46 protein-coding genes, 2 tRNA genes and 4 pseudogenes (1 of these 52 running past the window's edge) are annotated in these 57,671 nt (G+C 64.6%); 10 read left to right on the top strand and 42 right to left on the bottom strand.

The features are described from left to right. From F468_RS13770 to smc, 29 genes and pseudogenes are all read right to left on the bottom strand, one after another. Positions 1–233: pseudogene (locus F468_RS13770) on the bottom strand (transposase); the annotation flags it as partial. 43 nt (positions 234–276) lie between these two features. Next, a pseudogene (locus F468_RS13775) lies at positions 277–579 on the bottom strand (glycosyltransferase); the annotation flags it as partial. A gap of 65 nt (positions 580–644) precedes the next feature. Further along, entirely contained in the window at positions 645–1,475 is an 831-nt protein-coding gene (locus F468_RS0110540; RefSeq protein WP_018995112.1) for a sulfotransferase family 2 domain-containing protein, read from the bottom strand. 11 nt (positions 1,476–1,486) lie between these two features. Beyond that, complete coding sequence (locus F468_RS13920; protein ID WP_018995113.1) at positions 1,487–1,765, bottom strand: polysaccharide biosynthesis C-terminal domain-containing protein; 279 nt, start codon at positions 1,763–1,765, stop codon at positions 1,487–1,489. Positions 1,766–1,867: 102 nt separating this feature from the next. After that, positions 1,868–2,815 carry an oligosaccharide flippase family protein gene (locus F468_RS13780; protein WP_018995114.1) on the bottom strand — a complete coding sequence of 316 codons (948 nt, stop codon included), beginning with the start codon at positions 2,813–2,815 and terminating at the stop codon, positions 1,868–1,870. After that, the gene (rfbC, locus tag F468_RS0110550; protein ID WP_026296529.1) at positions 2,812–3,360 is read right to left on the bottom strand and encodes a dTDP-4-dehydrorhamnose 3,5-epimerase; all 549 of its coding nucleotides are present in this window, start codon (positions 3,358–3,360) and stop codon (positions 2,812–2,814) included. The genes F468_RS13780 and rfbC overlap by 4 nt, the downstream gene beginning before the upstream one ends. Positions 3,361–3,454: 94 nt before the next feature. After that, positions 3,455–4,261 (bottom strand): class I SAM-dependent methyltransferase, encoded by an 807-nt coding sequence (locus tag F468_RS14265; protein WP_196801186.1) that lies wholly within the window; start codon positions 4,259–4,261, stop codon positions 3,455–3,457. A gap of 74 nt (positions 4,262–4,335) precedes the next feature. Beyond that, on the bottom strand, positions 4,336–5,217 hold the full coding sequence (gene rfbA / locus F468_RS0110560; protein WP_018995118.1) for a glucose-1-phosphate thymidylyltransferase RfbA: 882 nt from the start codon (positions 5,215–5,217) through the stop codon (positions 4,336–4,338). Beyond that, on the bottom strand, positions 5,217–6,137 hold the full coding sequence (gene rfbD, locus F468_RS0110565) for a dTDP-4-dehydrorhamnose reductase (RefSeq protein ID WP_018995119.1): 921 nt from the start codon (positions 6,135–6,137) through the stop codon (positions 5,217–5,219). The genes rfbA and rfbD overlap by 1 nt, the downstream gene beginning before the upstream one ends. Continuing rightward, positions 6,134–7,207, bottom strand: coding sequence for a dTDP-glucose 4,6-dehydratase (gene rfbB, locus F468_RS0110570; protein ID WP_026296530.1), 1,074 nt, complete (start codon positions 7,205–7,207; stop codon positions 6,134–6,136). The genes rfbD and rfbB overlap by 4 nt, the downstream gene beginning before the upstream one ends. A 761-nt stretch (positions 7,208–7,968) precedes the next feature. Beyond that, complete coding sequence (locus F468_RS14675; protein ID WP_081616977.1) at positions 7,969–9,267, bottom strand: glycosyltransferase family 61 protein; 1,299 nt, start codon at positions 9,265–9,267, stop codon at positions 7,969–7,971. After that, positions 9,243–10,205: a UDP-glucuronic acid decarboxylase family protein gene (locus F468_RS0110585; protein ID WP_026296531.1), complete on the bottom strand. Its 963-nt coding sequence runs from the start codon at positions 10,203–10,205 to the stop codon at positions 9,243–9,245. The genes F468_RS14675 and F468_RS0110585 overlap by 25 nt, the downstream gene beginning before the upstream one ends. A 30-nt stretch (positions 10,206–10,235) precedes the next feature. Then, positions 10,236–12,047, bottom strand: coding sequence for an ABC transporter ATP-binding protein (locus F468_RS0110590; RefSeq protein ID WP_018995124.1), 1,812 nt, complete (start codon positions 12,045–12,047; stop codon positions 10,236–10,238). A 65-nt stretch (positions 12,048–12,112) separates the two neighbouring features. Further along, positions 12,113–12,691: pseudogene (locus tag F468_RS0110595) on the bottom strand (adenylyltransferase); the annotation flags it as partial. 288 nt (positions 12,692–12,979) lie between these two features. Further along, entirely contained in the window at positions 12,980–13,834 is an 855-nt protein-coding gene (locus F468_RS0110600; RefSeq protein ID WP_018995126.1) for a hypothetical protein, read from the bottom strand. Positions 13,835–14,152: 318 nt separating this feature from the next. Continuing rightward, positions 14,153–14,437: pseudogene (locus tag F468_RS14275) on the bottom strand (hypothetical protein); the annotation flags it as partial. Between the two features lie 811 nt (positions 14,438–15,248). Next, on the bottom strand, positions 15,249–15,629 hold the full coding sequence (locus tag F468_RS0110610; protein ID WP_018137572.1) for a type II toxin-antitoxin system VapC family toxin: 381 nt from the start codon (positions 15,627–15,629) through the stop codon (positions 15,249–15,251). Further along, positions 15,626–15,832, bottom strand: coding sequence for an AbrB/MazE/SpoVT family DNA-binding domain-containing protein (locus tag F468_RS0110615; protein WP_018137571.1), 207 nt, complete (start codon positions 15,830–15,832; stop codon positions 15,626–15,628). Before F468_RS0110615 ends, F468_RS0110610 begins: the two co-directional genes overlap by 4 nt. A 231-nt stretch (positions 15,833–16,063) precedes the next feature. Next, entirely contained in the window at positions 16,064–16,450 is a 387-nt protein-coding gene (locus tag F468_RS0110620; RefSeq protein ID WP_018137570.1) for a type II toxin-antitoxin system VapC family toxin, read from the bottom strand. Further along, complete coding sequence (locus F468_RS0110625) at positions 16,434–16,694, bottom strand: type II toxin-antitoxin system Phd/YefM family antitoxin (protein ID WP_018137569.1); 261 nt, start codon at positions 16,692–16,694, stop codon at positions 16,434–16,436. Before F468_RS0110625 ends, F468_RS0110620 begins: the two co-directional genes overlap by 17 nt. A gap of 292 nt (positions 16,695–16,986) precedes the next feature. Then, positions 16,987–17,430: a transposase gene (locus tag F468_RS0110630; protein ID WP_018995128.1), complete on the bottom strand. Its 444-nt coding sequence runs from the start codon at positions 17,428–17,430 to the stop codon at positions 16,987–16,989. Positions 17,431–17,708: 278 nt separating this feature from the next. Further along, positions 17,709–19,424 carry a bifunctional sulfate adenylyltransferase/adenylylsulfate kinase gene (locus tag F468_RS0110635; RefSeq protein WP_018995129.1) on the bottom strand — a complete coding sequence of 572 codons (1,716 nt, stop codon included), beginning with the start codon at positions 19,422–19,424 and terminating at the stop codon, positions 17,709–17,711. Positions 19,425–19,506: 82 nt separating this feature from the next. Next, positions 19,507–19,908: a PIN domain-containing protein gene (locus F468_RS0110640; RefSeq protein WP_018995130.1), complete on the bottom strand. Its 402-nt coding sequence runs from the start codon at positions 19,906–19,908 to the stop codon at positions 19,507–19,509. Beyond that, entirely contained in the window at positions 19,905–20,150 is a 246-nt protein-coding gene (locus F468_RS0110645) for a DUF6364 family protein (RefSeq protein WP_018995131.1), read from the bottom strand. The genes F468_RS0110640 and F468_RS0110645 overlap by 4 nt, the downstream gene beginning before the upstream one ends. A 355-nt stretch (positions 20,151–20,505) precedes the next feature. Continuing rightward, on the bottom strand, positions 20,506–21,672 hold the full coding sequence (locus tag F468_RS0110650) for a nucleotide sugar dehydrogenase (RefSeq protein WP_018995132.1): 1,167 nt from the start codon (positions 21,670–21,672) through the stop codon (positions 20,506–20,508). Positions 21,673–22,047: 375 nt separating this feature from the next. Continuing rightward, positions 22,048–23,964, bottom strand: a complete 1,917-nt coding sequence (locus F468_RS0110660) for a nucleoside-diphosphate sugar epimerase/dehydratase (protein WP_018995133.1) — start codon at positions 23,962–23,964, stop codon at positions 22,048–22,050. Between the two features lie 335 nt (positions 23,965–24,299). After that, complete coding sequence (ligA, locus tag F468_RS0110665) at positions 24,300–26,396, bottom strand: NAD-dependent DNA ligase LigA (protein WP_018995134.1); 2,097 nt, start codon at positions 26,394–26,396, stop codon at positions 24,300–24,302. Further along, the gene (locus F468_RS0110670; RefSeq protein ID WP_018995135.1) at positions 26,393–27,577 is read right to left on the bottom strand and encodes a cell division protein ZipA C-terminal FtsZ-binding domain-containing protein; all 1,185 of its coding nucleotides are present in this window, start codon (positions 27,575–27,577) and stop codon (positions 26,393–26,395) included. Before F468_RS0110670 ends, ligA begins: the two co-directional genes overlap by 4 nt. A 66-nt stretch (positions 27,578–27,643) precedes the next feature. Then, a complete protein-coding gene (gene smc / locus F468_RS0110675; RefSeq protein WP_018995136.1) occupies positions 27,644–31,138 on the bottom strand; it encodes a chromosome segregation protein SMC in 3,495 nt (1,164 codons plus the stop codon). A 114-nt stretch (positions 31,139–31,252) separates the two neighbouring features. On the opposite strand from smc, the gene queF reads away from it, so the two are divergent. The 4 genes from queF (at position 31,253) to cysZ (ending at position 34,226) form a co-directional block, all read left to right on the top strand. Further along, positions 31,253–31,675: a preQ(1) synthase gene (gene queF, locus F468_RS0110680; RefSeq protein WP_018174047.1), complete on the top strand. Its 423-nt coding sequence runs from the start codon at positions 31,253–31,255 to the stop codon at positions 31,673–31,675. 9 nt (positions 31,676–31,684) lie between these two features. Beyond that, on the top strand, positions 31,685–32,983 hold the full coding sequence (locus F468_RS0110685; protein ID WP_018995137.1) for an FGGY-family carbohydrate kinase: 1,299 nt from the start codon (positions 31,685–31,687) through the stop codon (positions 32,981–32,983). Positions 32,984–33,285: 302 nt separating this feature from the next. Next, entirely contained in the window at positions 33,286–33,495 is a 210-nt protein-coding gene (locus F468_RS0110690) for a DUF3185 family protein (protein ID WP_018995138.1), read from the top strand. A 56-nt stretch (positions 33,496–33,551) separates the two neighbouring features. Next, positions 33,552–34,226 (top strand): sulfate transporter CysZ, encoded by a 675-nt coding sequence (cysZ, locus tag F468_RS0110695; RefSeq protein WP_081616979.1) that lies wholly within the window; start codon positions 33,552–33,554, stop codon positions 34,224–34,226. 16 nt (positions 34,227–34,242) lie between these two features. On the opposite strand, the gene F468_RS0110700 is transcribed toward cysZ, so the two are convergent. Beyond that, a complete protein-coding gene (locus F468_RS0110700) occupies positions 34,243–36,462 on the bottom strand; it encodes a TRIC cation channel family protein (protein WP_018995140.1) in 2,220 nt (739 codons plus the stop codon). Positions 36,463–36,713: 251 nt separating this feature from the next. Between F468_RS0110700 and F468_RS0110705 the strand changes: the two genes are divergently transcribed. Both F468_RS0110705 and F468_RS0110710 read left to right on the top strand, forming a co-directional pair. After that, the gene (locus tag F468_RS0110705) at positions 36,714–37,673 is read left to right on the top strand and encodes an ABC transporter substrate-binding protein (protein ID WP_018138543.1); all 960 of its coding nucleotides are present in this window, start codon (positions 36,714–36,716) and stop codon (positions 37,671–37,673) included. Then, positions 37,670–39,619, top strand: coding sequence for a SpoIIE family protein phosphatase (locus tag F468_RS0110710; RefSeq protein ID WP_018995141.1), 1,950 nt, complete (start codon positions 37,670–37,672; stop codon positions 39,617–39,619). Before F468_RS0110705 ends, F468_RS0110710 begins: the two co-directional genes overlap by 4 nt. 64 nt (positions 39,620–39,683) lie before the next feature. Here F468_RS0110710 and F468_RS0110715 read toward each other — a convergent pair whose 3' ends face one another. The 3 genes from F468_RS0110715 to F468_RS0110725 all read right to left on the bottom strand — a co-directional run bounded on the left by F468_RS0110715 (position 39,684) and on the right by F468_RS0110725 (position 42,683). Further along, on the bottom strand, positions 39,684–41,789 hold the full coding sequence (locus tag F468_RS0110715) for a DUF1631 family protein (protein ID WP_018174041.1): 2,106 nt from the start codon (positions 41,787–41,789) through the stop codon (positions 39,684–39,686). 132 nt (positions 41,790–41,921) lie between these two features. Continuing rightward, positions 41,922–42,245, bottom strand: a complete 324-nt coding sequence (locus tag F468_RS0110720; protein ID WP_018995142.1) for a non-heme iron oxygenase ferredoxin subunit — start codon at positions 42,243–42,245, stop codon at positions 41,922–41,924. Between the two features lie 72 nt (positions 42,246–42,317). Then, positions 42,318–42,683 (bottom strand): hypothetical protein, encoded by a 366-nt coding sequence (locus F468_RS0110725; RefSeq protein ID WP_018174040.1) that lies wholly within the window; start codon positions 42,681–42,683, stop codon positions 42,318–42,320. 98 nt (positions 42,684–42,781) lie between these two features. On the opposite strand from F468_RS0110725, the gene F468_RS0110730 reads away from it, so the two are divergent. Further along, a complete protein-coding gene (locus F468_RS0110730; RefSeq protein ID WP_018174039.1) occupies positions 42,782–43,330 on the top strand; it encodes a pyridoxamine 5'-phosphate oxidase family protein in 549 nt (182 codons plus the stop codon). A 9-nt stretch (positions 43,331–43,339) separates the two neighbouring features. Here F468_RS0110730 and F468_RS0110735 read toward each other — a convergent pair whose 3' ends face one another. Continuing rightward, positions 43,340–43,795 carry a YaiI/YqxD family protein gene (locus F468_RS0110735; RefSeq protein ID WP_018138539.1) on the bottom strand — a complete coding sequence of 152 codons (456 nt, stop codon included), beginning with the start codon at positions 43,793–43,795 and terminating at the stop codon, positions 43,340–43,342. Between the two features lie 153 nt (positions 43,796–43,948). On the opposite strand from F468_RS0110735, the gene F468_RS14295 reads away from it, so the two are divergent. After that, entirely contained in the window at positions 43,949–44,125 is a 177-nt protein-coding gene (locus tag F468_RS14295; protein ID WP_012982968.1) for a PLDc N-terminal domain-containing protein, read from the top strand. Here F468_RS14295 and F468_RS0110745 read toward each other — a convergent pair. After that, the gene (locus F468_RS0110745) at positions 44,051–45,610 is read right to left on the bottom strand and encodes a MinD/ParA family protein (protein WP_018995143.1); all 1,560 of its coding nucleotides are present in this window, start codon (positions 45,608–45,610) and stop codon (positions 44,051–44,053) included. The genes F468_RS14295 and F468_RS0110745 overlap by 75 nt on opposite strands. Before the next feature lie 190 nt (positions 45,611–45,800). On the opposite strand from F468_RS0110745, the gene F468_RS0110750 reads away from it, so the two are divergent. Then, the gene (locus F468_RS0110750) at positions 45,801–47,912 is read left to right on the top strand and encodes an HDOD domain-containing protein (RefSeq protein ID WP_018995144.1); all 2,112 of its coding nucleotides are present in this window, start codon (positions 45,801–45,803) and stop codon (positions 47,910–47,912) included. 37 nt (positions 47,913–47,949) lie between these two features. Beyond that, complete coding sequence (locus F468_RS0110755; RefSeq protein WP_018995145.1) at positions 47,950–50,070, top strand: EAL domain-containing protein; 2,121 nt, start codon at positions 47,950–47,952, stop codon at positions 50,068–50,070. 36 nt (positions 50,071–50,106) lie between these two features. Here the strand turns inward: F468_RS0110755 and F468_RS0110760 are convergent, their stop codons facing one another. The 7 genes from F468_RS0110760 to uvrC all read right to left on the bottom strand — a co-directional run. Next, a complete protein-coding gene (locus F468_RS0110760; RefSeq protein WP_018174035.1) occupies positions 50,107–52,635 on the bottom strand; it encodes an EAL domain-containing protein in 2,529 nt (842 codons plus the stop codon). A gap of 133 nt (positions 52,636–52,768) precedes the next feature. Continuing rightward, a complete protein-coding gene (locus tag F468_RS0110765; protein WP_018995146.1) occupies positions 52,769–53,899 on the bottom strand; it encodes a glycerate kinase in 1,131 nt (376 codons plus the stop codon). A gap of 13 nt (positions 53,900–53,912) precedes the next feature. Beyond that, a complete protein-coding gene (locus F468_RS0110770; protein ID WP_018138533.1) occupies positions 53,913–55,274 on the bottom strand; it encodes a GntP family permease in 1,362 nt (453 codons plus the stop codon). Positions 55,275–55,432: 158 nt separating this feature from the next. Continuing rightward, positions 55,433–55,506: transfer RNA gene (locus tag F468_RS0110775), tRNA-Cys, on the bottom strand. Positions 55,507–55,604: 98 nt separating this feature from the next. Continuing rightward, positions 55,605–55,680, bottom strand: a tRNA-Gly gene (locus tag F468_RS0110780). Between the two features lie 74 nt (positions 55,681–55,754). Continuing rightward, the gene (gene pgsA / locus F468_RS0110785) at positions 55,755–56,306 is read right to left on the bottom strand and encodes a CDP-diacylglycerol--glycerol-3-phosphate 3-phosphatidyltransferase (RefSeq protein WP_018995147.1); all 552 of its coding nucleotides are present in this window, start codon (positions 56,304–56,306) and stop codon (positions 55,755–55,757) included. 7 nt (positions 56,307–56,313) lie between these two features. Beyond that, positions 56,314–57,671 carry the 3' portion of an excinuclease ABC subunit UvrC gene (gene uvrC / locus F468_RS0110790; RefSeq protein WP_018995148.1) on the bottom strand. It continues 472 nt past the right edge of the window, so 1,358 of the gene's 1,830 nt are visible here — the last part of the coding sequence; the start codon falls outside the window, past its right edge — the gene reads right to left on this strand; it ends in the stop codon at positions 56,314–56,316.

The raw sequence follows: 57,671 nt of genomic DNA on the forward strand, positions 1-57,671 counted from the left end.
GTGTTCTCCAGGGCCAGCTCGGCATACATCCGCTTGAGCCGGTTGTTCTCGTCCTCCAGCTCCTTCAGCCGTCGAACCTCGGCCGCCTCCATGCCGCCGTATTTCGACTTCCACTGGTAGTAGGTCGCTTCCGAGACCCCGATCTCCCGACAGACGTCCTTCACCTTCCGGCCGCCTTCGACCTACTTCAGCGTCTGAACAATCTGGCTTTCCGTAAACCGACTCTTGCGCATCTCGGCCTCCTTGGGCTCTAGTGTGCCCGGAGACCTTCAGTTTTCAATGGACCGAATTTACGGGAAGGCGGTACAGTGCGTAGGGGTCTTCGAGCGTGTAGCGCTCCATACGCTCAACCTTCTCGGGGACCCAGACATCGTTCTGGTGACTCAATAAGATCAAGTCCCGGGTCGTCTTCGTCATGGCCATGTGAAAGTTTCCCGCCCATCCGCCTTTTTCTTCGTTCTGGTCCCAGCGCGGCAGGAAGGGGGCCGATGCCGCGAACGCTTCGATTATTGACAGCGTATTATCGGTCGAGCAGTCGTCCATAATTACCGGTTCATCCTGTAACCGTGCCTGTGCAAGGAAGCTGTCAAGCTACTCCTGCAGACACTTGGCACCGTTGTACATGGCCATGGGAATGGGCCCCTTCATCCGACTGCCCTCTTCTTCAGTCGCGCCTCCCTTACGTCATTATACAATTCAAGGTCCTCGCGGTAATAATCGTTGACAAAGGCGTTTACATATTCACTGCAAAACAAGGGCTTGAGACGGGTGTCTCTGGGGACGTAGATTATGGACTCTAAACGCTGCTGCGTGGATTTCGGAAAGGCGTGGTAGACCATCCGTGCGAACGGGCGGCTGGCGCCCACGAGCCGGCGGACCACCTGGTTGCGATAGACTACGCTGCGGTTAGCCTGGCGAGAGTCGGAACGGCCCTCGCGCTCCAACAGATCCATGCCTGTCCGGGTGCTCACGTCCTGCAGTAGGGTTTTCACCTCATCCACAAGGTAGAGACTGTCCAGTATCTGGACTCCATTTAGATACACATAGTCCACTTGCTTTTGGAAGTGTATGTACTCCGCAGGCAGCTGATGCTGATGCCCCGGCTGACGCTGAAGAAAGTCGATTGAACCCTGGATCTCCGCTCGGATCTTGTCGGTAGGCTGGTCTTGGATCGCACCGCCCCCGTACATCTTGAGCCTTTGGGAGACAGAAGAGGCAAAGCGACTATGAGGGTCACGGACAACCGAAAATGACCAATAATCGCGTACCTTGTTGAAATCGTAAGCGAAGTGGTCGCGTAACGTGATTAAGGGGATATGCCCATAATCCAACAGCCCAAGTTCCTCGTTTTCGAGCTGCCACGGTGGGCCCGCAAAGCGCCACTCATTGAACGGGGTCAAAGGTTGCCGAACAGACGTTCCGGCGCACTTGGGTATATGGACGAACACAAAACGGTGACGATCGCTGATGATCATGAGCAAATCCTCTACAGAGCAGTCGGTCGTAGCTGCAGCCGCTGGACGAATTTGACAGCCAGCACCACATTCCAGGTCAGAAGGCCGATGGTGACCGCGATTGCCGCGCCGATGACGCCCAGCAACGGAATTAGCGCCACGGCTGTGGCGGCGTTAACCGCCAGCGCAACTAAGTGGCCCATCAAGGTCTCCCGCTCATAGCCGCTCATGGTCAGGAACATCCCGACAGACCCGAACGCCACGTTCACCAACTGCCCAAACGCAAGAATTGCCAGCGGCCAGGTCGCCATTTCAGCGTACGCCTCACCGTAAACGAAATGGAGAATTGGTCCACCGAGAAAAATGAAGGCCAGGGCGATTGGAAGTGAGACGGCAAGGGCGGCCCGGGCGGACTACCTGGAGAGCTGTTGCAGCCTGGCCTTGTCACCCTCCCGGTGTGCTCGGGTGATGTGAGGGCCGATGACCAGGTTGACGATGGACAGCGACAGCACCACGAGCATGGCGCCCTGCTGCGCTACCTGCAGTGCCGCAACATCTTCGTCCGTACCTAGCCACCCAAGCGCAAGGATTCCGATCTGGGCGTTCAGGGTACTGACAGCGGCTAGCAGGGTGAACGGAAGGAGGGCCCACCCCCATTCGCCATGCCGATAGTCAGGGTCGGCTTGCTTGACCTGCGCAGGCCGATGACGGCTGAGGAGCCATGCACCTATTAGAAAGGCCAACGCCGTGGCGGTAATCTGACTACCCAGCGCGGTCGCAGGGGTGAGTGCACCGCCGATGAGCAGCACTCCAGCGAACAGCAGATGAAGACCGGGCCGGGCCAGCAGCTCCGGCAACTGCGCCTGGAACACGTGGCGCAGTCCCCGCAGGGTATGGCTCCGCAGGGCGTTGAGCCCCAGCAGAGGCAGCATGAGGCTGGCGATTAACAGAAGTGTCCAGCGGTCGCCCACTGCCCATGCAGCATTCTGGCCGGCAACGATCACTACGCCGCCGATTATCACCAAAGAACCGAGCAACACCCATTGGTGAGCTCGACGCAGCAGCCCCCGGAAGAGCGACCAGTCCTCGCCATGGTGATAGCGGGCGACTTCGCGCGTTACAAGCTGGCCGAGCCCCGGCCCGATGGGGAGGGCGAGCAGGGCGATCACGGCCATAACGAACACGTACTGCCCATAGCCTTCCGGTCCCAAGGCGCGGGCCAGGAGGATGGACGCCGCCAGCGTCAGGGGCAGGGACAGCAGCTTGAGCCCGCCCACCCCCATTGCCCCGCGCACGAGCTGAGCACGCAGGCCATCGCCCTGCCCCACCGCCAGAAGTCGTCGGATGACCGCAGTGTTCAATCAAAAACCTCCGCGTTGCGGAAGATCGCGGCTTGCGCGTCCTTGGCGGAGATCAGCGGGTCGCCTTCCAGTGGCCATTCGATGCCCAAGTCGGCGTCGTCCCAGCGGATGCTTCGCTCGCAGGCAGGGGCATAGAAATCGGTGCACTTGTACTGGAACTCGGCGACGTCAGTGGTGACCACGAAGCCATGGGCGAAGCCGGGCGGGATCCAGAGCTGACGGCGGTTCTCGGCGGAAAGGGTTTCCCCCACCCACTGCCCGAAGGTGGGCGACCCTCGGCGGATATCGACGGCGACATCGAAGACCTCGCCCGCGGTAACGCGCACCAATTTCCCCTGAGCATGCGGAGGTACCTGATAGTGGAGGCCGCGTAGGGCACCCATGATCGAACGGCTATGATTGTCCTGTACGAAGGACACGGGGCGGCCAACTGCCTCTTCGAACGCTCTTTGATTATAGCTCTCGAAGAAAACACCTCGCTCGTCTTCGAATACTCGCGGCGTGAAGACTAAAACAGAAGGGATAGATAGAGCCCAGGCTTTCATTATTAAATAATACCTAATACAGAATACACGCTTAACCTAACTCTCCTACATCCGCATCGAAATTCATAATCTAAAACCCTATTCATTACCACCCTCACTCTTCGAAGCAACTTCCTCCAATCCTTGAATGCTCGGGCCTAAACTGAACACCTTTTTCTAGAACCACAAAAGAGTCATGCACATGAACCGCCACACAAGAGTCGCCGATGCCCGCCGTCTTTACGTCTTTTGAGTGATACCAACGATGCATATCATCTATAATACCCATCAGCTCTCGGAAGAAACTATTTCGCCCTCCTCCACCATACTCTCTCCAGTACGAAGTGTGCAAATCCTCTATTATATATAGCCCCCCGTTATTCATTAACGGAAACAAAACGGAAAGACTCTTCTTAATATCTTGCATTAGGTGGCTGCCGTCATCCAATACAACATCCAAGCCTCCCATCTCTTCAACCACTGACTGGAGAAAAATCGCATCTGCCTGAGATCCAATACGAACTCTTCCCGCATAGCCATCGTACTTCCGGCAAGAAGGGTCTACGTCGACACCAACGATAATTGCGGAATCCCCCAGATAACGACGCCACACCTCGAGACTACCTCCTTCTGAGACACCAATCTCCAAGAATCGAACATCCCCGCGTCGATCACACAAATAACGGTCATAGAGTGGAATATAGTGATGCCATTTATGCACAATATTTCCTTGGTGCGAAGAAAATATATCAAGCAACTCCCCTTTATAGCGGTACTGTTCTTGTATTATCTTTGAGACTTTGCTTGAATCATGGCTTTCGAACCGCGAGATCCCCATCGAAAGAACACCAGCCTTCTCTAAAACCCTCCTAATATAAGAACGAGATTTCTGAGGAAGAAGCCGAATAATTTTGCGTGCCATAAGATAAGAGCTCATAATAATTGAATCGACAGGGAAGGCCCTTAAGTTTAGCAGTCCGATTTTCCTGTTCGCATCTAGAACACTTGCTCTTCGAGGATACACTTAAGGTAGCGACCGTACCGATTGTTGGTCAGCGTCCGCGCCAGTGCATCGAGCTGAGCCGCATCGATCCACCCAGAGCGGTAGGCGATTTCCTCTGGGCAGGCCACCTTGAGCCCCTGCCGCTGTTCCAGGGTAGCGATGAACTGGCTGGCGTCCAGCAGGGAATCGTGCGTTCCGGTATCCAGCCAAGCATAGCCACGCCCCATGATCTCCACATGCAGTTTCCCGGCATTCATGTAGGCGATGTTGAGATCGGTGATTTCCAGTTCGCCGCGTGCGGAGGGCTTGAGATCCTTGGCCATGGCCACGACTTCAGCGTCGTAGAAGTAGAGGCCAGTCACGGCGTAGTTGGATTTCGGTTGCTCGGGCTTTTCCTCCAGTGATTGCACCTTGCCGTTGGCGTCGAACTCGGCGACACCGTAGCGTTCCGGCTCGTGGACGTGATAGGCGAACACGGTGGCGCCCTCATCGCGCTGCTTGGCTCTCCCGAGCAGGTCGTCGAAGTGGTGGCCGTAGAAGATGTTGTCGCCGAGGACCAGTGCACAGGGGTCTCCGCCGATGAAATCCTCGCCGATGATGAAGGCCTGCGCCAGACCGTCCGGTGACGCTTGCACGGCGTATTGCAGGCTCAGACCCCATTGACTGCCATCCCCCAGCAGTTGCTCGAAGCGCGGGGTGTCCTGCGGCGTGGAGATGATCAGGATGTCGCGAATGCCCGCGAGCATCAGGGTGCTCAGCGGGTAGTAGATCATCGGCTTGTCGTAGACCGGCAGCAACTGCTTGCTGATCGACAGCGTAGCCGGATACAGCCGGGTGCCGGAGCCGCCGGCGAGAATGATGCCCTTGCGCCGCATTAGGCCCTGCCTCCCGTTGCCTCGCAGGCGAGAATCTCGTCGACGGCTCGTAGCGCACCACGGCGCCACTCCGGCATCTGCAGGTCGAAAGTGTCCTCCAGCTTTTTGCAGTTCAGACGGGAATTGCCTGGACGCCGTGCCGCCGTGGGAAACGCCTCCATGGATACAGCCTGGATTGCCTGGTCGACAACCCGAACGGGCCAGCCAGCATCGCGGGCGGTGGTCAGAACCAAGCGGGCAAACCCATGCCAGGTCGTCTCGCCCGCGGCGGCCAGATGATAAAGACCCGCGATTCCCGCTCGATCCAGTGGGTGCGACAGGATCTGTGCGGTGGTGTCTGCGATGAGTTCCGCGCCGGTGGGTGCACCGAACTGATCGTCGATCACCTGTAGCGCATCGCGCTCGGCTGCCAGGCGCAGCATGGTGCGGATGAAGTTCCGGCCCCGGGAGGCATAGACCCAGCTGGTTCGGAAGATGAGATGCCGACAGCCACTGGCCTGGATGGCGACTTCTCCTTCCCGTTTGGTCTGTCCATAGACGTTCAGCGGGCCAGTGGCGTCGTCCTCGCACCACGGATCGGCTCCGGTGCCATCAAACACATAATCAGTCGAATAGTGGACCAGCCAGGCTCCAAGCGCATTTGCTTCGGCGGCCAGGACCTCCGGCGCGGTAGCGTTGACGGCATGGGCCAGCTCCGGTTCCGACTCCGCCTGATCCACTGCAGTGTAGGCGGCAGCGTTGACGATCACGTCCGGCGCTACCTTTCGCACTGTGGCTGCCAACCGCTCCAGCCGCGTGAGGTCCCCACACAACCCGCCCTCTTCCGTGCGTGTCGGCGCCGTGATTTCGCCAAAGGGAGCGAGCGCGCGTTGCAACTCCCAGCCCACCTGGCCGTTGCATCCGAGAAGGAGGATCTTCATACAGCACGCCCTCGCTGGGCGTAATTCGCGTCGAGCCACTCGCGGTAGGCGCCGGAGCGCACGCGTTCGATCCATTCCGGGTTTTCGAGGTACCACTGCACTGTTTTTCTCAGACCCGTCTCGAAGCTCTCCGTCGGCTGCCAGCCCAGTTCATTCGCGAGGCGGGTGTCGTCGATGGCGTAGCGGCGGTCGTGTCCGGGGCGATCCCTCACGAACTCGATCAGGCGTGCGTAGGGACCCTGCTCGTCCGGTACGAGTTGGTCCAGGACCGCGCATAGCGCGTGAACAACCTCCAGATTGGTACGCTCGCAACGCCCGCCGATATTGTAGGTCCTGCCGCTTGCGCCGTGGGCCAGCACGTGGCGGAGGGCCCGTGCGTGGTCCTCGACATACAGCCAATCGCGGATGTTGTCCCCGCGCCCGTAAACCGGCAGCGGCCTGCCGTCCAGGGCATTAAGGACCATCAGGGGGATCAGCTTTTCCGGGAACTGGTAGGGCCCGTAGTTGTTCGAGCAGTTGGTGATCACGACCGGCAGCCCATAGGTGCGATGCCATGCACGCACCAGATGGTCGCTTGCCGCCTTGCTGGCCGAGTAGGGCGAACTCGGGGCATACGGCGTGTCCTCCGTAAAGGCCGGATCTTCCGGCCCGAGATCCCCGTACACCTCGTCCGTGGACACATGATGGAAGCGGAAGCGTTCTTTCGCTTCACCCTCAAGCGCAGACCAGTAACTGCGCGCGGCCTCCAGCATATTGTGCGTTCCGGTTACGTTCGTCTCCACGAACGCCGCCGGGCCTTCGATGGAGCGATCCACGTGGGATTCGGCCGCCAGGTGCATCACGGCGTTCGGCCGATGTTCCCGGAACACCCGTTCCAGGGCTGCGCGGTCGGTGATATCCACGTGCTCAAATACGTGCCGCGAATCCTCACGTGCGTCAGACAGGGACTCGGGGTTCCCGGCATACGTCAGTGCGTCGACATTGATCACCGTCGCATCCGTCTCGGCGATGTACTGGCGCACAACCGCCGATCCAATAAAGCCAGCTCCGCCGGTAACGAGGATTCGCATCAGTTTAGGCTCCCAGCCGTTCCCGGGCCATTTGCGAGACCCTATTACCCTTGTTCATCAACCAGAAGTCCGGACCGACCCCGGTACAGAATGACAGTGGCTGCCCACGGAAGCTACGACACCATAGCCTCGCGCGGCATTTGGCGCGGAACTGATCCGCACCGGCATTCGACGTTAGCAACGATGCCCGGGAACGACATGACCGAAGCGACGCCATAGATTGTCGGCGCCTCCACGGAGACAACCATACCGCCCGCGAGTCCGCCGCGATATCCTCTTTGGGGGAAGCAACCGGATGGTTTGCCATCAGGCGCTCGTAGGCTGGGCATCTATTGGCCGGCCCTACCGAGAAGGGTGCGAGCCCTTTGACCAGTTGCTGACTGTAGGCACCGCATCGCGTGAGACACTCCGCTCCCCCGGTGAACGCATTCAATGCTCGTTTCCGCGCCACCCTCGTTTCTCCTGCCAGAACGTAACGACTCGATCTAGTCATTCGCGGTGTGCCTAGACAAAGGCTACTCAACTGAGTGCCGATGCCGGAGTCTATGGCAATCGATATCTCACCGCATTCGCAACACATGAGCGCGGACCCGGTCATTCACTTGCCTGCGCTCTCATCGGAGCAAGTCCTCGTCCGCAGTTACCAAAAACGTGAAACCGAGCGTATACGCCCGATAAAACGCCCAGGGTGAGTCGCTCTGCAACGACACCGGCCGGCTTTCGGTGACGCGCAGGCGACGCCGCAGCTAGTACTTGCAACCTCACTCGGTTGTTCGACCCGCTGTCCCTGCATATCTGGCAGGCAATGAACAGGCTGCAACCCTCGATGGCATGGCCGAGTGCCCATTCTCCTTAAGTGCCTCTTCGAGGTGATGGAGAGGCACTTCCATGGCCCCAAGGGCAGTGTTCTCAGAGCCCGACTGAGGGCAGACTATTACACGATGCTCGAGCTTTCTCTGTCGACAGATTTCCCTAAAACAGGGGATGCGATGAAGATCCGGCAGCAATTCGATGACAACGGTCCCCTCTTGGCACCACATAAGATTAGTGAGACCGGCGCCATGCGTGGCTACTACCAGCCTTGCTGCAGCGAATAGCCCAATCTGCTCGATAACGGTAATGCCTGATAGTTCCTTCACTTCGAGCCCGTGACGTTGGACCAAGGCCTGGACCGCAGCTTCGTTCCGCACTGGCCGTCGCACGCTGTCACCCCTGGAGATATAGAGACACCGGTACGGTTCTCTATCGAGCGCCGGAAGGCTTACAGATCGTCTTATTCGATCAACAAGACCAGCCGTTATGTTCAGAGCTCCCTTGTCGCGAACAGGGATCAACAACTCATCGCATCTCAAACGCTCATGATCAGCGTATCGCACCAACTGACGGGATTCGATACCAACCATTTCGAGTATCTGCTCCTGCCATGGCTGCGCCCCGTAGGAAACTAGAAAGCGATCCGGCTGCAGATCTACCGGCAGGGCATCGCGAAGCATCAACAAGTCACCTACCGTATCGATCCAAAAATGATAGTAATTGCACGAGTCGCTCCCTGCATTGCCCAACAAAGCTACCCGTTCACGTAAGCGCCCACATCGCCGCGAGACGGTCTTACGGCCGTGGCGGAGATTCCTCGCCCACGCCGAAAACAGATAGGGGGCCCCGGGATAGGCGACACGACGAAAAGGACTTACACGTACCACGGCGCGCCGATCTAGTGGGTTTACGCTCTCGTCGGGGCGCGGCTTGAAAAAACAGACTTCGGCCATCCGTACGCGGCAGATCCCGATGTCCCTCATCGGACTTCCATGGATCCACCGGACCGATTCTGCCTCGCGGGAACTGATTGACGAGGAATCTCCCTCTCCCCACCCAGACACGTCCACTTCAGTCCAGCTCACCGCCCCTTGAGGCTGCGGACGAACCGAAGCGATACCGTCGAGTAGATTTAGCCCCCCTCGGATACACTTCTTGGCTAGACCAACAGCACTCGTTTTGTGCGGAATCAGATCAACATCTCGACCAAACCTATTCGTAATCAAACGTAACCTACTCCTCGCCATTCCCGAAACCACGAAATGGTTTTCTCCAAGCCTTCCTCAAGAGAAACCGTAGCACTCCAGCCCAGTTTTTCTGTTGCCATGCAGATATCGGGTTGACGCTGCTTGGGATCATCTTCCGGCGCCTCTCGGTGTACTATCCGTGCACTCGAGCCGGCCTTCCGGATAATCTGCCGCGCTAGCTCCAACATAGATATTTCTTGCGGATTACCCAGATTGATCGGCCCCGTGAAATCTTCCCCAGTCTGCATCAGGCGTTTGAGACCTTTGACCATGTCGTCTACATAGCAAAATGAACGAGTCTGCTCACCGCTTCCGTAGATTGTAAGGGGCTGGCCCTGCAGCGCCTGGACTACAAAGTTCGAAATCACTCTACCATCATTCGGCTGCATCCGAGGCCCGTACGTGTTAAAGATCCGGGCCACTTTTATCGGCAAACCGTGCTGGCGACGATAGTCGAAGAAGAGGGTTTCCGCACAGCGCTTAGCCTCATCATAACAGGCACGTGGGCCAACGGGATTCACGCGGCCCCAGTAATCTTCCCTTTGCGGGCGGACTTCCGGGTCACCGTACACTTCACTTGTGGAAGCCTGAAGGATCCTGGCACCAGTTCTCTTGGCCAGCCCCAGCATATTAATCGCGCCATTTACACACACCTTGGTCGTCTGCACCGGGTCGAACTGATAATGTACCGGAGACGCCGGGCACGCCAAGTTGTAAATCTCGTCCGTCTCTACGTGCAACGGCTGCGTAATATCGTGCCGGACGATTTCAAATAATGGGTGTTGCACGAGATCCCGCAAGTTGTCGCGGGAACCGGTAAAAAAATTGTCCACGCAGAGGACTTCGTGCCCCTCTTTAAGAAGATCTCTACATAGGTGAGAGCCAATAAATCCGGCACCTCCGGTGACAAGAATTTTTTTGCGTAAGCTATAGTGCATCAGGCGCGCCCTTGATAATTTAGGAATGATCTACCGGCTAGGCTTATGCGCGTAAGAAGGGCGGCCGTTCCGACCGGGTGACGAAGAGGTTCGTCTTTCAACAGAATGGACGGAACCGTTCTCCAGTTTGACGATACACTCGCAACCGGAAACAGTGCCCAACCGGTGCGCAATCATAATGACCGTCTTCATGCTAGAGAGCACGGAAACGGAGTCCATCAACGCTGCTTCCGTTTCAGGGTCCAGCGCGCTAGTTGCCTCGTCGAACACCAGCACCGATGGCTCGTGATAAAGCGCCCTCGCAATACCGATACGCTGGCGTTGCCCCCCCGAGAGTCGTACGCCTCGCTCGCCGACCAGCGTATCGTATCCGTCCGGCAAGTCATACTTGATGAAGTCATGGGCCTGAGCCATGCGCGCGCAACGCTCCACCTGCATACGATCGATCTGCTCACGGGGGACACCAAAAGCGATATTCTCCGCCACGCTGTTGTCCGTCAGGAATATTTCCTGGGGAACATAGCCGAGCGCCTGCTGCCAAGCTCGCAGATTCTCTTCGTTTATCGGATGTCCGTCCACGACTATGCGGCCCTCAGTGGGACGCAGGAGGCCCAGCAGCACGTCCACCAAGGTGGTCTTGCCAGCGCCGGTAGTCCCGATAATGCCTACGGAACTCCCGGCGGGAATTTCTAGAGAGATACCACGTAGCGCCGGTCGGGCGGCGTTCGGGTAGGTATAATGAACATTGCTCAGGGTGATGGCGTTCCTAGGCTCCAGCCGCTGCGGGGTGCGGGAGTGCAACTCCGCGAACGCCGCCCGGTGGTTCAGGTCGTTGTAAACAGTCTCCACGGCCGCTTCTCCGAACCGCAGTTGTGCTATCCCGGCATAGATTCGCTGGGCGGCCGGCAGCATCCGATATCCGGCAAAGGCGTAGAGTCCGAGGACAGGCAGGATGTTTCCCAAGGCATTGCTTTCCATACCGCCTTGGGTCGCCACCAACACGAGAGCAAGCACGATAACCGCGCCGAACCCAATGGCCTCAACGACGAATTTGGGAATCTCGCTGAGTGTGTGGCTCGTGGCTTGGTGACGGGCCTGACGGTTCGAAGGGCCATCGAACCGCGAGAGGTAGGCATGTTCGCGGCCGAGGAGCTTTATGGCTTTGATGCTTCCGAATGCCTCGCTGGCAGCAGTGAATCGCTCCTCATTCGCACGCGCCCGGTCTCGCCCCACTCTTCCCAGAACGCCATGCACGATGCCAAAGACAGTCGCATACATACCCCCAATTACCACTGCGGCACCTAGGGCCAGCCAAGGATCGACGATGATCAACAGAATAACCAGCGAAAGAATGACCACACTGTACGCGAGCATCTCTATGCCGGGTCGAAAAACTCTCAGCACGAGTTGATCCACTTCGGAGAGAATGTTCTTCGCCATCTCACCGCTATGCCGCTCGAGAAAGAAGACATACGGCTGGCGCAAGTATGTCTCCAACAATCGCTTGCCGATACTGTGGCGGCGCATCTCGATGAAGCGGTTCATCGCGTAGTGCGTAAGCGAGCGGAAGAAGGCAGAAAACAATATAAGCCCGAAAGCGGCCGCGCCTAGCGCAAGGATGAAGGCATCCACCGAGGTAAAGCCGAGGCTTTCGTAGACGGTGTTTAGCACCGGATTGGTTTCTACCACTTCGGGGTTGCCCAGCACGCTAAGAAACGGCATGACCGAGGCGACGCCGGCGGTTTCCAGTACGGCCATGACGATAACCATGCCGAGCACGAGGCCGCCGCGGCGTTGCTCCCTGGGGGTGAGAAGGGCTAGGACTTTGCGCGAGGTGTTCATCGGCCGGAATACTCCTGACTACCGCCCATCTGGTCGTCACGACTACAGACAGGCCCTGCCGCGCCGGCTACCACGCGGTTCCTGCCGAGCCTCTGGAAATACTCACGCAGCTCTCTCTTGCTGTAGCGGTAGTCGCGAAAGTCTCGGTGAACCGGTGCCGCGAGGCCGTGCTGCGTGCCGCCCAGATAGACAGGGCGCACGCGGTGCGAGAGCTCATTGACGCCCGGGTGGGTGGTATCGGTCGTGCCAAACAACTGTTCCGCCTCGCGAGCGCGATCGGGCACCCAGCGATGCTCCACGTCTATCACTGCGTTGAGCATGCTCTCGGCATCGCGCAGGGCGATGCGGCTGCCCTCCTCCACCTGCGCGGCGAAGGCTTCGGTCACATCCAACGTGATCGGCATCGGCCACAGCGTGCCGTCGGACAGGCGCATGTTCTCGAGCACGCCGTCGTAATCCGCCGGGCCCATGAAGCCCGTCAGCGGGGAGAAGCCGCCATTCAACAGCAGCTCCGCATCGCACTGCTGGCGCAGGGTCAGGTCCCAGGAGGGCATATCCCGCGCCGCTTCATTCAAGTCGCGGGCAGTCGCCTCGTCCAAATAGCGCTTGCAGAGCGAGCGGTCGTAGGGCCTGATCATTTCCATTGCGTCATCCGCTGCTCGATGGCATCGGAGTGCCGCAGGAGCCTGTTGGCAGGCGAATGCCCTGGCCCGGACCCGGCTCTGGCAGGGGCTTCGCCGCCAAGGCGGCTCCCACATAAGTTGAGTGCCATGGTCCTGGAGGTCCGCGCGCGGTTGTTCGGTCCCGGTCATTAGCGTCTCGTGTTCGGCGCGTTTGCGTTTGCGTTTGCGTTTGAGCAGTAATAGGCCAGATACGCCTTAACGGACTAGCCATCCCCGAAGATCCGACAGCCTCGGCTGTTCATGACGCAATCAATTTTCATCGACATGTCGGCGTCGCGCGTTGCTGACGAACTCCCAGAAGAACGCGGCAAAGAGGCCGAACATTCCTCCAAGTACAACGGACAATGCCACGATAAGCGATCGTCCCGGCCCCACAGGATCCTCCGACTCCGCCGCGATGAAAGTCTGTTCGGTGTTGCGGCTCATCTCTTGGACCGTTTCCGCCTTGGACTGCGCATCCGCGCGATCGGAACGCAGGCTGGACAGCTCCCGACGAACGTCTCCGATCTGCTGAGCCACGATCAAACCCGCGACATCATCTCCGTCTCCAAGGCGCTCGTAGAGTAGCTGGAGTTCGTCCCCCAGCGTTTCAATCTGCTCATCCAGTACGTCAATCCGATTGTTGAGTGGTTTAAGGGTGCTCGACAGGAACCGTTCGAAACGAGGGTCCAACCACACAGACAATTCAGCGATGATCTCCTGGTGCAGATCCGACACACGGTGCGCCGCCTCGCGCGTACTCGTGGACTCCAGCATGAGACTGAAGCCCGAGCCGTGCTCACTCACGTGTACATCAGGAATCTCCTGTTTCCCGTCAAAAAGCTCCCGGCGATGCAGCGGGACCAAGACATCCTCCAACCAAGCGATCGCCATCTCCTGTGACACAACATTGACCGACTCTTCGGCATAGACCGTCGGTAGATCTACACCCGAGCGGTACTCATACATCAATGGCTGCATGACGGCATAGACAACGCCCGACACGATCGTGAGAGCACCGACCGTCAGCAAGACAGGCAAACGGCGCACCAGGACGTCCCACAGCTCGTAAAGGCTGATCTCGTCATCATATGCGTGGGATTGGCGGCCGTCGGGTTCTTGCATTATTGATTTCCTGTTATCTCGTCAGGCATGGGTCTGGTCTGCGAACGTCCGGCCCGGCTGTGCAGGGACGTGAGGCCCATACCGGGCATGGATTCACTTCCGCCCTGGTGGTTACATCAAAGCGGTATGATCCCCTGACGGGGATTCTATCGCGCGGCGGCTGCGTTCCTACAGGATCGATCCGACAATTCGTCCGCAGAATCCGCTCCTCTGGTAGATCCGCGTCCCGGCCTGCGGCGCTGAGGGGGCCATCTGGGCCTCAGTCACTACCGAAAAGGTCGCGTGACGCCGTGCACGACAACCACATTGGAAACGTCCGTCTGCCAACAGGTACAGGGCGTAGAACGCGACGGTGGCAATACTCAGCCAGACGATCAGCGCATCGCGGTCGAACTGCTCGAAGGCCGGCGGGAAATACCGCGGGATGCCGTCCGAACCCAGCAGGATGATGACCTTCAGCGGAAGGAAAAAGGCGAGCAGCATGGACAGCTGCGATACCAGGGTAAACAGCACCACCCCACTGGTAGCCGTTGGGACGGCCCAGAGAAACTTGGCTCCCAGGCGGCTACTCCATTTCAGGCTGTCCAGAATGTCGCGAATCAAGCTGTTCAACCGCTGCCGGGATCAAGGAGACAGGATCGTCGAGGGGCTCGGCTCCTGTGTGCGAAAAGGAGACAAGGATACTACGCCCCTCATGGCACCTGACAGCTCGAAAATCCCGATCTTGTCGGCCCGATCACGGATATCAACAGCAATACAGCAGGCTGCGATGACGCGGCTCATGCAAATGGTGCCACCAAAGTCCCAAATCAACCGACGCCGGCCGATGGCATCACCCACCGCCCCATCGCGCAGAGGGCTGCGCTCCTACCGGCGGGAATGCCCCAAGAACCGTAGGAGGCCAGCCCCCTGGCCGATCGGGCATCACCAACGTCCCATCGCGCAGAGGGCTGCGCTCCTACCGGCGGGAATGCCCCAAGATCCGTAGGAGGCCAGCCCCCTGGCCGATCGGGCATCACCAACGCCCCATCGCGCAGAGGGCTGCGCTCCTACCGGCGGGAATGCCCCAAGAACCGTAGGAGGCCAGCCCCCTGGCCGATCGGGCATCACCAACGCCCCACCGCGCAGGGGGCTGCGCTCCTACCGACGGGAATGCCCCAAGATCCGTAGGAGGCCAGCCCCCTGGCCGATCGGGCATCACCAACGCCCCATCGCGCAGAGGGCTGCGCTCCTACAGGCGGGAATGCCCCAAGATCCGTAGGAGGCCAGCCCCCTGGCCGATCGGGCATCACCAACGTCCCATCGCGCAGGGGGCTGCGCTCCTACAGGCGGGAATGCCCCAAGAACCGTAGGAGGCCAGCCCTCTGGCCGATCGGGCCTGTACAACACCCCAATCGGCCAGAGGGCTGGCCTCCTACGGGGAAGGCTTTGGGATGTAGTGAACAGCCGGAAGTCCGTCGAAATCGGCGTCCTGGGTCCAGAGGTCGGCCTGATGGGCGCGCGCGGTGGCGTAGATGATGCTGTCGGCGAGCGGGAGGCCATGCTGGTTGCCGAGACTGGCAGCGGACAGTGCCAAGGGCCCCGAGAGTTCGACGAGTTCGCCCTGCTGCATCAGTGCAGCCGCCTGCAGGGCCGCCGCCTCGCCGCGCTGCTGGAGTACCCGCTTGAAGACCTCGTAGAGGCTGATTGTGGGGACGATCAGTTCTGCCGTGGTCTCGATTGCGTCTGCAAACACATCGGCGTTGGGGCCGTCGGCAAAGTATTCCAGCCACGCGGACGAATCGACCACGTTCACACGCGGTCTCCCTCGCGCGGGATGTCGGGGTCAATGCCCTTGAGGAACCCCCGCATCTCGCTCATGCGCCGTTCGGGAATCAGTTCGATGCGGTCGTCGTACGCCACAATCTGGACCTTCTGGCCCGCGCGAAGATGCAGCGCCTCGCGTACCGCCTTGGGGATGACGACCTGATATTTCGGAGAGATGGTGAGGGCTTCCATTACAGCACCTTTGATCGATCGATAGTCCGTTTTACCAATTTAGCATCGATCCCGCCGATTCACGAACGCTCCTTCGCCCTCTGGCTGACTGTGCGTCACCAACACCCCATCGCGCAGAGGGCTGCGCACCTACAGCAATCGGGCATCCGTGTAGGAGGCCAGCCCTCTGGCCGATGGGGCATCACCCGCGCCCCATCGCGCAGGGGTTGCGCTCCTGCAACGGCTGTTCGGTTACACCAGGCGTATGGGACCCGGGTACTGAGCCAGGTGGGTGTCGCTGGTGAGCAGGAGGTAGCCTTCGGACTCGGCCTGGGCAATCAGGATCCGGTCGAACGGGTCCTTGTGGATATCCGGCAAGTGGCCCACAGCCAGCGCATGGGTTCCGTCGATGGACAATTCCGTATAGCCGTGCTCGCGAAGCTCCCGACGCAGGACAGCAGGCTCAACGACGAAATCGCGACGCCCAAGACTCCGCTTGATGGTGACCTCCCACAGGCTGGCGGCACTGTACGCAAGCTCATGTTCGGGGTTGAGGATCAGCTCGCGCGCCTCGGAAGGCAGCCGTGACGAATCGGCAGCCGCCCACAGGAGGATGTGAGTATCAAGAAGGAGATGCATCGTCGCTATCGAATGCCTCGATAATGGCCTCCTCGCCCATCCGGTCGAAGTCGTCCGGCACACTCACCTGCCCTTTGAGGAAACCGACACGGCTGGCCGCGGCCGGCGTCGGTGCCTCGACCCGCGTGAGTCGGGCGATCGGCTTGCCGGCCCGAGCGATCACCACCGGCTCGCCCCGGCTCACCTTGTCCAGCAAGCGGGACAAATGAGTCTTGGCCTCGTGGATATTAACCGTCTCGTTCATGTCTACCCTCGCACCGGCATCCAACTTAGTCTAATTGACTAGACTAGATTATACCCGGGATAAGCACCACGATGCAGGGGGCGGCCTCGGGCCGATTGGGGGTATACCCAGCGCCGAATCGCGCAGGGCGCTGCGCTCCAACAGGGGGCGTGATTCCGCGTAGCAGGCCAGCCCCCTGGCCGATTGGGGCATCTGGATACGCCCCATCGCGCAGAGGGCTGCGCTCCTACAGCAATCGCCCCCTGTAGGAGGCCAGCCCTCTGGCCGATGGGACGTTCGGCTAACCCCCCAGTCAAAGCCAGATCGCATCCCAGTGCGGGTAATCACGAAGGTTGCGCACCAAACCGGCACGCAAGGGATTGGCGGCGATGTAACGCGCCAGCGACGCGAGGTCTTCTTCGCGGCGTACCGCGTGATCGTGAAAGCCGGGCTGCCAGAGTGCTCGCCCGAGCCTGCGGGCGGTGACTGCCTTGACCGACCGCACGACGGTAGACAGGGACATGCTTTCGCCGAGCGTCATCAGCCAGTGCAGATGATCCGGCATCACCACATACGCCAGCGTATCCGCATGCCCGAGCGCTTGCGCGTGGCGCAGCGTACCGACCAGTGCACGGGCAGCGCTGAAATCGCGGAACACCGGTGTGCGATCCCGCGTGACGGTGGTAACAAGGTAGATCCGCCCGGGCTCGGAATAGCGCCCACGGCGCAGGGCCTGAGCGTGAGGTTTGCCGTCCATGGCATCGCTCCCGTTGTGCTGGTTGTTATCCGCCGAGGGGCGGATGGATGTCGTCTGGTCTTCTTCGGCTGGCCATAAATCAGATTCTGGCCGTGGGGGCTTTTTCCGGCGTTCTATCGCGCAGGGGGCTGCGCTCCTACAAAATACCGGGACCCATCGTAGGAGGCCAGCCTCTGACCGATGAGGCCTCTCCAGCACCCCATCGCGCAGGGGGCTGCGCTCCTACAAGCGGCAGAAGCACGCGCCCTGTAGGAGGCCAGCCTCTGGCCGATCGTGCGCTAAGGGTTGCGGATGAAGCCCATGGCTTCGAGCTTGAGCAGGATGCGGTGGGCGGCTTCGTCCGGGGTCATCTCGCGGGTGTCGAGGCGCAGCTCGGGGTGTTGCGGCTCCTGGTAGGGGTCGTCGATGCCGGTGAATTCCTTGATCAGGCCGGCACGGGCCTTGGCGTAGAGGCCCTTGCGGTCGCGGGCCTCGCAGGTTTCCAGCGGCGTCGCGACGTGGACCTCGATAAAGCCCCCTGCCCGCTCGATGCGTTCGCGCACGCGGCGGCGCATGTCGGTGTACGGGGCGATGGGGGCGCAGATGGCGCAGCCGCCATTCTTGGTGATCTCGCTGGCCACATACCCGATGCGCTGGACGTTGATGTCGCGGTGCTCCCTGGAGAAGCCGAGCTCGCTGGAGAGTTCCTTGCGCACGATGTCGCCATCCAGCAGCGTGACGGCGCGCCCGCCCAGTTCCATCAGCTTGACCCGCAGGGCGTTGGCCATGGTGGACTTGCCGGAACCGGACAGGCCGGTGAAGAACACGGTGAAACCCTGGCGGTCGCGCGGCGGGAAGCTGCGGCGAAGCTCCTGCACGACTTCCGGATAGGAGAACCACTCGGGGATCTCCAGGCCTTCTCGCAGGCGGCGGCGGAATTCCGAGCTGGGGAGGCTGAGGGGGTGTTCGCCCTCGCGCACTTCATTGGCCGGCACGAAGTCCGCCCGATCCTGCACATAGGTCATGGCCTGGAACGGGACCATCTCGATACCGATCTCGTCGGCATAGCGCTGGATCAGTTCCTGTGCCTCGTAGGGGCCGTAGAAGGCCTGCTCGTCCGGGCCTGCATCGGGGCTGGCATGGTCACGGCCGACGATCATGTGCGTGCAACCGTAGTTGCGGCGGATGATCGCGTGCCACAGGGCCTCGCGCGGGCCGGCCATGCGCATCGCCAGCGGCAAAAGGCTCAGCTGAGTGGTCTGCTCCGAGGCCTGGCGCAGCACATGCTCGTAGCAGCGCACGCGGGCGTAATGGTCCACGTCGCCCGGGGCCGTCACGCCCACGACCGGATGGATCAGCAGGTTGGCCTCTGTCTGGCGCACCGCGCGGCGGGTGAGCTCCACCTGGGCGCGGTGCATCGGGTTGCGCGTCTGGAAGGCGACTACGCGGCTCCAGCCGAGCTTCTGGAAGTATTCCCGCAGCTCTCTCGGGCTGTAACGGTAGTTGCGAAAGTCGTGGTGGACCGGGGCCTCGAGACCATGCAGCGTGCCGCCCAGATATACAGGCCCCGTGCGATGCAGCAGCTCGTTGACGCCGGGGTGCGCGGTATCGGTAGTGCCAAACACCTGTTCTGCCTCGCGAGTGCGATCGGGCGTCCAGCGATGCTCCACGTCCATCACCGCGATGAGCATGCCCTCCGCATCGCGCAGGGCGATGCGGCTGCCCTCCTCCGCCTGCGCGGCGAAGGCTTCGGTCACGTCCAGCGTGATCGGCATCGGCCATAGCGTGCCGTCGGCCAGGCGCATGCTCTCAAGCACGCCGTCGTAGTCCGCTGGGCCCATGAAGCCCGTCAGCGGGGAGAACCCCCCGTTCAGCAGCAGTTCCGCATCGCACTGCTGGCGCAGGGTCAGATCCCAGGAGGGCATATCCCGCGCCGCTTCATTCAATTCGCGCGCAGTCGCCTCGTCCACATAACGCTCGCAGAGCGCACCGCCATACGGCGTAATCAATTCCATTCCATCATCCGTTGTCGTTTTGCCTTCAGTAGGAGGCCAGCCCTCTGGCCGATTGGGCCCGTGGAAAGCGCATACAACGCTCTTAGCGGAGCAGAAACTCCTGCGGAGTCAGCGCCGGCACTGGCGAACCGGCGAAATCCTTGACGTTTCGCGTAACGATGCAGGCGCAACCCGCGCACTCGGCAGTGGCTGCCACCACGGCATCTTCGAAATCCGCCCAACCGAGTGACCGGGCTCGTTCAAGTTCTGCGCGTCCCACCTCGCATACGCGCAAATACTGGAGCAACCAGCTTAATGCCCGATCCGCAGCCGTGCGATCCGCATACCGTGCAACCAGGTAGTGCGCCGTGGTCGCTGCGTGTGCGCTGATTGCTCCCTCTTCTTCACCGTGCAGGACTTGTTCCAGAACCGCCGCCGAAACACGATAGTGCGGCTCGCGCTTTTGCAGAACGTCCAGCAGGACGTTCAGATCGAGCATGATCACGATTGATGCTTGTCGCGCAGGTGGTCGTGATAGGACTCCTCGGCATCCACATCAGGGGGGATCAGGCCGGTGATGGCTTCCAATTCGGCACTTGGCGTATGCCGTTCCAGCGCCCGAAGGCGGCGCAGATGGCGATCAATCACCTCGGTCATGCTCATGCCGTGCGCCTTGGCATAGGCCTTCGCGAACTCCACATCCTGCTTGGGCAGGCGCACGGTGACCTTGGTGGTTTCCTGTTCCATCCCATCAGCTCCCGACGTGTATGGCAAATTTAACGGAATTGTACGGCACGAGTTCATTCACCTCCAAAACAGACTCGACCGCTTGCTCTTGCGCTGGAGATCCCGGCTCTTCGCTACGCGTAAGCCGGGATTGTCTGTTGAAGATGTGGGATAACGGAGCTGGTCGGGATGGCGGGTTCTGTGGCGGCTGTGTCCGGGATAGTGGTCCGCCCGCCATGGATTGATGGATCCATGGGAGGCTGAACCTGTCGCAATTCTGTGGGAGCGTGCTTGCACGCGAAGGGGTGCCGAGGGCTGGCTTTGGCGGGGGCTTCGCGAGCTAGCTCGCTCCTACAAGTTTCTGGCTGCGTGCTGGTTAGTCGCTGCCGAAGAGGTCGCGGGTGTAGATCTTGTCGGTCTGATCGCGGATATCGTCGGTGATGCGGTTGGCGACGATCACGTCGCTGATCTGTTTGAACTCCTCGAGATCGCGGATGACGCGGGAGCGGTAAAACTCCTCGTCCGGGAGCTCCGGCTCGTAGACCACCACCTCGATGCCCTTGGCCTTGATGCGCTTCATCACGCCCTGAATGGCGGAGGCGCGGAAGTTGTCGGAGCCGCTTTTCATCACCAGGCGGTAAATGCCCACCACCTGCGGATTGCGGCGGATCACCGCGTCGGCCACAAAGTCCTTGCGCGTGCGGTTGGCATCCACGATGGCTTTGACGATGTTGTTGGGGATCTCGTCGTAGTTGGCCAAGAGCTGTTTGGTGTCCTTCGGCAGGCAGTAGCCGCCGTAGCCGAAGGACGGGTTGTTGTAGTGGCTGCCGATGCGCGGGTCCAGGCATACGCCGTCGATGATCTGGCGGGTGTCCAGGCCATGCGTCTCGGCGTAGCTATCCAGCTCGTTGAAGTACGCCACCCGCATCGCGAGGTAGGTGTTGGCGAACAGCTTGATCGCCTCGGCCTCGGTGGAGTTGGTGAAAAGAATCGGGATGTCCTCGTCAACCGCGCCTTCCGCCAGGAGGCCGGCGAAGGTCTCGGCCCGCTCGGACTGCTCGCCGACGATGATGCGCGACGGGTGCAGGTTGTCGTACAGCGCCCGGCCCTCGCGCAGGAACTCCGGCGAAAACAGGATGTTGTCGGTCTCCATCTGCGCCTTGATCTCGCGCGTGTAGCCGACCGGCACGGTCGACTTGATCACCATGGTGGCGTGCGGGTTGATCGCCAGCACGTCCCGGATCACGGATTCGACGGTGTTGGTATTGAAGTAGTTGGTTTGCGGGTCGTAGTCCGTGGGGGTGGCGACAATAATGAAGTCTGCCCCCTCGTAGGCCTGCTGCTTGTCCAGCGTGGCGGCCAGGTTCAGCGACCGGTTCTGCAGGAAGTCCTGGATCTCGGCGTCGATGATCGGCGATTCCTTACGGTTAATCTGTTCGACCTTCTCGGGCACCACATCCAGCGCCACCACCTCGTGGTGCTGAGCCAGCAACACCGCATTGGAAAGCCCTACATAGCCGGTACCGGCGACTGCGATCTTCATCCCGAATTCCTTGTCGTTCCCGTTTGTTAATGTGCGCATTGGTTGGGGCGAGGCACCTGTTGCGGCTGTCCGGTGCCGTATCGGCGAGGATCCGCCTGCTGGCCCCGAAACCGCAGGGGCCAGCCCTCTGGCCGATGGGGCCTGTCCAGCACCCCATCGCGCAGGGGGCTGCGCTCCTACAGCAGCAACAGCCCGTCGGCCGGCCGGAGTTCGCCGCAACTGCCTCGCTGGGTTAGCGCGCGCAGAATACCGGGACCTGGCGATGATGTGTCGTGCACGGTACGCGTTCCGCACTGAACGACCTTGGCGTCAGTCACGTTCTTGAAGCCGTGCCCGAATCCGCTGCAGACACCCATACGGCATATTGCCCACCGCTCATCCCGGCAGCGAGTCCGCGCGCTCAAGCGTGCGCGAAGAATGTTCCGCCGGTCTGTATTCATACACGACGCGACGCAACGTCTCACAGGCTTGCTCGGCATCCATTTCGCGGTCCGCTTGATCGAGCTGCACGAGTGCCGCGCGAACATCGGCGGGAGCAAGGCAGTCCTCCCGGGCTTGCATGATCCGCGGGTGCACCGTGGCTTCCACGTCATCGCCAATCAGCAACTCCTCGTAAAGCTTCTCGCCGGGGCGCAAGCCCGTAAACACGATCTCGATGCCGTCTTCGGGATAGCCGTCTTCCTTCACCTGGCGCCCGTGCAACCGGATCATCCGGCGCGCCAGATCGACAATGCGCACCGGCTCGCCCATATCCAGCACGTAGACCTCGCCCCCTTCCGCCATGGCGCCGGCCTGAATCACGAGCTCGGCTGCCTCCGGGATGGACATGAAATAACGCGTGATCTCGGGATGGGTAACGGTGACCGGCCCGCCATCGCGAATCTGCTGGTGGAACAGCGGCACCACCGAGCCCGAGGAGCCCAGGACGTTGCCAAAGCGCACCATGCTGAAGATGGTCCCGCGCTTTTCCCGGGCGCGGTCCTGCAGGACCATCTCGGCCATGCGCTTGGTCGCGCCCATTACATTTGTAGGCCTGACGGCCTTGTCGGTGGAGATCAGGATGAAGCGCTCGACCCCGGCGTCGATCGCGGCATCTGCGAGGATGGCCGTGCCGAATACGTTGTTGCGCACCCCCTCGATCAGGTTGGCCTCCACGATCGGAACATGCTTGTAGGCGGCGGCGTGATAGAGGGTCTGTACCCCGTACTCGCTCAATATGGCGGAAACCCGGCGCGGATTGGCCACGGACCCGAGGACGGCGTGAATCGCCGGCGTCCGACCAGACGGCACCGATCGCTCCTGCAACTCGCGTTCGATGTTGTAGAGCGCGAACTCGTTGCGTTCATAGAGCACGAGCGCCGCGGGCTCCTCCAGAACGATGCGCCGACACAGCTCAGACCCGATCGACCCCCCTGCCCCCGTAACCATGACCACACTGCCGCGAATGCTTCGCTGCAACAGGTCGGGCTGGGGCGGAACTGGATCGCGTCCGAGCAGATCCGCCATATCGATGTCTTCCAGTTGCTCGAGGCTCGCATGCCCGGAGACGACCGCCTCCATCGACGGCACCGACTGTACGTAGAGGGGCAAGTGCTCCAGGCTTTCGAGGATGCGCCGGCGTTCGTTACGGCTGGCTGAGGGGAGCGCGAGCAACAAGCGGCCCACCCGGAATCGGTCCACCAGTCCGGAGAGGCGCTCCGGAGAGTAAACCGGCACCCCGTCGATCGAACTTCCCTGGAGCGCTCGATCCTCGTCCACGAACGCCACAATGCGGAAGCGACCCCCGGCCTTCAGAGCCGACAGAAGCTGCACCCCCGCCTCGCCGGCGCCATACACCACCACGGGCTCGGCCCCCCGCGCGACATCCGCTACGGAGCGATACCAGGCTCGAACCAGAAAACGACTGCCACCGACATAGAGAAAGGCCACGATGGCGAAGTTAATCGGTACCGAGCGCGGGAAACCGTCCAGTTGACCGATGGCCACCGCGGCCCATATGACCATCGCCAGCACCACGACCCCGGACCCTACCGCCCAGATGGCGCGCGACCCCATAAAACGCACGACAGCACGGTACAGGCCCAGACGGGCAAACAGCGGGATCCCCACAATCACGATCAAGGGGAACAGCCACCAGGCTTGCTGCAAGATCGGAGGGAATGGCTCGGCCAGCCGGATCATGAAACCCGACCACAACGCGAGCGGCAGCATGACTGCGTCGGCCGCGATCATCAGCCAACGCTTCTTGCCGCGCGGCAGCCTCAGCAGACGTTCCAGCCCACGGTTCAGCATGGTGTGATGTGCCCGTCCGGCATCCTGATCCTGGCCTCAAGCCCTATAGACAAAACTCAGCCCGACCACACTACATCAAGTGCCGGTCCCTGGCGCCCGCCGCACCCCATCGCGGCGGACGGAGCATAAGCAACCCCTGATGAAAATGCATCCATCTAGCGCCCCATGCCACCGATACACCCCCTGTAGGAGCGCAGCCCCCTGCGCGATACGACGCCGGACACGCCCCTTCGGCCAGGGGGCTGGCCTCCTACGCAAGACAGCCCCCTGTAGGAGCGCAGCCCCCTGCGCGATGCGACGCCGGACACGCCCCAATCGGCCAGGGGGCTGGCCTCCTACAGGGGGGATTCGTTGAGGAGCTGGGCGAGGTCGTCGGGGTCGAGGATGGGGATGTCGAGGGATTCGGCTTTGGTGACCTTGGAGCCGGAGTCGGCGCCGGCGATGACGGCGGTGGTCTTTTTGGAGACGGAGCCGGTGACCTTGGCGCCGCGGGCCTCGAGGGCGGCCTTGGCTTCTTCGCGGGTCATGGTGTCGAAGCTGCCGGTCAGGACGTAGGTGTTGCCGGCCAGCGGGGCCGCGTCACCCGACTCTGCCGCTTGTGGCCGGGGCGGATCGGGCCAGTGGACGCCGGCGTCGCGTAGCGCCTGGATTACGTCGCGGTTGTGGGGCTCGGCGAAGAAGTTGGCGACGTGTTCGGCGACGATGGGGCCGACGTCCGGGACCTCCTGCAGGGCCTCGGCATCGGCCTGCATCAGTGCGTCCAGATCACCGTAGTACGTGGCCAGGTTGCGGGCGGTGACCTCGCCCACCTCGCGGATGCCGAGGGCGAAGATGAACCGCGCAAGCGTGGTCTCGCGCGCCTGTTCCAGGGCGTTGACGAGGTTCTCGGCGAGCTTGGGGCCGACCCGTTCCAGGGCCTCCAGGCGCTCGGCGTCCAGCGCGAACAGGTCGGCCGGGCTTTGTACGATGCCCCCATCGGCGAGCTGTTCGATCAGCTTCTCGCCAAAGCCCTCGATGTCCATGGCCCGGCGCGAGACGAAGTGCTTGAGGGCCTCGCGGCGCTGCGCGGGGCAGACAAGCCCGCCGGTGCAGCGGGCGACGGCCTCGCCCTCCGGGCGTTCGATGTGCGAATCGCACTCCGGGCAGCGGGACGGCATCTCGATCGCGCGGGTGTCCTGCGGGCGCTCGCCGCCGGCGCGGCCGACCACCTCGGGGATTACGTCGCCCGCCCGGCGTACGATCACGCGGTCGCCGATGCGGATGTCCTTGCGCGCGATCTCGTCCATGTTGTGCAGCGTGGCATTGCTGACCATGACCCCGCCGACCAGTACCGGCTCCAGCCGCGCGACCGGGGTCAGCGCCCCGGTGCGGCCGACGCGGAAGTCGACGGCGCGCAGGTTCGTCGTCTGCTCCTCGGCCGGGAACTTGTGGGCGATGGCCCAACGCGGCGCACGCGAGACAAACCCCAGGTGCTGCTGATCCTCCAGCGAGTCGACCTTGTAGACGATGCCGTCGATCTCGTAGTCCAGCTCGCGACGACGCTCGGCCAGGCGCTCGTAGTAGGCCAGACAGCCCTCCACCCCGTCCAGCACCGCGCGCTCGGGGCAGACCGGAAAACCCAGGTGGTGCAGCCAGTCCAGCGTGCCGGACTGGGTGTCCGGCAGCTTGCCGCCCTCGACATGGCCGATGGAGTAGGCAAAAAAGCTCAAGGGGCGCCGAGCCGTCACCTTCGGGTCCAGCTGGCGCAGGCTGCCGGCGGCGGCATTGCGCGGGTTCATGAAGCCGCGCTGGCCATCGGCCTCCAGGCCCTGGTTCAGGCGTTCGAAATCCGAGCGGCGCATGAACACCTCGCCGCGCACCTCCAGCACGCCGGGCGCATCGTCGGTGTAGCGGTCTCCCAGGTGCAGCGGGATCGGGCGTACGGTGCGGACATTGCCGGTCACGTCCTCGCCGGTCTCGCCGTCGCCGCGCGTCGCGGCTTGCACCAGGCGGCCGTTCTCGTAGATCAGGCTGATCGCCAGGCCGTCCAGCTTGGGCTCGGCCATGTAGGCGACCGCCTGCTCAACGCGGTCGGGCTCGCCAGTCTGTTTGGTCAGGCGCTCACGCACGCGGCGGTCGAAGTCGCGGATCTCGTCGGGTTCGAAGCCGTTGGCCAGCGACAGCATCGGCAGGCGATGCCGCACCGTGTCGAAACCGGCGGCGGGCGCGCCGCCGACACGCTGGGTGGGCGAATCCGAGGAAACGAGTTCCGGGTGTTCGGCCTCGAGCTGTTCGAGTTCGCGCATCAGCGTGTCGAACTCGGCGTCGGAGACCTCCGGGTCGTCGAGGACGTAGTAGCGGTAGTTGTGGTGCTCGATCTGGCGCCGCAGCTGCTCGATCCGTGCGCCCGCCTCCCCCGCCGCGCCCTCGCGGGACGCGGAAGGCGAACTCACCGCGCCCTCCGCCGCCGCAGCAGGTCCGGACGGTGGCGCATCAGCCACTCGTTCAGATCCTCGCGCATGTAGGCGAGCGTCTGGTTGGTGGCAGTGGACTGCTGGGCATCGAGGATGGAACCGCCGAGATCCCGCGCCAGGCCGTGCGCATTCTCCAGCAGTGCCTCGAACGCGCGTTGCGGATCGGCGCTGTTGTGCACCTGCACGAACAACGTGATGCCAGGGGTCATCGTGTCCGTCAGGTCCTGTTCGCGCAGCGTGCCCGGCGGCACCATGTTCGCGGCGGAGAACAGCGCCTGGCGGCTGTCGATCTCGGCATCGTGGTAATGGTAGATGTCCATCGCACCCGGCTTGAGGCCCGCGCGCTGCAGCGCAGCCCCCAGGGCGACGCCGGTAAACGGCCGGTTGCGCGGCGCGACCACATGCAGCAGCAGGATCTTTTCGTCCGACCCCGGGCCACCGCGCAGCGGGTTGCGCCCCACCACACGCGGTTCGGACACAAACTCGCCCAGGGTCTCCATGTCGGGCGCCGGCTCCTCGATCAGCTCGGGGTCGACCTCGTGATCCGGGTGCAGTTGTTCGCCGAGCGTCTCTTCCGCACGCGGGCGGCGCAGGCGCGTCCCGCGCAGCGCGGCGATCCCGGAGCGCATACGGCCACTCAACTGGTCCATCACGCCCTTCGCGGTTTCCGCGGCGCTCGACCTGGCTCGGCGTCGCGGCGCATCCTCCGGGTCCGGCTCGAAGGCGCCATGGGGCGGCGGCGGAACCGGCTCTTCGTCGTTGTCCAGGACGCCGTAGATATCCTGCGCACGGTCGGCATGGCGCTCGCCCGGAGGCAGTGGCTCGTCGTCGTCCGCCGAGGTCACGCCCAGGTGCGGCTCCGCGCGGTCGTGCTGGGGAATGCGCACGTCGTCGAAGTCGTCCTCGGAATCGGCGTCCCGCGTGTACTCGCGCGAGGTCTCCAGAGGATCGGCCCAGCCCGCCTCGGCCCCAAGGCTGTCGGAATCGCCCTCGCGTCTGCGCGGCGCGGGGTCGTCCTGGGCGCGAATGTGCACCGCGTCGTCACTCCAGTCGGTGGCGTCATCATCCAGATCCTGCGCGCGATCGCGCGTGCGCAGGCGATGGGCCATCCAGATACCGGCGACCAGCACGATCCCCAGGATCACCAGACTGATGCGCATCCAATCCACTCAATACCTCGTCTTTCCGGTTGTACGACCGCGCCCCAACCCGTGGGATCGCAGGGATCAGGCCTCGGCCAGTTCGACGGCCTCGTCGATATCCACGCTCACCAGGCGCGAGACGCCCGGTTCGTGCATGGTAACGCCGATCAGCTGTTCCGCCATCGCCATCGTGGCCTTGTTATGGGTGATAAAAATAAACTGGATCTGCTCGGACATGTCCTCCAGCAGCTCGCAGAAACGCCCGACGTTGGCCTCGTCGAGCGGCGCATCCACCTCGTCCAGCATGCAGAAGGGTGCCGGATTCAACTCAAAGATAGCGAACACCAGCGCCGATGCTGTGAGCGCCTTCTCGCCTCCGGACATTAGATGGATGGTGGACAGGCGCTTGCCCGGCGGGCGGGCCATGATGTTCACGCCGGTATCCAGCAGGTCGTCACCGGTCATCTCCAGGCGCGCCTCGCCGCCGCCGAACAGGCGCTGGAACTTCTGCCCCAGCCCGGCGTTCACCTGATCGAAGGTCTGCTTGAACAGCTGACGCGTCTCGCGGTCGATGCGGTGCATCGCCGCCTCCAGCGTCTCCAGCGCCTCGATCAGATCGGCATGCTGCTCCTCGAGGTAGCGTGAACGCTCCTCCAGGCTGCGCGCCTCGTCGATCGCCGCCAGGTTGATCGGCCCCAGGCGGTCGATCTTGCGGTCGAGTTCCGCGATCGCCTGCTCCCAGGCCGGTACCGTCGCATCCCCCGCGAGCCCCTCCGCCAGCGGGCCGGCCTCGAATCCCGACTCCTGGAACTGGCTCTTCAGCTGTTCGATCTGCACCGAGCGCTCGCGCTGATCCAGGCGCAGCTCCTCGCAGGTGGAGCGCTGCGCCTCGACCCGGCTGTCCAGTTCGCTGGCCTGCGTGGCCAGTTCCCGCAGCCGCGCATCGCAGGCCTCGAGATCCGCGCGCGCCCGGGTCAGGCGTTCTTCCGCCTGCTGGCGCTGCTCCGCGGCGGCCTGCAGATCCCCACGCCACTGCTCCAGCGGCCCCTCGCGCCCGGCCAGGCCCTGCTGCAGCTTTTCCAGGCGCTCGCGATCCTCCGCGCGCTGGCGTTCCAGGCGCTCGCGTTCGCTTTGCTCGCGCTCCAGCCGGTGGCGCGCCTCCTGCTCCGCCATGCGTGAACGCCCGGCAACATCGCGCGCCTCGCGGACCGCATCGCGGGCCTGACTATGGGCGTCGCGCGCGACCTCCAGTCGACTCTCCAGTGTGCCGCGGTCGGCCTCCAGTGTTTCCAGCGTGGCGAGGGCCTGGTTGCGTTCCTGCTGCGCGGTCTCCAATTGCTCCCGGGCGCGAGCTGTTTCTTCTTCCAGTTCGCCCGCCTCGCGGTCGATCCGCGCCTGCTGCTGTTCCAGCTGCCGGGCCTGATCGCGCAGGCGCTGGATGCGCCGGTCGCGTTCGTCGATCTCGCCCTGCTGTTCGCGCAGCTGGGCATCCAGCCGGTCGCGCTCGGCCTGCGCGGCATCGATGGCCTCGCCCCGTTCCGCCAGGGTCGCCTGGTGCTGCTCGACCTGCCCCTGCAGCTGCTCTTCCTGCTCGCGCAGCTCGCGCGCCAGGCGCACCCGCGCGACCGCGCCGGAGGCCCCACCTTCCAGCGTGCGATGCGCGACCCACCCCGGCCCCATCCAGGTGCCATCGGGCGTGATCACGCTCTCGTCCGGTGCGAGGTTCGCAACGCGGCCCCGGGCCTCGCCGAGATCCTGCGCGCAGTGGATGCGTGACAGCCACTGCGTCACCGCCGCGGAGCCGCGCACGCGGCCGGCGAGCGAGTCGTCCGAGGTCGCCGCGGCGGCATCCGCCTGCGTACTCACCAGGCGCAGCGCGGCATTCGGCCAGTCCTGCGTGGCCTCGGGCGCGTCCAGCACGGCGGCCTCCAGCCAGGCCCCCAGCACCAGCTCCACGGCCGTATCCCAGCCGTCGTCGACCTCCAGCTGCTGCACCAGGGGCCGCGAGAGGTCCAGCCCCTGTTCGCGTGCCCAGGCCTCACGGCGCTCGCGTGTCTGCGCCGGGTCGTCCTCGCCGGCGAAGTGTTCCAGCCCCGCCAGACGCCCCGCGACCTCGCGCGCCTCGCGCTCGGCCTGGTGCAGGGCGTCGCGGGCCTCGCGGCGGGCCTCGGTGAGCTGGTTCAGTTGTTCCTGCTGCTGCTCGTGCTGCTGGCGCAGCTGCTCCAGGCGCTCGGCCAGGGCATCGCGTTCGCCCTGCATCCGTTCGGCCTCCTCGCCCGGATGGGTCTGCGGCAGGGCCGCGCGCTCGGCGTCGAGGCGTTCGCGGCGCTGCTCCAGCCGCGCGAGCTGGTGTTCGGCGTGATCCATGCGCGAACGCGCGAGCTGCGCATTCTGGCGCGGCTCGGCCAGGGCGCGTTCCCACTCGGACTGGGCCTCGCGAGCGGCCTGAAACTCGTTTTCGGCCTGCTCCGCTGCGGCCTCCAGGCGTTCGCGCTCGGCCTCGGCGGCCTCCGCCTCCTGCTGGCGCTGGTCGCGTTCGCGTTCGGCCTGGGCAATGCGCTGTTCCAGCGCCGCGAACGCCTCGCCGGCCGTCTGCAGGCGCTCTTCCAGCTGCCGCAGTTCCGCGCGCTCGCGGGCCAGTTCGTCCTCCGCATGGCGGATCGACTGCTCCAGGCGCGAGACCTCGGCGGCGCGGTCGTAGTAGGCGGACTGCGCCTCGGTAGTGGCCGCCTCCAGGTCCACGCGCGTCTGGCGCTGCTGTTCGGTCTCGGTGCGCACCTTTTGCGCCTCCGCCTGGGTGCCCGCCAGTTCGGTCTCGGCCGCCTGCAGGCGCTGTCGGCTCCCTTCCAGTTCCTGTTCCTGCGCACGCAGACGCAGCAGGATCGCCTCGGCGCGTTTCTGGCGCCGCTCGGCGGCGAGGGTCTGATACTTCTCGGCGGTGGCGGCCTGGCGATTGAGGCGTTCGGCCTGCTTGGCGACCTCGTCGCGCACGTCGTCCAGGCGCTCCAGGTTCTCGCGGGTGTGGCGCACGCGGTTCTCGGTCTCGCGCCGGCGCTCCTTGTACTTGGAGATGCCGGCGGCCTCCTCGAGATAGACGCGCAGTTCCTCGGGGCGGGCATCGATCAGGCGCGCGATCATGCCCTGCTCGATGATCGCGTAGCTGCGCGGGCCGAGGCCAGTGCCCAGGAACAGGTCCACCACGTCGCGCTTGCGCGCGCGCTGGCCGTTGAGGAAGTACTTGGACTGGCCATCGCGCGTCAGCGCGCGGCGCACGGCGATCTCGCCGTAGGCGCTGTACTCGCCGCCCAGGCGACCGTCGGAGTTGTCGAAGATCAGCTCGATCGAGGCCTGCCCGACCGGCTTGCGGCTGGAGGAGCCGTTGAAGATCACGTCCTCGCTGGAGTCGCCGCGCAGGTGCTTGGCCGAGGACTCGCCCATCACCCAGCGCACGGCGTCGATGGTGTTCGACTTGCCACAGCCGTTCGGCCCGACGATGCCCACCCGGTTTCCGGGCAGCACCAGCGTCGTCGGGTCGACGAAGGACTTGAAGCCGGCCAGCTTGATTCGGGCGAGTCGCACGTTCGGCGTAATCCGCGGTCAGGACACTCGGGGGTAGAATGGTACACGCTTGTGCCGGTAACGTTCGCGTGCAAGCACGCTCCCACATGAATGGACCCGCAACGAGAAACCGACATGCCCAGCCAGCCGAGCAAGACCCTGGAGACCTTCGACAACCCGGCGCCGGAGAACGACTTCGCGATCTATATCCGCATCCCGGAGTTCACCTGCCTGTGCCCGGCCACCGGTCAGCCCGACTTCGCGGAGCTGCACCTGGAGTACGTGGCCGACCACAAGTGCGTGGAACTGAAGTCGCTGAAGAACTACATGTGGTCGTTCCGTGATGAAGGCGCCTTCCACGAGGCGGTGACCAACCAGATCCTGGCGGATCTGGTCGCGGCCACCGAGCCACGTTTCATGCGCCTGACCTCGTACTTCAACGTGCGTGGCGGCATCTATACCTCGGTCGTGGCCGAACACCGCCAGCCCGGCTGGACCCCGCCGGAGCGGGTCACGCTCCCGCCGCCGGGGCGCAGCCCGCTGCATTCGGGCCTGTAGCCGACTCCAATGCACGCGATCGGCCTTGACCTGGGCACCTCCGGCATCCGCCTGGCACTGGTGGATCCGGACGGCGAGCGGGTGTACTCGGCCGCGCGGGATCTGCCGGAGTCGGAGACGGACGGAGACGGCATCGCGGAACAGGACCCCGCCCAGTGGTGGACCCTGGTACGCGAACTGCTGCGTGAGGCCGCCGAGCACCTGAAGGGCGAACCCGTCGCGATCGCGGTGGACGGCACCTCCGCCACGCTGTTGTTCCTGGATGCCGATGGCCGGCCGGTACGGCCGGCCATGATGTACAACGACGCCCGCGCCACCGACATGACCGCGATCCTCGCCGGGGTCGCGCCCAGCGGGTCGGCGGTGCACAGCCCCAGCTCCTCGGCCGCGAAGCTGCTGTGGGTGCGCCGCCACGAGAGCCTCTCTGGGGTGCGGCGCGTGCTGCATCAGGCCGACTGGATCGCCGGGCGGCTGCGCGGGCGCTTTGACGTGATGGACGAGAACAATGCGCTGAAGCTTGGCTACGACGCCCTCTGGCAGGGCTGGCCGGACTGGCTGGAGGACATCCTGACCACGGATGCCAACCTGCTGCCCGAGGTCGTGCCGGCGGGAACCAACCTGGGGCCGATTGCCCCGGAGATGGCACAGCACCTGGGGCTGAACCCCGCCTCGCGGGTGATCGCCGGGACCACCGACAGTATCGCCGGCTTTCTCGCCTCCGGGGTTGAAGACGACCGCACCGGGGTCACCAGCCTGGGTTCGACCATGGTGATCAAGCAGCTCTCGTCGGAGCCCGTGTTTGCGCCCGAGCTGGGGATCTACAGCCATCACCTGTTCGGCCAGTGGCTGGTCGGCGGCGCCTCCAACAGCGGCGGCGCGGTACTGCGCCAGCACTTCGACGACACCACGCTGAAGCGGCTGAGCGAGCAGATGGCCCCGGATACGGACACGGGCCTCGATTACCTGCCCCTGCCCCGACGGGGCGAGCGCTTTCCGGTCAGCGATCCGGAACTGGAGCCACGCCTGACGCCGCGCCCGGATGACGACGCGCGCTTTCTCCAGGGACTGTTCGAAGGCATCGCGCGCATCGAGCGTGATGGCTACCGGCGCCTGACGGAGCTTGGGGCACCGCGCGTGGAGCGCGTGATCACGCTCGGTGGCGGTGCCGCGAACCCCACGTGGACACGCATCCGCGAACGCATCCTGGAGATCCCGGTGATGGCCACGGACAACGACGACGCCGCACACGGCGCCGCTCGGCTGGCGCGCATCGGCATGGGACTGGAGGCCTTCTCGCCTTCTCGCTGAAGCCAACGGCGATCGGCCAGAGGGCTGACCTCCTACGCAAGACACACCCCTGTAGGAGCGCAGCCCCCTGCGCGATGCGACGCCGGACACGCCCCATCGGCCAGAGGGCTGGCCTCCTACGCAAGACACCCCCTGTAGGAGCGCAGCCCCCTGCGCGATACGACTCCAGACACGCCCCATCGGCCAGAGGGCTGGCCTCCTACGCAACCGGGGAGACTCGCGTTTCTCTGGATACGTCACCGCCAGCGCCGGTGATCGGTGCTACATTCAGGCAAAGAACCACAACAAGAAAGGACGTAGACATGCACTGGAGCCGTATTCTCGGAATCGCCCTGCTGGTGGGTGGCATCATCCTGCTGGTGATGGGCTACAACGCGACCGAAAGCCTGGGTGAAGAGCTGCACGAGACCTTCACCGGACGCTACACGGACGACACTCGCATGTACCTGATCGGTGGCGGCATCATGGCCGCAGTGGGTCTGGTCCTGACGTTGTTCGGGGCCCGCCGCTGAACCAGCGGGCAAGACCCCTCTCGCCGCTTTACGCGTTCCTCGCCCCGTTCCGGGGCCTGACACGCGTCCGCGAGCCCGCCCTGCGCGGGCTCGTGATCATTCCGCTGATGATCAATGTCCTGCTGGTGGGCGCGCTGGTTGCAGCCGCGGCGGTGGGCTTTGACGCCCTGCTCGCCGCCTGGCTGCCGCAGACCCTGGACTGGCTGGCCTGGCTGCTGTGGCCGCTGTTCGCCCTGTTCCTGCTGCTGGTGGTTGGGATATCCGCCGTGGCCCTGGCCGCGATCGTGGCCAGCCCCTTCTCCGGGCCGCTGGCCTACCGCACGGCCGAAGGTCTGGGCCACCCGCCCCTGGCCGCGCCGCGCTCGCTGACCGCGGAGTCCGTACATGCGCTGGCCACCGCGGCGCGCAAGCTCGGGTATTACGCCCTGTTGCTGATCCCGGTGCTGATCATCACCTTCGTTCCGGGGCTCAACCTGCTCGCACCCGCTGCCTGGTTCCTCTATGGCAGCTGGGTCCTGGCGGTGGAGTTCATGGAGGTCCCGCTGGCCAACGACGGCCTGTCATTCGATACGGTGCGCCGGCGCCTGCGCGAGCGCCGCCTGCAGACCCTCGCATTCGGCGCCGGGACCACGCTGCTGGCGATGGTGCCCATGGTGAACCTGCTGCTGGTGCCGGCCGCGGTGATCGGCGCCACGCACCTGCGCACACGGCAGTTGGCCGCAACCCCATAGACCGCCGACCAGGCAATCATTCGGCGCGCAGGAAACGCCGCTGCAGTGCACGCCGATCACCCTGTACCGGGCTCATAGCCGGTTCCAGCCGCCGCTCCGCGTACTCCGCCAGCATCCAGAGCATGCGCTCCACGCGGTGGGTGCGCTGCAGCACGCGGTCCAGTGCACCCCCGGGCTGGAAATGATCGGGGTCGAGGTAGCGGGCACGCAGGGCATCGAAGCGGCTGCGCTGATTGGCCGTCATGTCGCGCAGCCAGGCCAGGTCGTCGGGGTCCGTGGAACTCGCGGCCATGGTCGTGGCATCCAGCAATCCCCGCAGGGCCTCGAGAACGCGGCCTTCCAGGGCCCACGCCACCTCGTCGGCTGCGGTCTCCATATCCGTCACAGTCGCGCGCAGGTGGTCATACAGCTGCTGCTCCAGGCGCGCAACCAGCCGGAAGCGATCACGCAGGGCCTCGTGCCGGCGTGCGGCGGCCTCCAGCAGGGGCTCGCCCGCCAGCCGGTCCAGCTCGGCGAACACCGGCTGCAGCAGGTATTCGAAGTCCTTGTGCAGGCGCTCCAGCTCCCCGGAATCGGCCGGGCGGGCCCGCCCCTCGTTATCCTCGGTGAGGTAGCCGGTCAGACTGGACCAGGCCTCCGGTTCGCGCTGCGCCAGTGCCTCGAGGCGCCGTTCCGGCAGGGTATGCGGATCCCCCATCTGCAACGGGTTGGGACGGCCCCAGTAGAGAACGCCCAAGCGCGCCAGGAACAGCAGCACGATCACCGCATGCGTGGCGATCAGGATGAATCCGAGGCTCAGCTCCACCGGGGGCCAGAGCAGGATCAGCGAATAGAGAATGCCGCCCAGGACCGAGATCTCGGCGAAGGAGTCGCGCTTGAGCATGTCGATGTTGAAGTCCGAGCGCACCACATCGCGCATGATCACGCCGAACGAGGCGGTCACCACGGCCATTACCGGGCCCCAGAGCCACAACGGGCTGGCCTGCGACTCGACCGCCACCCCGACGCCGATCACGGTGAACGAGGCCACGGCCCAGGCATCCAGACCTCGCTGCAGATTGCCCACCACGCGCCCGCCGAGCCCCTTCTGCTGCCGCGCCAGGAGTTCCTGGACGAGATGCCAGCGCACCAGCACATGGTCATGCAGCTTGTACAGCACGAAGCCGACCCCCACGACCACGATCGGGACCAGCAGGAACTCCGGCGTCTCGAAGATGAAGATCGGGTCGCGGCCCAGCAGCAGATCGCGCAGCACGCCGCCACCGATGGCCGGCAGCGAGGCCAGGACCAGGGCACCGAACAGGTTGTAGCGTTCGCGCCGGGCGAGGATCAGCCCGGAGGCGGAGAACGCGAGAATCCCCAGCAGGGTGAGCGTATTGAACCAGGTCTCGCTGGTAGCCATCGAGAGAAACGCGGGCAGCACATGCTCGACTTCCAGCGCGGCCATCCGGCGGCTGTCCTCCAGGGCCTGCAACTGCGCGTTGAAGTTCTCGACGAAGGACTCGGGAACGGTGGCACGGGAGAACATCACCCGCACGCCGACGGTCCCCAGGTCCAGCGGATACGTCTGGATCTCGCGGGCGCGACCCGTCCGCGCCAGCAGCAGGTCCACGATCACGGGGTCCGCGACAAAGCCGTCGATCCGACCCTCGATCAGCGCCTGGATATGGGCCTCGTCACCGGCCGCGGGATACAGGCGCGCGGCCTCCCCCGGATCCGCGACCAGGTCGGCCAGCTCGCTGGAGGCGTAGGCATAACCCGTGGTCACTCCCAGCCGGAAGTCTCCGTCGCGAACCGTCTGGACCAGGGCGGCGCGGTCCTCGAATGAATATTCACCGCGCTCGCCGGCGCGCACATAGAGGGCGTTACGTTCCTGACGGTAGGGCTGCGAGTAATGCGCATAGTCGAGGCGACCGGAATCAAAATAGCTGCCGATGACGAAGTCGATCGCGCCGTGGCGCAGTGCGGCGAGCTGGTCGTTCCAGGAAAGCGGCGTGAACTCGGCGCCATGCCCGACACCGGCCAGCGCCTCCTGCGCGACCCGCACGTCGAGCCCGGCCGGGGATGCCCGGGATGCGCTGTCGGAACCGGCCTGATACGGGGGACGTTCGAACCAGCCAGAGCGCAACGTTTCGGGCGCCGATTGCTGCGCGATCGGGATCGGGGTGCCGATATCGGCCGCGGACGGGGGCGAGGACGCACCGGCCGTGAACGGCGCGAGGATGGTCAGTGCCAACCCCGCCCACAAGACCCCCAGCCAACGCGCAACCCGCGAACGCAGGTCCCTCGGCCAGTCCCAGCCCCTTCTCTGGCGCCACCGCGACGCACGAATAACGCCCGCCTGACGGCTAGCGCGCGACTGGATGCGCCCGCAGGAACACCTCGGTATGCTGTCGCCGTCTAAGACCCCCCACGGCCGACTCCCTCCCCATGGACGCTGCATACGCACGATTCCCCAATTCTGCGGCCCAGGGCCTGGGCGCCGCCATGCGCCGCGTACTGGCCCTGGCGGCTGTCCTGCTCCTTTGCGCCAGCACCGCGCTGGCCGACACGCAGACCCTGCGTTTTCAGCCGCACTGGGTCCCTCAGGCGCAGTTCGCCGGCTTTTACCTGGCCAAGGAGATGGGCTGGTACCAGGACGCCGGACTGGAGCTGGAAATACTCCCGCACGGCGCGGAGCACCCCGCCCCCGCCACGCTGGCCCGCCAGGAGGCCGATGTGGCTTTGCTCTATCTCACCCAGGCCCTGGAATTGCGTGAACAGGGCGTGGACGTGGTCAACGTAGCACAACTGATCCAGGACTCCTCTCTAGTGCTGGTGTCCCTGGCGGAGTCCGGGATCCTGGTGCCCGAAGACCTGGACGGGCAGCGCGTCTCGCGCTGGGCCAGCTTCAGCCTTCAGCCGGAGGCGTTGTTCCGCACCTACGGGGTGCACCCCGAGACGGTCGATCAGGGGGCGACGATGGCCGCATTGCGCACCGGCGCGGTCGCGGCCGCCACCGCCACGCGCTACAACGAACTGGTCGAGCTGTATCTCAGCGGTCTGGATCCGGACGAGATCGAGGTGATGCCACTGGAGGATCACGGCGTGGGCCTGGCCGAGGACGGGATCTATGTCCTGGAGTCGACATTGCGCGAACGCCCCGAAGCCGTCCGCACGTTCGTCGAGGTCTCACTGCGGGGCTGGGAGTACGCGTTTGCCCATCCGGACGCCGCAGTGGACGCGGTGATGGATCGCGTCATCCAGGCCGGCGAGCCGACCAATCGGGCGCACCAGCGTCTGATGCTGGAGGCGCTGCGCCCGCTGTATCTGGAAGACGAGGCGCTCCGCGGTCCGCACCTGGATCGGCAGGACTACCAGCTGGCCGTCAGTCTGATGCGCAACCTGGGGCACCTGGAATGGGAGCCGGTACCGTACGAACAGTTTCACCAGGACGTGACGCAATGAACGGCCGCAAGAGCCTCGCCGTCCGCCTCGCCCTGGTCACCCTGCTGACGACCGGGTCGATCTTCTTCATCTCCTCCGGCGCGCTGTACCTGATGGTGCGCGATATCATGCTGGAGCACGCCGAGGACCAGGCGCGCGAGCTGACCCACGCGACGGCCAACCGCATCCGCTCGTCACTGAACGAGGTGGCCGGGTCGGCACAAGGCCTCGCCAGCGCCCTGAATTCGGGACAGATTCGACCCGACGGCCTGTTTCCCGTGCTGGACAACGTGACGCTCCAGTCGGATGCGGTCCAGGGCGCCGCCGTGACCTACGAGCCCTATGCCGCCGACCCCGACGAGCGCTACTACGGCCCATTCTCCTACGAGACGCCCAACGGCATCACGCGCATGCACCTGGGCGGCGACGACTTCGACTACTTTACCCGGGACTGGTACCAGATCCCGGCACTCACGCGCAGCGGCTTCTGGACCGAGCCCTTTCCATCGGCCGCCGACCCCAACCGCCTGATCACCACCTACTCGCGCCCGTTCTTCGACCCCGACGACGCCGAGGCACTGCGCGGGATCGTGACCATGGACATCGAACTGCCGGCCCTGACCGCGCGCGTGGACGAGGTGGAGATCTTCGACAGCGGCTTCGCATTTCTGGTCAGCCCGCGTACGCGCTTTATCACCTATCCACAGCGCGACTGGATCATGCGCGAGAGCCTGTTCAGCCTGGCCGAAACCCTGGGCGAGCCGGAACTGCGCGAACTCGGACGGCGCATCCAGCAAACCGACGAAGGCTTCTCCCGCGTGCCGGAGGCCCTGCTGGAGGAACCCGCCCGGCTCTATCACGTGCGCCTGCCCGAGGCGAACTGGGCGGTGGGCGTGATCATCCCCGAGCGCGAACTGTTCGGGGATATCCTGCGGGTGATGCACTGGGTGCTGATCATCGCCGCGATCGGCTTCTTCATCCTGCTCGGCACCATCATCGGTATCTCGCGCGGCATCACCCGCCCGCTGAAGGGCCTGGCGAGCAGCGCCGGCGAGATCGCCCGCGGCAATCTGGACCGCCCGCTGCCGCCGATCCGCACCGGCGACGAGGTGGGCCAGCTCGCCCATTCGCTGGACGAGATGCGCCTGTCGCTGAAGGACTACATCAACGACCTGACCGCGACCACCGCCGCCAAGGAGCGCATGGAGAGCGAGCTGAAGATCGCACGCAACATCCAGATGAGCTTCCTGCCCAAGCGGCTGGACCTGTCCGACCTGGATGTAGGTATCGACCTCGCGGCGCGCCTGATCCCGGCCAAGGAGGTCGGCGGGGATCTCTACGACTTCTTCCCGCTGCGCGAGCACAACGCCCTGTTCTTCGCGGTCGGCGATGTCTCCGACAAGGGCGTTCCCGCCGCGTTGTTCATGGCCGTGACCAAGACGCTGGTCAAGGGTATCGCCGAGCAGGACCCGCGCGACCCGGGCGAGATCCTGACCCGAGTCAACAACGAGCTGTGCCTGAACAACGACAACGGCATGTTCGTGACCTACCTGTGCGGGGTGCTGGACCTGGGCACCGGCGAGGTCCACTTTGCCAACGCCGGCCACAACCCGCCGTTGATCCACCGCGCCGATGGCACCTACGACTGGCTGAAGCTGCCGCCGGGCCTGGTACTGGGGGCGATGGAAGACATGGAGTACCCGGTGCAGACCGTCCGCCTGGCGCCCGGTGATGCGTTGCTGCTGTATACCGACGGGGTGACCGAGGCAGCGGACGGGGAGCAGAAGCTGTACGGCGAGGATCGGCTGTTCGCCTTGTACGGGGAGATCGCATCCCAGCCAGCACGACAACAAGTCGACGCGGTGCTCGAGTCCGTCGAGCGTTTCGCGGATGGTGCTACACAGGCGGATGACATTACCGTGCTGGCGCTGCGTTACTGCCCGGGGGATGGGGAATGCGCCAGATGAAGGCGTGGACCGAGGCTTCGCGGGCGAGCCCGCTCCCACAACCCGCCCGAAGGCCCTGCTGGCGCTAGCGGATCATCGCGTCGAGGGGGTTGTCTCGGGGTAGCGCGCGCATGCGGCCCTCGCGCATCTCGTGGGCCACACCCTGCAGGCTGTGCCGACGGCTGGTCACGCCATCCAGCGACAGGAACAGGAAGCGGCGCGTGGCCTCCCCGCGCCAGACCAGCGCCATGCGCTGGGTCTCGCCGGTCGCCTTGTCGATGAACTCGAACCAGTCCCCGACCTGTACCCGCGAGGCCTCGAACACATAGGGGTCGTCCTGGTCCGCCAGCAGGTCCGGATCGTCGTCCTCGAAGCGGACGGAACGGCGCGCCCGAATGCGCTCCTGCGGGTCAAAGCGCGGCTCGTCTCCTGAGGCCCGGATCCGCTGCAGATGGGCCTGCCCCAAGTGCTGCACCACGGCCTTCACGCGCTCCTCGGAGACCCCGGCGTCGCGCGCGGTCGCCACAATGCGCTGCACCATCGGGTTGACCTCCTGCGGGGTCGCACGATTGCAGATCGCCTTGGCCACGTCCTTTACCACCTGGTCCAGCCGTTCGGCCGAGTCACCATCGGCGGCCAGCAGGTCTTCCCAGGCCTCGGCGATCTGCTCAGCCGAACGTTCCGGCAGCTCCGCGCCGGTCTCCAGCACGCAGATGGTCAGGCTGCGCCGCGCGCGCGCGGCGCGCTCCTCCTGGCGCAGTGGATCGATATGGGGATCCTGCAGCTCCTGCCAGCGCGCATCCTCTTCCTCGATCGCCGCCAGCCAGTCGTCCACCAGGGCCTGCGCGGCATCACGGTCCATGCTGTCGGCTTCGTGGCGCAGCCGATTGACCGACTGCTGGATATGCTGCAGGTAGGCCTCGATGGCGTCGTTGCCCTCGGCCTGGTCATCCGGGCTGACACGCACGCCGGTGTTGATCAGGCTGCCGATCCACAGGCGTAACGGGTGCGAGCGATCGCGGAAGAACGAGAGATCACGGATGACCACGCGCGCCAGGGAGAACTGCATGTCGGCAATGGCCGCACGCACGCGCGAGTTGAACCCGACCTGCCGAAAGATGTGATCAAACATCCCCTGCAACAGATCGAGGATGAACGGGGTCAAGGACTCGCGCGAGAATTCCGCTGATTCCGGGGCCACACGCTCGCCGCCCGCGCCCCCAGCCCCGGAGCCGGCCCCATCCGGCACGCCGGCCGCATGCGGCGAACTGGCGGGCAACCCCTGGGCCTGCACCAGGGCGCGGGCCCACAGGGCCCAGGCGGTGGGGTCGGCATCCGGCGCGGGCATTTCGCGTGTCCCGCTGGAGCCCGCCGCCCCCAGCCCCAGCGTCGCCGGGTCTCCGCCGGCAGTTGATTCGGAGGCGGATCGCGGCGGGCTGCCCGCGGTGTAGTGGGCCCAGCTCGCGCGTTGCTGGGGCACGCTTTCCGACTCGTGCGCCTCCGGACTGCGAGGCGGCTCGGTCACCAGCCCGCACTCGTCAATCGTCTCCACCACGAAGGCCAGCATCGGGGCGCCTGTGCGCCCCATGCACTTCACGTAGGCCCGCATCAGGTCCAGGGTCATGGCCGTGCGGCCGAACTGCCGTTCGGCGGCCTCGATCACCCGTTCGTACCAGTGCAGCGGAGACCAGGGCGCCCAGCCCGGGTGCTCGAAGCGGTGCTCCTCGCGCGCGGCCTGCTGGAACATGTAGTAGGAGTAGCGGTTGTGCTCGCGGATCACGCCCTCGAGCTTGTGCCGCAGGGAGCGCCGGGTGGACTGGTAGTCGTCGAGCACTTGCAGCCCGGAATCACCACCCGCATAGCGCGTGCCGGAGAAATCGTATTCGGGCGGATAGGTGGTGGTGCGCAGGTCGCGGTTCAGTGCCTCCTCGAACTCGCGCCGCAGTACGTACTGGTAGCCATGCAACTGGTTGGCCCATTCGACCGCATCACTTTCCTGGTCGCCCCAGACGCGTCCGGCGCTCCATTCGGTCGCGACCCACTCCATGCATTGATCCAGGTGATCGACCACGCGCGGGGCGACACCGGCTGCCAGCTCGGAACGCTGTGCCTCGGACAGCCCCGACAGACCGCTCCAGATCGCCGTGTCGTCCTGGTAGTTTCCCTGTTCTCTGGAGTCCTTTCCCGCCATGCGCCCTGCCTTCGCGACCGGCCGCGGCGCGGCCGTTAGCCCAGTGTTAATCGGCCAGTGTACAGGTCAGAAAGCGGCAAAACAGCCACAAGTTGCTATTTTGCACCGTAGCGCGGGAGGTTAACTGGAGAGTTAGTCGTCCAGCGGCTCGGAACCCACCTGAACCATGCCGCCATGCACGCGAGTCGGGAAACGGGTCAGCGGGTCCTCCGCCGGGGGCTCCATCACCTCGCCGGTGCGCAGGCAGAACTGGGCCTCGTGCAAAGGGCAGGTGATACAGTCATCGTCGAGCTCGCCATCGGCGATGGGGACTTCTTCGTGCGTGCAGAGGTTTTCGACCGCGAAGAACTCGCCGTCGAGGTTGAAGATCGCAACCTCGGTTCCCGCCGTATCTACCAGACGATGTTCACCGTCCGCGATACTGTCGGCCGGTGCCACGTCGATCCACTCGCTCATCTCTCCTCCAGGGCCTTGTGGTTGGGCTTCAACTTGCCGCCCAGCGAATCTCCATCTTGGGAAACACTGTCCCTAAGGCGTCGCATCCAGGGCTGCCGTTGCGGCCGGGTCGATCTCGATCAGGCGGCCTTCTTCCGGGTGGTAGCTGAAGCGCCCGACCACGCGGATATGTTCCCCCAGCCGATCCGATACCTCGTCGTGAGGCTCGACCGCCACGCGGTTCACATCCTCGTCTTCCAGCCAGTAGTGGTAGCGTTCGGGGTCCTCGTCAAAGCGCTTGACCACGCCCTCGGTCTGCACCAGCTCACCGTTGAATTCGCCCGCCGCACCCGCCAACTGGGCCAGCGTTACCTCGGACACACGCTCACCACCCCCGCAGGCGGTAAGCCCCACCACCAGGATGGGCGTCAGGAGCAGGGGGCGCAGCGAATGTCTCATGTGAATCTCCGGGCCGAAGCAACGTTGTAGTACGCTCGCGAGGGTACCGAAACCTGCCTTCAACGTCTCGATTCACCCCAATCAAGCCGGTAATGCCAATGGCCAAGACCTTCCCTGCCCTCGACGAACGACTCACGGGCTTCATCCTCGAACAGCCGGTTTATTTCGTGGGCTCCGCCCCGCTCGCGGCCGACGGCCACGTGAACCTGTCTCCCAAGGGGCTGGACACCCTGCGCGTCCTGGGTCCTCGCCGCGCGGCCTATCTCGACCTGACCGGCTCCGGCAACGAGACCTCCGCCCATCTGGCCGAAAACGGCCGCATTACGCTGATGTTCTGTGCCTTTTCCGGAAAACCGAAGATTCTCCGGCTATACGGCCGCGGGCGAACCGTGCTCCCGACCGATGGCGCCTGGGAGTCCCTGTACAGCGCGTTCCCTGCACATCCGGGAACGCGGCAGATCATCGACATCGAGATCCACCGCATTCAGACCTCCTGTGGCTTCGGCGTACCCGAAGGCGAACTCCAGCCACGCCCCACCCTGACCGAGTGGAGCGAACGCAAGGGCCCCGAGGGCCTGGAACGCTACTGGGAGGAAAAGAATGCGGTCAGCATCGACGACCTGCCGACCCCACTTGGGAAACGCTGAACGAGCCGCCTACCGGGCTTTTGCCTGACGGGTCAGCAAGCGGTCGAGCTGGTTGGCGAAGGCCTGGCGATCGGCCTGGCTGAAGGCGGCGGGACCGCCCGTATCCACGCCGCTGGAGCGCAGGGTCTCCATGAAATCGCGCATGCTGAGGCGCTCGCGGATCGTCCCCTCGGTATACAGCTCGCCGCGCGGATTCAGGGCCTGGGCGCCCTTGGCAATGGCCTCGGCCGCCAGCGGGATGTCGGCGGTGATCACCAGGTCCCCCGACTCCAGCCGCCGCACGATCTCGTTGTCGGCCACGTCGAAGCCGGCACCCACCTGAATGGCATCGATCCATTTCGACGGTGGGGTGCGCAGCGGCTGATTGGCCACCAGGGTCAGCGGCACCTGAGTGCGGTTGGCCGCCCGGAAAAGAATCTCCTTGATCACCGCGGGACAGGCGTCCGCGTCTACCCATATCTTCATGCTCACCGATCGTCGATTCGAGAGAAGTTCCGCAGCATAGCCGGTTCGGCGAAGCGCAACACACTCCACCGCTTTTCGATTGGCCGTGCCCCCGGCCGCATGCCATGGTGCTACGCTCAACGGACACGGCACTCGCGCCGACAAGGAGCCCCCATGGGTATCGAAGTCACCGGAATTCTCGGTCTGATCTGGCTGATCATCGTGATCTGGGCCATCGTCCGCACCGCGCAAAGCCCGGCTGGGCCAATGGTCAAGCTACTGTGGATTCTGATCCTGCTGTTCCTGCCAGTGGCGGGGCTGATCGCCTGGCTCCTCCTCGGGCCCAAGTAGCCCGGAAGACGGATCGGTCGAATCATCGCCGTTCGGGTTGCCGATGGGCGGGGACGGGGCTACACCGTCCCCGCGCCGTTCAAGCTGCTCGATCAGTAGCTGTCCCTCGTCGCGGGAATCGCGCAACCACTGCAACAGGTCCTGCTGCGAGCCGAACACCGCCACATCCACCCGGTGTATGGCATCGGGTTTCGGGATCGGCGTTGGGCGCTCGCTCGCCGCCAGAGGGCCGTAGCGGCCAAAGTCGGGCGTCACCACGTTTTCGGGCGGCTCCGGGCAAGCGGCATCCTCCCCGCGGGTTGCCTGTTCCAGGCGCGCGCCGATGCGCTCGAGTACGCCTTCGGAGGTCTCAGGGTGCTCGAGCAGCCATTCGATCAGCGCCTCCGGATCCACCGCGGGGATGCCAAAGCGATCGCGATAATCGGCCTCCAGCGTCTGGATCCACTCGGCCAGCGCGCAGGGCTCGTCGACCGCGCTCGCCAGGGCACGGAACTCCCGCCGCAGGGCCTCGAACCGCTTCTTCACCTCACTGCCGGACTCCGGTGCCGGGACTTCCACATCCGGAGTGGCACCCCGTTCGGCAAGCGGCTGCTCCGACGGGGTGTCATCCGCCCCGGCGTCAACCGCCACTGGCTCGCTCGATGCGGGTTTGCGCAATAGATGCCGGAACCAGAAACGGCTGAACGAGGCCTGGTTCGAAGGGTCCCAGGAGAGATCGTTCAAGGCCTGTGCCAGCCGCTGAAACGGGCGTACTGACGGATCATGCTCCGAGAACATCGCTACGGGGTGCTGCAGGGTCACCGCCGCACGCAGGCTCTCGTCGCGCTGAATGAACCCGAGAAAGCCCACCGAGATCTTCAGATACTTCTCCACCGCACCACTGAAGCGCTGATACACCGCCCGCGCCTCACTGATGTCGGCCACCATGTTCACGACCACCTGACAGGTGAGCGGATACCGCCGTAGCGCGACCTTCAGCAACGAAAAGGCATCGGTGAGCGAGGTCGGCTCCGGCGTAATGACCAGCAGCACTTGATGTCCGGCGGCGACGAAATCCAGGGTGGTATCGCCAATCCCCGCAGCGGTATCCAGGATCAGGTCATCGAAATGCTGCTCGATCCGCGCCAGTTCGGTCACCAGCCGCCGCTGCCGGGCCGCCGACAATTCCACGCAATCGCGGATACCCGAAGCGCCCGGAATGACTTTCAGGCCATGGGGCCCTTCGAGCAGGACATCCTCGACCGGACACTCCCCCGTCAGGACCTCGGCCAATCCCTTTTGCGGGTGCAGCCCCAGCAGGATGTTCACGTTGGCAAGCCCCGTGTCGGCATCCAGGATACAGACCCGGCGCCCCGCCCGGGCCAGGGTAATCCCGAGGTTGACCGCGATACTGGACTTGCCCACGCCCCCCTTGCCACTGGTCACCGTCAGGACACGGGGCTGAGCTGGCTGGACCCGAGTCGCGCCGGACTGCCTGTCAATCATGGGCTTCAAAGCTTCCTGCCTCCGAAGTGGCCTCACGGGATAGGCCTCACGCACGCCTAACGTCTCGTCTACTGGAATCGCTGGCGCAACGCAAGTCCCAGCAGTATAGTCGGGAACCAGGGCGAGAAGCCGCGACGCAGCAACGGATCGGGGCAATACAAGGGCACCCTCTCGGGTCCCGGGGAGAAGCATGGCCACGGCGCATACGGCAACCGAAACCATCCCCAGCCTGCCACAGGCCCTGACGTCCGTTCTCGATGCGGGCCAGGCGGCGGAGGCCGATTTCGAGGCCCTCAGCCGTGCCATTCTGCGCGACACCGGCATGACCACACGCCTCCTCGCGGCAGCCAACTCCCCGTTCTATTACCGCGGCTCGCCGTGTCGCACCATCGATAGAGCCCTTTTCAGCCTGGGGCTGGACACCGTGCGCAGCCTCGCCCTGACCGCCGCGATCCAGCAGCTTTTCGGCCGCTACCAGCCCAAGCGCACCAGCACGCTTCGGACCATCTGGCGCCGTGCGCTGACCACCGCCATGCTCGGCCAGGTCCTCGCCTCCCTGACACGCCACCCACGGCCCGAAGAGGCGTATCTGTCAGGGCTTCTGGTTGATCTCGGCAAGCTGATGCGACTGGCGTCCGACGAAGCGCGCTACTGGCCGCTGCTCGAGGCCAGCAGCGACCACCGCGAGCTGGTCTCCCGTGAACAGGCGACCTACGGTCAACACCATGCAGAACTGGCCGCCGAACACCTGGACCAATGGGGCCTGGACGGCTTCGTCACCGATGCGGTGCGTTTCCACCTCGAACCCACGGCACAAGTGCGCGATGCACACCACCTGGTCAAGATTGTCCATCTCGCCAGCCGACTTGGCGACGAACCACCCGACGCCATCGGCGACCCGGCCCTGGCCGCCGCCCACGACCTGTTTGGGCTCAATGACGGCCTGACCCGGGAACTGCGCAACCGCATCGAAGACGATGTCACCCGGGTTGCCGGTTCCCTGGGTATTGAGCTGGACGCGGGAGCCGAAACCGCGAATATCGAGGCACATCACCCCGATCAGGCGGCGCGCGAGGCGCTGGGGATGCGTGTCCGCGACCTCACCGAGCTGGAGCGGCTGTCCGGCGAGCTTCGCGCCTCGCGGACCCCCCGAGAACATTGTCTGGCCGCCCAACGAACGCTGTTTCTCACCCTGGGTGTCGAGCACAGCCTGATGTTCCTGACAGACGCGGACGGTGCATCGGTCTCCGCCTGGCTCGGCGAGGAAGACGAGCCCGACTTCACCCTGCCCTTGTTGCCCGGACGGAGCCTTGTGACCGACACCCTGCTGGACCGCGAGATGCGCCAGCACAAACCCGATGGCGAGACACCTGCACCGGTCATCGACCAGCAGTTGTTCCGGCTCTGCGGTGCCGAGGTGATCTGGGCATTCCCTCTGCTGGCGGATGCCAACTCCTCGCCCGCAGGGGTGCTGATCCTGGGACTGGACCGAGAACGTGCCCAGACCCTGGAACCCCGAACCGGATTTGTCCGGGCCCTGGCGCGAGAGATTGCACGCGCGCTGTGCACCTCGCAGTCCGACCCGCCCGAGCAAGCGCACACCGACGATACGACGCAGGAGCGAATCCGCGAGACGCTGCACGAGGCGGGCAACCCCCTCAGCATCATCCAGAATTATCTGGGTGTGTTGAACACAAAGCTGGGCGATGAGCACGAGGCCAGCCAGGAACTGGCCCTGATCAAGGAGGAGATTGATCGCGTCGGCCGCATCCTGCTGCGTCTAAAGGAACCCGACCAGGCAGTGGACGGACCGCCATCCTCGCTTAATCGGCTGGTCCAGGACGTGGCCGACATCGTGGACCGCTCTCTTTGCCACACGCGGGGCATCCGCCTGGAACTGGATCTGGCACCCGGCGATCCGCCCTTGTCTGTCTCCAGCGACCATGTGCGCCAGATTCTGACGAACCTGCTCAAAAACGCCGCCGAGGCCCTGCAGCCGGGGGGCGTCATTCGGCTGCAGACCCGTGACCCCGAGAGCTTCAATGGGACCAGCGTGGTGGCACTGGTGGTCGCCGACGACGGCCCCGGGCTTCCCCCGGAGGTCCGCGCGGCCCATTATCGGCCGGTGGAGTCGCACAAGGGCGAGGGGCACGCCGGGCTAGGCCTGAGTATTGTCCGCCGCCTGGCGGACGAGATCGGCGCTCACATCCAGTGCGACAGCGACCGCGAAGGAACGCGGTTCGAGATTCGGCTCCCCCATCGCGAGGCCGAAACCGGAGCCCTCGGGGCGGGACAGGGATAGCCCCCGCGATGATGCGAGACCACGGCGGGAGCCGCACATGAACGAACCCGGCACACCACAGACCCCTCGCATCCTCGTCGTCGACGACGACCCGCGCCTTCTGGAAAGCGTGCGCCAGCTGCTGGAACTACAAACGTTCAACGTGGAAACCGCGCCGGGCGGCGGCAGCGCTATCGAGGCCCTGCGGCGGGATCCGCCCGATCTCCTGCTGCTCGATCTGTGCATGCCGGAACTGGGGGGGCGTGATGTCCTGCGCTTCATCCAGGCCGCCGGGCTCGCGGTCCCTGTGGTGGTCATCAGCGGCAACACCTCGGTGGACGATGTCGCCGGCGCCCTGCGCGACGGGGCCTCCGACTACCTGAAAAAGCCCTACCAGCCCGACGAGCTGCTGGCGACCGTCCGCAATGCCCTGCACAAAAAAGACCTGGAAGACGCCAACCGCCACATGCGGGCACGCCTGGAGCGTTCCGAGCGCCTGCACCGGCTGATCGTCAACAACTCTCCGGACATCGTGTTCATCCTGGACCGCGACGGTCGGTTTCGTTTCGTGAATTCGCGCGTCCACGAGTTGCTCGGCTATTCCCGTCAGGACCTGCTGGACACCCGTGTCCTGGATCTGGTCGAAACCGACGACCACGAGAAGGCGGAGTACTTCTTCGAGCAGGCCGGGCGCAGCCATGCCCACATCCGCTCCGTGGAGCTCGCGCTCAAGCCGCGGGAGATGGCCCGCACCCGGCGCTATTTCGAGGTCGCGGTCTGGCCGACAGCGGCCAGCGACGATACAGGCGAGACCCTGGTCTACGGGACTGCCCGCGACATCACCGACCGCAAAGAGTCAGAAGCCTTCATCAACTTTCAGGCCTACCACGACCTGCTTACGCGCCTGCCCAATCGTGCCCTGTTCCGCGACCGGGTCGATGTGGCCATCGCTCAGGCGCAGCGCCAGGGGCACCCCCTGGCCGTGATGTTCATCGACCTCAACCGCTTCAAGGTCATCAACGATTCGCTGGGGCACACCATCGGCGACCGCCTGCTGCAGGCCGTCGCCCAGCGCCTGCTGGGCTGCATTCGCAAAGGGGATACGCTGTCGCGCTTCGGCGGCGACGAATTTACCCTGCTGCTCCCTCAGATCAGCCGCCAGGAGGCCGCGGTTGATGTAGCCGAAAAGATCCTCGAAAGCCTCAATGAACCGTTCCACCTGGGGGGCGACCACGAGTTGTATGTCGGGGCCAGCATCGGGATCGCGATCTACCCCGAGGGGGGCGACACGCTCGAGACCCTGATCCGGCATGCCGACATCGCGATGTACCGGGAAAAGAACACGGGCAAGAATGGCATCCGCCTGTTCGCACCGGAGATGCACGGCAACACGCCACACCGCCTGCAATTGGAGCAGGACCTGCGCAAGGCCCTGGAGCGCGAAGAGTTCCGCATCCTCTACCAGCCGCAGGTCGATGGCGAGACAGGACAGCTCCTGGGCGTCGAGGCGTTGGTTCGCTGGAATCACCCCGATCGCGGCATGCTGGGCCCAGCCGAATTCATCCCGGTCGCCGAAGACACACGTCTGATCGTCGACCTCGATCGCGCGACCCTGCGCAACGCCCTCGGCGACATACGCAAAGCCCATCAACACGTACCCAACCTGCGCCTGGCGGTGAACCTGTCACCGGTGCTGATCGAGCGCGACGACTTTGTCGACGGCGTACTGGGATTGCTGGTCGAGACCGGCTTCCCCGCAGAACTGCTGGAGATCGAGATCACCGAAAGCCTGTTGATGAGCGACACCCACGATACCGTGGCCAAACTCAACCGCCTGTGCGAAGCCGGCGTCCAGGTGGCGGTGGATGACTTCGGCACCGGTTATTCGTCGCTGAGCTATCTGCAGAAGCTGCCGGTCCACACCCTGAAGATTGATCGCAGCTTCACCCTCACCATCTGTACCGACGGGGAGGCCTGTATCGTTAACGCGATCGTATCGATGGCGCGCGGCCTGCAGATGAACATCGTCGCGGAGGGCGTGGAGACCGCAGCCCAGCAGGAGTATCTGCGCCGCCTTGGCTGCCCGATGATGCAGGGCTTCCTGTTCGGGCACCCTTCCCCCCTCGCGGACCTGCTACAGGCGGAATCCGACTTCGGGCGTCGAACTGCCCGATCCTGAATCCGGTTTGCGGTCCCGTCCCGCCCTCGCAGCAGACTATGCGCCAATGCCTTGCAAGGCATTATCGGCCGGGGCCGGGCGGCCCAGCAGGTAGCCCTGCCCGAAACGGCAGCCCTCGCGTAGCAGGAACGCTTGCTGGCCCGCTTCTTCCACACCCTCGGCAATCAGGTCCAGCCCCAGTGCGTCCGCCAGGGCAATGATGGCGCGGATAATCGACTCGTTGTTGCGCGAGTGCCCGATATCGCGGACCAGTGACTGGTCGATCTTCAGCCGCCGCAGCGGCAAGCGACGCAGATGCGCCAGGTTGGAATAGCCCGCACCGAAGTCATCCATGGCCAGCGTCACGCCGAGCGTTTCCAGGCGGTGCAGCACGGCCAGCGCCCGCTCTGGCTGCTCCATCATCATGGTCTCGGTCAGTTCCAGCTCCAGCCGGTCGGGCTCCAGACCGTGGTGCTCCAGGATCTCCTGGATCGCCGCCACCAGAGTTTCGTCATGCAGCTCGCGCGCGGACAGGTTCACGGCCACGGTCGGCACGCCTCGGCCGTCCTGGTCCCAATGCGCCAGCTGGGCACAGGCCGCGTTCAACACCCAGCGATCAATGGCCTGGATCATCCCGGTTTCTTCCGCCAGCGGGATGAATTCCGCCGGAGATACCATGCCGCGCTGTGGATGACGCCAGCGCACCAGCGCCTCCATCCCCACCAGCCGGCCCGACTGCATCTCCAGCTGCGGCTGAAAGTAGAGCAGCAGCTCGTCGTTGGCGATGGCGCTACGCAGGTCGTTTTCCAGGAACAGACGATGTTCCGTCTGCGCCCCCATTCCGGGCTCGTAGACATGCCAGGTGTCCCCGCCAACGCTGCGCGAGGCCGCCATTGCGAGTTCCGCGGCGGTCAACAATTCGTCACGCGTGTTGCCATGTTCGGGGAACGTCGCCAGCCCGACGCTCGCCGTGGTGACCAGCGCACGCCCACCGATAGCGCAGGGTTCGCGCAAGGTTTCCAGCAGCTGCTCGAGGAAGGCCTCGGCGCCGCCATCCATCGGCGGGTTTTCGATAATCAGGCAGAACTCGTCTGCTCCTACGCGAGACACCGTATCCTGCGGCCCCAGTAACCCCCCAAGCCGTTCCGCCAAACCTTCCAGCACGCGGTCGCCCGCCGATGTTCCCAGGGTCTCGTTGACATTGCGGAAGCGATCCAGGTCGATCAGCACCACCCAGCGCGCAAGACCATCGGCCATCGCGCGTTCCAGGGTGTGTCCCAGCCGGTCGTGCAACAGCACGCGGTTCGGGAGGCCGGTACGCGCGTCGTAATGGGCCATCTGCCGCAGCGCTTCTTTCTGCTCCATGCTGGCGGTGAGATCCGTCCAGCTGCCGACCACCTCGGCCCCGCGCTGTCCCTGATTGCCGCCGGGAATGATCCGCATCTCGTCGCGAATATGGCGCAGCTTGCCCCAGCCATCGAACAGGCGCAGTTCACGGACCATGTGGCGTTCCTCCTGCAAACGCCGGTTCTCGCGCATGGCCGTGGCCCGGTCCTCCGGATGGACTTGCTGCTCCCACCAGCCCGGCTGCAGCGCCACCCTGGAATTGAATCCAAACAGCCGCGCGAAGTTGCCACTCACCCAAAGCGGCTTGAAATCCAGCGCATTGAGTTGATAGAGCACGACCGGTCCACTCTCGAGCAGGTGTTCGAGACGCTGATTGGCCTCGCGCAGGGCACGTGTCTGCGCGCGCACGGTGCGTCGCAACCAGACCGCCATCAGCCCCAGGACGAGTGCGATCACGGCGGCGGACGCCAGCGCCGACCAGGCCCACGTCGGGATTTCCCCCTCCCCGAGGGGTGGTTCCAGTGCCTGCTCCATCGCGTGCTGATAGGGCGACCCCGCGTCGCCCTTCCAGCGCTGGAGGTAGGCGTCGATCACCTCCAGTCGGTCATCCTGCCGCCCAGGAGCAGCGGCGTAGTAAAGACCGACCTGGTCGAAGGTGACGGGGGTTTCCACCAGCATATGCTGGCGTGCATGACGCCGCGCATAGAAGTTGTTTGTGATCGCCACGTCGGCATCGCCCGACGCGACAGCAGCCAGCACGGATTCCATGTCGCCACGGGTCACAAGGGTCCAGTCCAGGCCGGTGTCCAGTGCGTACTCGCGCAGGTAGTCGTATTGAATCGATCCATCGAGCACCGCAAGGCGGAGGCCTTCCAGCGCTTCGATGCGATCCAGCCCCGAATCGATCGGCGCCAGCACCTGGCTCCATGCCTGAGCCACCGGGATCGAGTGAAACGCGAGGCTCTCGCGCCGCTCCGGCGTCAGCGCGACATCCGGCATCAGGTCGATCTCGCCCGCCTCCAGGGCCTCCAGACAGGCCGACCACTCGCACGAGACATACTCCAGCCGCCAGTGCTCGCGTCGCGCGATGGCGTCCAGCAACTCGACGAACACGCCCCCTGCCGCCCCATCGTCACCCGTGCCGACCTTGGGCACGTTCTCGTACAGCCCTATGCGCAGGGGATCATCCGCGCCGGCCCCGGCGGGCAGGCACAGGGACACCGCCAGCAGGACAGGCATGACCGCACGGCGCCATCGCGTCCATTTGCTCCTGGTTCTGGGTTTCCAATCAGGCACGACGCGCCCCTGTGCGTTCGGTACCGCATAGTGCCATGGATGGCCAGGCCACGGACCGCCCGTTGTTATCCGTTCGTTAGACCGATCGCGCCCCTCGCGCCTCCACCAGTGCGCGCGTACGCTCCATGATCCAGCGCCCGGGCTCGCCCATCGCCTGCTCCAGCGTGATCGTGCCATCACAAAGGGCGCGCGCGTCGGCGAGCCCCACCGCCTCGAGTTCCTCCGGGGTGGCATCGATCGAACCGGCCACGGCGACGACCGGCACACAGCAGCGCCGTGCCCGCCGAACCACCTCGGCCACGACCTTGCCATGCGCGGTCTGGCCGTCGACCTGCCCCTCGCCCGTGATCACCAGATCGCTCCCGGCGATCGCCGCATCGAGATCGATCAGATCCGCCAGGTACACCGCCCCCATGCGTGACTGCCCGCGCAGGACACAGGCCAGTGCAAAGCCCAGTCCGCCGGCAGCCCCCGCCCCGGGCATGGCGCCCGGGCGGCGCAACTCCCCCGCCTCGTCAATCGCGCGTTCCAGCCGCTCCATGTAGGCATCCATGCGTGGCACGTCTTTCGTGGCCAGGCCCTTTTGCGGGCCGAACACCGCCGCAGCACCCCGGTTGCCCGTCAACGGGTTGTCGACATCGTTCAGCACCGTGATGCGGAGTCCCGCAAGCCGTGGCTCCAGACCAGAGAAATCGGCACTTTCCAGGTGCTCCAGCCGGTCCGGGACAGGATCCAGCTCGGCCCCATCTCGGTCCCGAAAGCGGACCCCCAGTGCGTGCAGCATCCCGGCACCGCCATCCACCGTGCCGCTGCCCCCGAGGCCGATCAGCACATGCCGGGCACCGGCATCCAGGGCGGCAAGGATCAGGTGCCCCACGCCGCGGGTATCGAGCCTCCACGGATCGCGCTCGGCCTCGGGCACCAGGCCCAGCCCACAGGCCGAGGCGACATCAATCACCGCGCGTCGGGTGACGGCATCGCACCCCCAGCCCGCCGAGACATGCTGCCCACGCGGATCACGGACATCGGACAAATGCCAGGCCCAACCCATCGTATGGCTGACCAGTTCCGCCGTCCCTTCTCCCCCATCCGCCATCGGCAACGCCCGGATGCGGGTGGATGGACTCGCGGCATGTACACCGCGAGCCATCGCCTGGGCCACGTCTGCCGCATCCAGACTGCCCTTGAAGCTGTCCGGACACAGCACGACCCGCCTCAGCTCAGACAAAGACGAGCCCCAGCAGGTAGATCACGATCATCGCGCTCACACCCTGCAACAGCGTGGCGGTCGTATAGGCCTTGTAGGCGGTCGACACCTTCATGCGGCTGAACTGGGTCACCACCCAGAAGAAGCTGTCGTTCGCGTGGGAGACAGTCATAGCGCCGGCACCGACCGCCATCACCGCCAGCACCATGCCCATGTCGGAGTCCAGGCCCAGCGAGGGCAGCAGTGGCGCCACCATGCTCGAGGCGGCCACCAGCGCAACCGTCGACGAACCCTGGGCCGACTTCAGCGCAGCCGCGAGCAGGAACGGCACCAACAGCCCCAGTCCAAGACCGGTCAGCATGTCGCCGAGCTGGTCACCAATCGGGGTCTCCTGCAGCACGGAGCCAAACGCGCCGCCGGCCCCAGTGATCAGCAGGATCGGCGCCGCGAGCAGGACCGCATCGACCGTCATCTGGTGGAAACGCCCGCGCTTGTCACCACCCTTGACCAGCAGCAGGGCGAACACCACGCCAATCGCCAAGGCGACCACCGGCTGGCCGAGGAAGATCAGCCCCTCCGCGAACATGCCGGGATCGGCATCGCGCGTGGCCAGCGACGCGATCGAACCGATGGAGATCAGTACAATTGGCGCCAGGATCGGCATGAATGCCGCCAGGGTGGACGGGCGATGGGCCAGATCGGGCTCCGGCTTCTTCACCTCCTGGCCAGTCGCCTCCTCGATCGGGTCCGGCTCGAGCAGTTCGTCGTCGTTCGCGTGGGTATAGCGGCTCGCCCAGAGCCAGCCCACTGCCGCCGCCACGGCGGCCACCAACAGGCCGAACAGGATCACCAGCCCTAGCGCATCGGCGATGCCGATGTTGCTGGCCGCGGCGATCGGGCCCGGGGTCGGCGGGACGAAGTTGTGCGTGGCGAACAGACCCGTCGCCAGTGCCACACTCATCGCCACCAGGGACACGCCCGCCTTCTTCGCCAGCGCGTTCTTCAGGGAGTTCAGGATTACGTAGCCGGAGTCGCAGAACACCGGGATGGACACGATGTAGCCGATGATCGTGGCCGTAAGGTTCGGGAATCGATCCGACAGCGCCCGGATGATCGCCTCCGCCATCACGATCGCCGCCCCGGTGCGATCCAGGATCACCCCGATGATCGTACCCAGCGCGATCACGATCCCGATATAGCCGAGCGTACCGCCGAAGCCATCGTTGATGACGCTGATCGCCTCTTTCGGGGCAATACCCCCGATCAGTGCCATCACGAAGGCCGCCAGCAACAGGGCAAGGAAGGGGTGGACTCGCAGCTTCACGGTGGCAAACACCAGTGCCGCCACGACGATAATAAGGCCAACAATCAGCATCTCGCGTCCCCGTCTTGTTGTGGTTATCGAGTTAAGAGCATAGACCCTGTAACCCTTATTGGGACGAGAATTTCCATACTGATTTCGATCCGCGCTGGCACGCCATACCGACAAAAGAAAAGGCCGCCCGAAGGCGGCCCTGGCGCGAAGCGCGATGATGGAGGCTGGGGTCGGAATCGAACCGGCGTACACGGATTTGCAGTCCGCTGCATAACCACTCTGCCACCCAGCCTGTATCGGGTGGGTCCCGGTCCGCATGATGCCCGCGTGATGCGACAGGCGGCGGCCGAAACAGAAAACCCCGGCCGAACCGGGGTTTCAGGAATCTGTTGGAGCGGGAAACGAGATTCGAACTCGCGACCCCAACCTTGGCAAGGTTGTGCTCTACCAGCTGAGCTATTCCCGCTCTTCGTTAACGGCGCGTATTCTACCGCACCGGGGGCGAACGTCAATACCCCGCCGGCGTTTCCGTGCGGCCAATCAGCGCCCGCGCGCAGCCGCCAGCATGTACTGCACCATCGAGACCAGCGTCAGGATAGCCGCCAGATACAACAACCATTCACCGATTGCGAAAATCGGCAGCCCGCCGACGGGCTCCGCCCACAGCAGCAGGAAGATCGCCACCATCTGGGCGGTGGTCTTGACCTTGCCGACCCAGGATACGGCCACCTTCGCGCTGGCGCCGACCTCGGCCATCCATTCGCGCAAGGCCGAGATCGCGATCTCGCGCCCGATAATGACGACCGCCGCCAGCGCCAGGCCCACGCCCGGGTTGTGATCCACGACCAGGACCAGCGCGGCGGCCACGATCAACTTGTCCGCCACCGGGTCGAGGAACGCACCGAAGCGGCTGGTGACCTCCCAGCGCCGAGCCAGGTAGCCGTCCGCCCAGTCGGTGATCGCGGCGAGCGCAAAGACGATCGCCGCGACGATGCCGGCCGTGGGCATCGGCAGCGCATAGAACACGACGATCAGCAGCGGGATCATCACGATCCGCGACCAGGTCAGCCAGTTGGGAAGTTCACGGATCATCTGCTGGTCAGCCCTCGTGAAACTGGTCGTAAATCGCCTGCGCGAGCCGCCGGTGGATGCCCGGCACCTTGGTCAGCTCGTCGACGCCGGCCCGGGCCACTCCGCGCAGCCCCCCGAAGTGGCGCAGCAACGCGCTGCGGCGCTTCGGCCCCAGCCCCGGGATCGACTCCAGGGTCGATTCCTTGCGCGCCTTGGCACGGCGCGCACGGTGCCCAGTGATCGCGAATCGGTGCGCCTCGTCGCGAATCTGCTGGATCAGGTGCAGCGCACCCGAGTGCGCGGGGAGTATAGAGGGGGCCTCCACCCCGCTCAATATCAGAGTTTCCATACCCGGCCGGCGTTCCTCGCCCTTGGCGACGCCGATCACGCGGATGTGATCCAGCCCGAGGTCCGCCAGCACATTGAGCGCCTGCGTAACCTGCCCCTTGCCGCCGTCGATGAACAGGATGTCCGGCTCCTGCCCTTCCCCCTTCTTCAGCCGCGCGAAGCGCCGGCTCAGGGCCTGATGCATCGCGGCGTAATCGTCGCCGGGCTCGATGCCGTCGATGTTGAACCGCCGGTAGTCGGACTTGATCGGCCCCTCGGGCCCGAACACCACGCAAGAAGCGACCGTGCGCTCGCCGCCGGTGTGCGAGATGTCGAAGCACTCCATGCGCTTCGGGGGATTCTCCAGATTCAGTTCGGCGGTGAGGGCGTCCCGGCGCGCGGTCTGTCCGGCCTGACTGGCAATGCGGGTCTTCAGCGCCAGTTCGGCATTGCGCCGCGCCATATCCAGCCAGCGCGCCCGATCCCCGCGCAGCGACCAGGCGACCTGGACCTTGCGGCCCCCGCGGCGCTCCATCAGGAAGGCCTCCAGCGCCGGCGCGCCTTCCGGCTCGTGCGACAGCAGCACGCGCGCCGGCGGTTCGCGTTCGGCGTAGTACTGCGCCAGCACCGCCGCCATGATCTCCCCGGTGTCAGTGGCCTCCGGCACGTTCGGGAACAGCTCGCGGTTGCCCAGGTTCTGTCCGCCGCGCACGAAGAAGATCTCCACGGCCACCGCGCCCGCCTCCTGCGCCAGGGCAATCACGTCGGCGTCACCCTCGCCGCCGGAGACAAACTGCTGCTCGGAGATCTGACGCAGCCGCGCGATCTGGTCCCGCAGCCGGGCCGCATGCTCGAAGTCGAGACGCTCGGAGGCCGCCTCCATGCGCTGCATCAGATCGGCGATCACCACCTCGCTCTTGCCCTGCAGGAACTGCACGGAAGACTCGACGTCGCGGGCATACTCCTCGGGCGTGATGTAGCCCACGCAGGGCGCCGTACAGCGCCCGATCTGATACTGCAGGCAGGGCCGGGAGCGGTGCGCGAACACGCTGTCCTCGC

It is taken from the genome of Thioalkalivibrio sp. ALJ2 (assembly GCF_000378325.1).
Lineage (GTDB): Bacteria > Pseudomonadota > Gammaproteobacteria > Ectothiorhodospirales > Ectothiorhodospiraceae > Thioalkalivibrio.

Excerpts from the sequence above, each read along its gene's own strand:
- F468_RS0110540 (WP_018995112.1), bottom strand. The coding sequence starts at position 1,475 with ATGATCATCAGCGATCGTCACCGTTTTGTGTTCGTCCATATACCCAAG.
- F468_RS13920 (WP_018995113.1), bottom strand. The coding sequence starts at position 1,765 with ATGGCGACCTGGCCGCTGGCAATTCTTGCGTTTGGGCAGTTGGTGAAC.
- rfbC (WP_026296529.1), bottom strand. The coding sequence starts at position 3,360 with ATGAAAGCCTGGGCTCTATCTATCCCTTCTGTTTTAGTCTTCACGCCG.
- F468_RS14265 (WP_196801186.1), bottom strand. The coding sequence starts at position 4,261 with ATGGCACGCAAAATTATTCGGCTTCTTCCTCAGAAATCTCGTTCTTAT.
- rfbA (WP_018995118.1), bottom strand. The coding sequence starts at position 5,217 with ATGCGGCGCAAGGGCATCATTCTCGCCGGCGGCTCCGGCACCCGGCTG.
- rfbD (WP_018995119.1), bottom strand. The coding sequence starts at position 6,137 with ATGAAGATCCTCCTTCTCGGATGCAACGGCCAGGTGGGCTGGGAGTTG.
- rfbB (WP_026296530.1), bottom strand. The coding sequence starts at position 7,207 with ATGCGAATCCTCGTTACCGGCGGAGCTGGCTTTATTGGATCGGCGGTT.
- F468_RS14675 (WP_081616977.1), bottom strand. The coding sequence starts at position 9,267 with ATGGCGAGGAGTAGGTTACGTTTGATTACGAATAGGTTTGGTCGAGAT.
- F468_RS0110585 (WP_026296531.1), bottom strand. The coding sequence starts at position 10,205 with ATGCACTATAGCTTACGCAAAAAAATTCTTGTCACCGGAGGTGCCGGA.
- F468_RS0110590 (WP_018995124.1), bottom strand. The coding sequence starts at position 12,047 with ATGAACACCTCGCGCAAAGTCCTAGCCCTTCTCACCCCCAGGGAGCAA.
- F468_RS0110600 (WP_018995126.1), bottom strand. The coding sequence starts at position 13,834 with ATGCAAGAACCCGACGGCCGCCAATCCCACGCATATGATGACGAGATC.
- F468_RS0110615 (WP_018137571.1), bottom strand. The coding sequence starts at position 15,832 with ATGGAAGCCCTCACCATCTCTCCGAAATATCAGGTCGTCATCCCCAAG.
- F468_RS0110620 (WP_018137570.1), bottom strand. The coding sequence starts at position 16,450 with ATGCATCTCCTTCTTGATACTCACATCCTCCTGTGGGCGGCTGCCGAT.
- F468_RS0110625 (WP_018137569.1), bottom strand. The coding sequence starts at position 16,694 with ATGAACGAGACGGTTAATATCCACGAGGCCAAGACTCATTTGTCCCGC.
- F468_RS0110630 (WP_018995128.1), bottom strand. The coding sequence starts at position 17,430 with ATGGACGGCAAACCTCACGCTCAGGCCCTGCGCCGTGGGCGCTATTCC.
- F468_RS0110635 (WP_018995129.1), bottom strand. The coding sequence starts at position 19,424 with ATGGAATTGATTACGCCGTATGGCGGTGCGCTCTGCGAGCGTTATGTG.
- F468_RS0110645 (WP_018995131.1), bottom strand. The coding sequence starts at position 20,150 with ATGGAACAGGAAACCACCAAGGTCACCGTGCGCCTGCCCAAGCAGGAT.
- F468_RS0110650 (WP_018995132.1), bottom strand. The coding sequence starts at position 21,672 with ATGAAGATCGCAGTCGCCGGTACCGGCTATGTAGGGCTTTCCAATGCG.
- F468_RS0110660 (WP_018995133.1), bottom strand. The coding sequence starts at position 23,964 with ATGCTGAACCGTGGGCTGGAACGTCTGCTGAGGCTGCCGCGCGGCAAG.
- F468_RS0110670 (WP_018995135.1), bottom strand. The coding sequence starts at position 27,577 with ATGCGCATCAGTCTGGTGATCCTGGGGATCGTGCTGGTCGCCGGTATC.
- queF (WP_018174047.1), top strand. The coding sequence starts at position 31,253 with ATGCCCAGCCAGCCGAGCAAGACCCTGGAGACCTTCGACAACCCGGCG.
- F468_RS0110685 (WP_018995137.1), top strand. The coding sequence starts at position 31,685 with ATGCACGCGATCGGCCTTGACCTGGGCACCTCCGGCATCCGCCTGGCA.
- F468_RS0110690 (WP_018995138.1), top strand. The coding sequence starts at position 33,286 with ATGCACTGGAGCCGTATTCTCGGAATCGCCCTGCTGGTGGGTGGCATC.
- F468_RS0110705 (WP_018138543.1), top strand. The coding sequence starts at position 36,714 with ATGCGCCGCGTACTGGCCCTGGCGGCTGTCCTGCTCCTTTGCGCCAGC.
- F468_RS0110710 (WP_018995141.1), top strand. The coding sequence starts at position 37,670 with ATGAACGGCCGCAAGAGCCTCGCCGTCCGCCTCGCCCTGGTCACCCTG.
- F468_RS0110715 (WP_018174041.1), bottom strand. The coding sequence starts at position 41,789 with ATGGCGGGAAAGGACTCCAGAGAACAGGGAAACTACCAGGACGACACG.
- F468_RS0110720 (WP_018995142.1), bottom strand. The coding sequence starts at position 42,245 with ATGAGCGAGTGGATCGACGTGGCACCGGCCGACAGTATCGCGGACGGT.
- F468_RS0110725 (WP_018174040.1), bottom strand. The coding sequence starts at position 42,683 with ATGAGACATTCGCTGCGCCCCCTGCTCCTGACGCCCATCCTGGTGGTG.
- F468_RS0110730 (WP_018174039.1), top strand. The coding sequence starts at position 42,782 with ATGGCCAAGACCTTCCCTGCCCTCGACGAACGACTCACGGGCTTCATC.
- F468_RS0110735 (WP_018138539.1), bottom strand. The coding sequence starts at position 43,795 with ATGAAGATATGGGTAGACGCGGACGCCTGTCCCGCGGTGATCAAGGAG.
- F468_RS14295 (WP_012982968.1), top strand. The coding sequence starts at position 43,949 with ATGGGTATCGAAGTCACCGGAATTCTCGGTCTGATCTGGCTGATCATC.
- F468_RS0110745 (WP_018995143.1), bottom strand. The coding sequence starts at position 45,610 with ATGATTGACAGGCAGTCCGGCGCGACTCGGGTCCAGCCAGCTCAGCCC.
- F468_RS0110750 (WP_018995144.1), top strand. The coding sequence starts at position 45,801 with ATGGCCACGGCGCATACGGCAACCGAAACCATCCCCAGCCTGCCACAG.
- F468_RS0110755 (WP_018995145.1), top strand. The coding sequence starts at position 47,950 with ATGAACGAACCCGGCACACCACAGACCCCTCGCATCCTCGTCGTCGAC.
- F468_RS0110760 (WP_018174035.1), bottom strand. The coding sequence starts at position 52,635 with ATGCCTGTCCTGCTGGCGGTGTCCCTGTGCCTGCCCGCCGGGGCCGGC.
- F468_RS0110770 (WP_018138533.1), bottom strand. The coding sequence starts at position 55,274 with ATGCTGATTGTTGGCCTTATTATCGTCGTGGCGGCACTGGTGTTTGCC.
- pgsA (WP_018995147.1), bottom strand. The coding sequence starts at position 56,306 with ATGATCCGTGAACTTCCCAACTGGCTGACCTGGTCGCGGATCGTGATG.